This is a genomic window from Sporosarcina cyprini, assembly GCF_022048975.1.
Taxonomy (GTDB): domain Bacteria; phylum Bacillota; class Bacilli; order Bacillales_A; family Planococcaceae; genus Sporosarcina; species Sporosarcina cyprini.
In genome coordinates this window covers 1-57,671 of the sequence record NZ_JAKMHX010000023.1, presented here as the reverse complement: position 1 = coordinate 57,671, position 57,671 = coordinate 1, and the positions used below count along the sequence as shown (strand labels likewise).

The following is a 57,671-nucleotide window of genomic DNA, read 5'->3' as shown; positions in this document are numbered from 1 at the left end:
TCTGAGACGGCTTCTTTAATTGTCTTGCTGCCTTCTGATGCGATCGTCTCCGCATATAAATCAAAGTGTTCCTCTATATAGAGGGCTGCATCATTCAGGATCCGCATCCTCGCATGCACCGGTAAAGCGGCCGAACGTTTTGCCCCTTCCTTTGCCTCCTCAATGGCCAGAAGCATATCGTCCCCGGTTGCTGCCGGCACGCTGCTTATAAGTGATCCATCCTGGGGATCAAATACGTCGATGCACTCTTCCCCTTGCACCCATCTGCCTGCCAAAAACATCGGTTTACTTTGCATGGTCGTTTCCATCTGTCCTCGCCCCTCTCTATCCCTATCAACCTTCCAACAATTGCGTTGCTGCTTCTGTCAGAATGGCGACGCCTATTGCCAAGCAACGCTCATCAATATCGAAATGATTCGTATGGAGATCCCGCTGCTTCCCTTCCGGAAACGCACATCCTAGAAAAAACATCGCTCCTGGAACCGCTTTTGCCATATATGCAAAATCCTCTCCGCCCATCCCAAACGGCTCCTCCACAATAGCCACACCCGGAATACACCTTTCAGCAGCCTTGCGGATGATACGATTAACGGCCGAATCATTAACAAGAGCAGGTTCGCCCCGATCTACTTGGAATTGATACGTGCCTCCTAGCGTTTCTGCGATTTTGAAAGCCCGTTCCACCTCTTGGATTAATTGCTCCCGCACAGCTGGCGAGTAAGCCCTGATCGTACCCGTTACTTCTACTTTTCCCGGAATGACATTGCTCGCCGTTCCGGTATGGATTTCCCCAATGCTTGCTACACCCGTTTCAAGCGGCGAAAGCCTTCTGGAAGGCATCCCGTAAAATGCTTGCAGCACCGAGCCGAGCATCCAGACCGGGTCCGACCCAAGGTGTGGATAACCGGCATGGCCGCCACTCCCACCTATCTCGGCATGGAATACATCCACACTCGCCATGCTTGGACCATCGTTCATTTGGATGGTGCCGACCGGATGCCACGGGCACATATGGAGCGCCATGACAGCTTCCACTCCTTCTAGAACCCCCTCTTCAAGCATTCTTGGTGCACCTGAATATCCTTCTAAATCGGTCGCTTCTTCAGCCGGCTGGAAAATAAGCTTGATCGTTCCTTGCCATCCGTTCTCGGCAGCCCTGTTCGCCATTTGTGTGGCAACCCCCAGCAGGATGGCAGTATGCGCATCATGTCCACATGCATGCATAACACCGTCATGCAAAGATCGATAGTCATGTGAATTCTCTTCTGTGATGGGCAGCGCATCCATATCCGCACGGATGGCAATTGTTTTTCCCGGCCCATTGGTGAGAGTCGCCACAACACCAGTACCACCAATCCCCGTTTGAATTGTAATGCCCTCAATTTCGGACAAGATGCTTGCGACAAAGGATGCAGTCTTATGCTCCTGAAAACTTAATTCAGGATACTGATGAAGATGCCGCCGCCAGGAAATTAACTGCGTTTCTAGCTTGCCATCAAGTAATGTCTTAACTTGCTCCAATTCTGCCACCCCCTTGCCCGTTACATTGCTAAATCAATCTGATCCTTCACGATTAAACCCCGGTGAAAATCCGTCAACACTTCACAACCGTTCTCTGTCACCCGGAACGTTTCGCTAATTTCAATTCCATAATCATCGAACCAAAGACCAGGTATCATATGAAAAGTCATATTCGGCTGGAGGACCGTCCGATCCCCTTTCCGGATGCTCGCCGTATGTTCGCCCCAATCCGGCGGGTATCCAATGCCAACGGGATAGCCAAGCCGAGATTCCTTAACGATCCCATGCTTCGAAATGACTTGATTCCAGGCAAATTCAACTTCCTCTAACACAGCGCCCGGCTTGACGCTTTCCAGTGCAGCATTCAATCCTTCGACCAATATGTTGGACACATTCATTACCTCTTCCGCAGGCTTACCAATGGAAATGGTCCGGGCCATCGGTGCATGATAGCGTCTATGGCAACCCGCCAGCTCGATAATGACGATTTCATTTCCCGAATATCTCCGATCTGTCCACGTCAAATGAGGAGTCGATGTATTTTTTCCGGCTGGAAGCAGTGGAACGATGGATGGATAATCACCGCCGTAACTGTCTGTGCCGGTCACTAAGCTTTTGAAAATGGCAGCAGCAGCGTCACACTCCCGGATCCCTTCCTGAATTGTGGCAGCCGCAGCATCCATGCCAAGACCGGCAATTTGTGCTGCCCTGCGGATATACTCAATTTCCGGCTCCGACTTCACGATTCGGACCCAATTGACAAGCAGGCTTGCATCGACAAATTTGGCGTTTGGTAAATTCGATTGCAACTTCACATAAGAAAGTGCCGAAAAGTAATAAGCCGCCATTTCAATTCCAATACGGCGTTCAGCTTGGCGGAGCCGCTTCAAAACCGATGCGATGTAATCCATTGGGTGTCTCTCGGTCGAATGGATATGATCTTCTGGATAATAAAGCACGTGCTCCGGCTGTAACCACGTCGTCGCAACCGCCGCATTCGCATCCATCTTCCTGCCAATCCAAATTGGTTCCGCTTCATCCACAATGACAATGAGCATTTGATCTACATAAAATGACCAGCCATCGTAACCCGATAAGTAATTCATATTGGCTGGATCAGTAATTAACAATACATCAATTCCTAGTTGCTCCATTTTGGCCTTCGTCTTGTGTAATCGATGTTGATATTCCTCCAAACTAAACGGCATCATCTTCAAACCCTCCTCATCATGATTCGTTACTTCTCGGCATCGCTCCAGTGCAGCCAGCATCCAATTTACCAACTCAATTAGGCTCTAAAGCTCTAATAGATTCACAAACTACCTTCCTATTTCATTACAGCCAGTATATAATCTGAATAATATAAATTCACCGTCTATTTTGTATGAACTTCCACTCCCTTTTTTCATACACTTTTTTTAATTCATCACCCGATAATTTGAGAACGACAAAAAAGGAGCCGAAATCGACTCCTTTTCACAATTATTTTACGGATACGTCTCACTGTACAAGACTAATTCCATTTTCGAATTAATGGTAACCATCCGCTGCCGGCTTATTTCTTTCCAATATGGAATCCAGATGCTCCTCCATGTTCTGAACGCCTGTTTTCCACACTCGAATGCTTAGTTCAAGAAGAAAGGAATGGTCGGGATCTGCAATGGAACGGCCTGTCAACGTTTCAATTTTTCGCAGTCGATACAATAGAGATTGGCGGTGCAAGTTTAATTTCCGAGCTGTCTGGCTGACATTTCCGCAGTTATTGCGATAGACCGAAAACGTATGAATCAGATCCATCCCTTTTTGGTCGTCATATTCAACCAGCGGCGCGACGATGGAAGAGGTGATTTGCTGGACATCCTTCGTAATAGCCAAATTCAGCAGCAATCGGTTCATTTGTGTTTCGTCAAAATACGTCCTCTTTCCAATCCCCATTTGGTTTCTTCCCATATCGAGCGCTGCTTTCGCTTTCGTAAAGCTGTTGGCAAATTCCCAAACACCATCCTTTTGCCGGCCGATCCCCCACGAAAATACAACTTCCGGCAACAGGTGGCTAAACCGCCTTTCCACTAGATCCAAGAATTGATTGGCCGTATCAGCAGCAGTTCCATTTGAAGTTTCCAAGTAAATAATAATTTCAGCATTTTTATATGCATACAACAATCGCCGATGCACATTTTCCGCAGCATACAACATGCCATCCTTGATGAATGTATGGATCCTCTCCAATGCCGGCTTTTCATAAGAAGGATTTTCTAGATGGAGCCGCTCCAGATTTTCCGGGCGACCGACAATACAGTCATAAGGGAGCGACAAATCATAACGGAAAAACTCGGCATGTGCGTCAATATGATCTGCTGACATTTGATGTCCCATCGCAAGACTTAACAGAAATTCATTTTGCATCCGGCTTTCGGCTTCCATGACGGCATTATCTCTTGAAAACCATAAGGCCGCAGCCGCCACTCCTTGCTCAGCAATGGCCAGCTCCTGTAAGCTCAGTTCCCGGTCCGCCTCACATAGCAAATAATAATCCCCTTTATACACACCATTTGATTTGATTGTGAAATGAATTAATTGACCTTCTTCATCATCCACTTTACGCGCTCTGGCATGCATAGGATGATGGGAATCTCTAATTTCGATGCTTTTATCCGTTTCACCATCCTTCAGGCTTTCTATCCGATCTGTATTCGCACTGCCCGCCGCGCACCTTCCCTTCTCGTCAAAAATTAAAACAGCCACTTCCAGTTCCCCTTCGATCAACTCCGCAAGCTGGCCAATCGATTTTCCTTCTAAAATCATTTGAATCAGCTGCTGTTGCACATCTTTTGGCCGGTCTGCCTGGCCTTGCCGCAAATCGATTAAACAACTCATGATTTCATGAACAATATCTGCAAACCGGATCTCCCATGGAATTTCCATGATGATAAATCCTCTTTCCTCTGCATATTGAATAATCTCTGCAGGGATGGAAAATACATGCCGGCCTGTTGCAATTGCCAAAACGGATGCTCCCGAATTATAAACATCCTCAACAAACTTCAATAGTTTTAATGGATCTCCATAGCATCCGATCCCTGTACTTAAAACAAATTCATTATCTCTGACAAAATTCTCAACCGGATTTTCAATGACTGACACCCATTCGACAATGCGTTCGCTGACCCGATCTTTCGCTGTCACTATGGAAGCCCCTTCTAGAAGCGGCAGGTTTACGATATCTTCCACTGCTATTCCCACATGTGTCTCCCCCTTTCATTACAGTCTCGAGTAACGGTAAATTTTACTATCCATTGTAACATATTTCGATATTATCTGATTATAGCAGCTGGACTAACTCAAAAAATAAAACGCATGGAATTTATGCAATTCCTGCGTTTTCAACTCGTCGTCTATTTAATTGCTTTGCCCCATCGCGGAAGAAATCTCTTCAGCCGCTTCCGTCACTTTTTCAATAAAAAGATCCAGCTGATCTTCCGTTGTTTGCATTTCAAGCGCCTCGATGCTGATAGCCCCAAGTACCCTACCTTCGAAATCAAAGACCGGTGCCCCGACGGCTAAGGTCCCTTTTGTCTTTTCGCCTCTGCTAATAGCAAAGCCTTTCCGTTTGATGGACCGCAATTGTTGCTGGAACTCAATCCGCACATCCTCTTCTGTAATCAGCCGTTTGAGCAGCGCTTCCGTTGTTTGGGGCGGCGCATATGCCAGCATCGTTTTGTTCGCTGCCCCGATATGCATCGGAATGCGTTCACCGATGCTATCGATAATCCGGACATTTCGCGGACTATCGATTCGATCGACGATGATCGACACCTCATCATTCGGCGCGTTCAAGTAGACCGTCTCCTCCACAGCTTTCGCCAATTTCTCGAGAATTGGACGAGCAACGTGCCGGATATCCAGCTTTTCGTATTTTTTCAAGCCGAGTTCTACCCATTTATAGCCAAGTTCATATTGTTTCGTATGTTCAATTTGAGAAACGAGGTCATGCATTTCCAGGGATTGCAGCAACCGATATACCGTACTGATCGGCAGTCCCGTCTTTTCCGCCAATTCGGCGACGAGCCATTTGTCTTTATTTGATTCTGACATGGCTCCTATGATGAGCATTGCCCGGTCTATCGATTGGATCATCTCTGCTTCGCCTCCCGTCTTCCCCATATTGTATCAAAACCGACCTGCCCTCGCATCTTTAATTTTCTGACCCTTCCCAATATAAAAGAAAAAGAGATTGACAATCACCTAAAAACAGAACTAAAATAGTATTAACATTTCACGATGCGGAATTAATTCCACAATGCGGAATACTTACGCACAACGTGAAAGCGCTTTCTAAAGAGAGATAAATAGAGAGGTTGGGAGAAATGGAAGGGTTTACAAAGTTCATTGCGGATATTTCAAATTTCATATGGGGCATTCCCATCATCGCCATTCTGATCGGCGGCGGGATCATTCTAACGGTGCGTCTTGGATTTTTCCAGTTTCGCTATTTCCCACATATTATGAAACAAACCTTTGGCAAGATTTTTTCGAAGAGCGAAGGGAACGGCACATTGACGCCATTTCAGGCGACGACAAGCGCACTCGCTTCCACGATGGGCGCAGCAAACATCGTCGGCGTTCCGGTAGCCATCGCACTAGGTGGACCCGGTGCGATCTTCTGGATGTGGCTTGTTGCTTTAATTGGGATTGGAACCAAATACTCAGAAGTTGTACTCGGCATGCATTATCGGGAGAAAAACGAAGCCGGCGAATATGTCGGCGGACCAATGTATTACATCCGGAAAGGGCTTGGCTGGAAAAAGGTCGCTTCTTTTCTGGCCTTTGCGCTCATGATTGAAATTGTTGCAAGTACGATGGTGCAGTCTAATTCCATCGCGACAACAATGAAAGGTTCATTCGGGTTGCCACCCATCGTTACTGGCATTCTAGTTGCCCTACTCGTGATCTTAGTTACCTACGGTGGAATCAAAACGATCGGGAAAGTATCGGAGAAGTTGATTCCATTTATGGTTGTCATCTATCTAGTGGCGGCGTTAATTGTTATCTTTGCGAATGTGAAGGAACTCCCTGCAGCCTTCGGATTAATTTTCGAGCATGCATTTAAGCCAATGTCAGCAGCAGGCGGTTTTGCAGGAGCGGGTGTGGCGGCAGCGATTCGCTGGGGACTTGCTCGTGGACTTTATTCCAATGAAGCCGGTATGGGAACAGCACCGATCGCCCATTCTGCAGCCATTACGAATCATCCGGCGAAACAAGGTTTTTGGGGCGTCTTTGAGGTAATCGTCGATACGCTCATCGTTTGTACGATAACGGCACTCGTCGTCCTGACTTCAGGCGTATGGAAAACGATATCACCAGATCAGGCTTCATCGATGGTCACAGAAGCATTTGTGCCAGTATTCGGCGCATCCTTTGCTGGAACGATCGTCTCGGCTACACTTTTCTTATTTGTTATCACAACGGTTGTCGTCATCATTTTCTATGGTGAGAAACAAGCTGAATTCCTTTTCGGGACAGGATTTTCAAAAGTCATGCGCTTCATTTACATCGGGGCCATTCTCGTCGGGGCTGTAGGCGGACTCCAGTTCATCTGGCAGTTCCTTGATTTATTGCTCGCCTTTGTCGTCATTCCGAACGTCATCGCCGTCTTGTTCTTAAGCGGAAAAGTAAAAGAAATCACAAAGGACTATTTTACAAATCTCTATCCGATCGAACGGAAAAAATAACTCAATTAAGGAGGCACGAGATATGTACAATCAACTACGATCATTAGAAGTATCACAACAGGTCGAGATGTTGACTCGTCATTTGGTAAGCATCAACAGCATCAACGGAACACTTGGTGAGGTGGAAATTGTCCAGGAAATCTACCGGATTCTCCGGTCATTCCCTTATTTCGAACAGCATCCCGACCATCTCTGGCTCCAAACAATTGAAGGAGATCCAATCGGCCGTCAAAATGTCTTCGCTTTCGTGCAAGGCGGAAAACAATCAAACCAAACAGTCCTTTACCATTCGCATATTGATACCGTCGCAGTCGAAGATTTCGGTCCGCTGAAGCAAGATGCCTTCTCTACGGATGCGATGGAAGTGTTCTTCCGCGGCTATGATAGCGACCCGGTATTGCAGGAAGAGGCATTATCGGGTGACTGGATGTTCGGACGCGGTTCTGTTGACATGAAGAGCGGCGCTGCTGTCCATATCGCCAACATTCTTTATTTCTCGGAACATCCCGAAGAATTGACAGGCAATGTTCTCCTGCTTTGCAACGGCGACGAAGAAAGCGAACACCGCGGAATTGTCGGTGCCCTTTCCGAATTAAACCGCCTGCAAGCAGATCAAGGACTTTCATTTGTGATGGCTATCAATACCGATTTCATCACGCCATTGTACGACGGCGACACGCACCGATATATTTACACAGGAGCTGCGGGCAAAATTCTGCCTTGCTTCCATATATACGGCAAGGAAGTCCATGTCGGAGATACACTCTCGGGCATCGATCCGAACTTTATCGCCGCCAAATTAACAGAACGGATTCACAATCGATACGCGCTAGCGGAAAAGATTCCTGGCGAGCTCGTGCTGCCGCCGACTTGCCTGCAGCAACGCGACACAAAGGAATTGTATACCGTCCAAACGGCCATCAGCAGCCATCTCTACTTCAACTATTTTGTCTACGAGGATACACCCGAGCAAATTCTCGGTAAGTTGCTTGATGAAGCAAAAGAGGCTTGCGAGGAGACGGAACAGTACCTGCAGCAACAGTTCGAAGAGTATATTGATTTCACTGGCTTGCCGACACGCGATTTGTCTTGGCATATCGATGTGACAACATATGATGACTATCTGCAGTATTTAATTCAGCGCGGCGTCGATGTAAAATCGATCATTAACGAAGCGCTCGCAAATCAAACCGGCGACTTGCGGGATACGAGCTTCTCCATCGTCAGTGCCTTGCAGGCAGCCGATCCTGAAAAGAGACCGCGCGTCATCTTATTCTTCGCGCCTCCGTTCCTGCCTCATAACTATTTGAAGGCAGACGTCGCACGAGATGAAAAAATCCAGTCGTCCATCGCGAACGTGCTGAAAGAAATGAGCGAGCTGACAGGCGAACGTTTCGAACTGAAGAAATTCTTCCCATACTTGGCGGACGGCAGCTTCCTGTCCATCCACGAAACAGAAGAACAGCTAGAGCCGCTAGTCCACAACTTGCCGGAATGGAACCACATCTACTCGATTCCATTCGACACCATCCAGAAACTAAACATCCCTTCTGTCAATATGGGCGTCTACGGCAAAGACGGACACAAATGGACAGAGCGTGTTTACAAACCATACTCATTCGGTGTGCTGCCTATGTTGATTCGCAAAACAACAGTGCACATGCTGGAAGAAGCATCTGAAGATCAGCCGCTGGAATTGGTGTAATGAAGTACGTAATCCCCTTTCGAAGGCGAAAGGGGATTTTTGATGTTTCCAGTCTACTTGAGATGCGGATATGCAACGGGGGAATGGCAGGTTATTGGATGGAATGGACAATATATCGAAGGGGACGTCAGTATATCGAGGGGGACGCCAATATATTATGTTGCGCGCCAGATAAACAAAATGAACGCCAGATTAACGAAACGAACCCCAGATAAACAAAACGAACGCCAGATAAACAAAATGAACGCCAGATAAACAAAATGAACGCCAGATAAACAAAATGAACGCCAGATAAACAAAACGAACGCCAGATAAACAAAACGAACGCCAGATAAACGTAACGAACGCCAGATAAACAAAACGAACGCCATTAACTCCAACTGAACGCCAATAACTCAAAACGAACGCCATTAACTTCGACTGAACGCCAATAACTCAAAACGAACGCCATTAACTCCGGATGAACGCTAATAAGTCAAAACGAACGCCATTAACTCGAGCTGAACGCCAATTAATGAAAACGAACGCCAGTAAGTCGAAGCAAAACACGAGCTATCAACCTTCCCATGCCATATCCAACCGCCCTGCGCCAAATAATCCCCAGCCAACTACCCAAAATTGACTGTTTAAATCTCCACCCTTCGCCCAACAATAAGTGACATGAGTCCGTATACTATGTACGACTGCCAAGGAAGAGGGTGGTAATTAGATGAGTGGTTCTAGCGAGATCAGCCTCTGCATGATTGTTCGAGATGAAGAAGCGGTGCTCGGAAGATGTTTGCAGTCGGTCTATGACCTTGTGGATGAAATAATCATTGTAGACACGGGTTCGGTGGATCGCACCAAGCAGATTGCGAAGGAATTTACGGAGTGCCTGTTTGATTTCGAGTGGAATGATGATTTTGCGGCGGCTCGAAATTATTCTTTTGCACATGCGACGAAAGAGTACATATTGTGGCTGGATGCGGATGATGTGCTGCTGGAGCCGGATCGTCAGGCATTTCAGGAGTTAAAAGCAAAATTGGACGGTACCATTGATCGCGTGACGATGCCCTACCACCTGACAACGGGCCCGAATGGCCAGGTTTCGTACAGCTTGCGGCGCAACCGGATTATCAGGAGGGCGGCCGGATTTCGCTGGTTCGGCAGAGTGCATGAATATATGGAGGTTTCCGGAACTTCCTATGACAGTGACGTGGCGATTACGCACAAAAATGAGAAGCCCCCGTCCTCCCGAAATTTGAATATCTATTTAGGCATGCAGGAAAGACAAGAAGTTTTCACTCCCCGGGATACGTTATATTTTGCGAATGAATTGATGTACAACGGTCGCAAAGAGGAAGCCGTTGTCCAATTCGAGAAGTTTTTAAACTGTCGAAAAGGTTGGAAAGAAGATAAGATCATCGCCTGTCTGAGTATGGCAAATTGCTACAAGGGAATGGATGAGGATAAACGGCTGTCCGCTTTATTGAAGACATTCGAATACGACTTGCCTCGAGGGGAAGCCTGCAGTGAGATTGGCCAGTACTACATCGAACACGAAGATTATGACAAAGCCATCTATTGGCTGGAATTAATCCTCTCGCTGCAACAGCCGAAAACAATGGGCATTATTAATCAAGCCTCCTGGACATGGATGCCCCTGATTCAACTGACGTACTGCTATGACAAACTGGGACAAATCGACAAAGCGTATGAAGCACACAGACAGGCGAAGAACCTGGTTCCTGATCACCCATGTGTTCTTTTCAACGAGGCGTATTTTCTGTCACGCTATTAATCCGATGGCTGATCGTTGCCGCTGCTTTTTGATTACTGCCATGCATCACGGTATACTTAGAAAAAGTGAAAAAGGAGTGGCCTTTATGAAGAAATTTACGTTCCTTTTATTGTTGCCGCTACTGCTGATGGCTTGTACAAAAGAGACACCGCCAGATTCAACTGAGGTTCCGTCCAGCTCTGAACAGAATGACACGATTCAGTCGGAGAACACCACCAACATGAAAGACTATTTCTTGCAGGACGGTTCAATCGCTCACTTTCTGGGCGATGGGAATGAGTATGCAACCTACACATTACGCACGGAATGGCTGGATGATCATCATGTGAATGTATATGAAGATAATGGCGGCATGGAGATGCTCCGCTCGTACCGCCTGGGCGATAATCAAATCACCCTTCTTCAGCAGGAGCCGTCCGATGCCGAAGGGGTTGCCACCACATTAGAGACAATTCGAGACATGCAACCTATTGGGACGTATTTGCAATTTCCATTAGAGAAAGGCGATACGTTTGATAAATGGACAGTGACGGCCACCGATGCCGAGCTGGACACACCTCTGCAGTCATTCCAGGATGTCGTCATTATTGAACATACTTATGAAGATGGGGCTGTTTCCCGCGTTTATTTTGCAGAAGGCTTCGGGGAAATCAAACGCGAATATAGCCATAAAACGGATGACAATGAATTTAAAGTGACCTCCGTCATTGAGAGTATTGAATAACGTGGAAATTTCAAGCAAACAAAAGAACGAACTTGACTGGCTACAATGGATAGAAAACCTCTTTCCCTTATATTGCCCATCAAGTTCGTTCTTTTCAATTTCCGTCAACCCCCGCAAGAGAAGTCAAATCGGTTTCTCCCAAATGCTTCTTCACAATTTCCTTCCCCTTCTCCACTTGCTCCTCTGTGAATCCGTTATGGCTCAATTCTGCTTGCCAGTTTGCCAAGTACATCCCCATGTCCAATTGCTCGTCCTGTACTGCCGCAGTCGCTTTTTCAGGGAAATCAAAACCAGCTTTTGCCCAGTCATCTAACAGATGGGCGCTGATTATAATTAACATTGAACAGGCGACAGCAACGCTTGAAAAAAACAATGCAATTCCTTTACCGCGCATTCCCTTTCCCCCAGTCTATTTCTTTCCTTTACTTTACAGTAACTTCCGTGCTGATTAAATCAAAAAATTGTGATAAATAACGAGGTATACATAGTTATTTCGGAAAAAAATTCCCCAACTCTATTTCCTTCGACAGATTTATTTGTCTAATGTTCAGGATGCATGATGAAAATTTCTTTTTTCGCACGGCATGCGGTAGCTTTTGAGGTATCCCCTGTTTATTCGAGAGTAATAAAAGAAAACGTAGAACGAAGTATTTACCGAATCATTTCTATTTTTATCAAATCTACTTCCAGCAATTAACCTTCGCTAAGATCCTGTTTTGAAACCCATTCCTTAACAATACTAATAGTAAGTTCCTATCATGATCATTAAAAACTGCTCAACATCAAAAGAACTAACATTTAAACTTTACATAGGTCTTTTGAAATGCTATATTGCATTAGGAGTTTACTAGATTTATTCATTTTACTAGAATTCATTATCCAGAAAGAAGGAAGAATTGTATGAAGTTCAAACACATTGCAACAAAAATACTCTTCGGCTTCGGGATTGTTATCGTGCTGCTGATCGCATACGGCGGCTTTAACTTCGTAGACAACATGCAGGCGAATCGCCATGTCGACGAAATCATTAACGAACATGCGAAGCTCTTGATTGCCAATGAAAAGCTGTCAGAATCGATGTCGGGCCGTATTTCATCAGCACAAGGCTATATGTTGACAGGTGACCCGATGTATAAGGAATTATTCGAGAAATATTCAGCCACCGGGAAAGAGAGTGAGGCAATTGTCCGCTCAATTAGCGACTCAGAGGAGTTCGATCAATTAATTAAAAAGACTGTCGCTTGGCGTGAATATATTACAAAAAATGTATTTGAAGAATACGACAAAGGAAATAAAGACGCAGCCTACAAGAATCTACTAGCTGTGAACAAGGATATTTCTGATATTAAAAATGGCTATGATTCGCTGGCAGATAATAGTGAAGCGAATATGCAGAAAGTAGGAATGAACATCATTGATTCCGGGAACCGTTCTAGCTTAATCGGCGTAATCGGCTCCGTACTCATAATCCTCCTCTCCATCGCAGTCGCCTTCATCACCGCACGCAGCATCTCCAAGCCGGTCATTGCCGTGGCAGAACGGATGCGCGTCATTGCAGATGGCGATATCGGACAAGAACCGCTTCACACGATGGCGAAGGATGAAGTCGGCCAGCTTGTAGATGCGATGAATGACATGAACAGCAAAGTCCACAACATCATTAAACAAATTAACGAAGTGGCGAATACGGTTGCTTCGCACAGTGAAGAATTGACACAATCTGCAAACGAAGTAAAAGCCGGATCTTCCCAAATTGCTCTGACTATGCAGGAATTAGCGGTCGGATCTGAGACACAGGCTAACAATGCGAGCGATCTTGCCGTCATGATGGAACTGTTTTCAGGCAAAGTACAAGAGGCAGAAAGCAATGGAGAAACGGTACAAACCCACTCGGATGCCGTGCGGACGATGACGGCAGAAGGACAGGAAATGATGGATTCTTCGAATGAACAAATGGAGAATATAAACGGTATTGTACGTCAATCCGTGCAGCAAGTGGAAGGTTTGGCAGTCCGGACGGGAGAAATTTCGAAATTGGTTACCGTCATTCATGATATTGCCGAGCAGACGAATTTACTTGCACTTAATGCAGCGATTGAGGCGGCACGTGCTGGAGAACAAGGCCGTGGGTTCGCAGTCGTCGCAGATGAAGTACGAAAATTGGCCGAACAAGTCGCCCTTTCTGTCTCTGACATTTCAGGAATTGTCAGCAGCATTCAACAGGAAACGAAAGTCGTTACAGCAGCACTGGCGGACGGATATAGAGAAGTGGAAACGGGATCTGAGCAGATCAAATTGACCGGCATCACATTCGGTAAAATTAGTGAAGCGGTTTCCCAAATGAGTGATAATATTATGACCGTTAGCTCGAATTTAAACGACATAGTGGAAAGCACAGGGAAAATCAATATGAAAATCGATGAAATCGCGTCGGTTTCTGAGGAAGCGGCTGCAGGAGTCGAAGAAACTTCCGCATCAGTTCAGCAAACAGCAAGCTCGATGGAAGAAGTGGCATCCAGTTCAGATCAATTGGCTCGTATGTCCGAGGAATTGAATAGCCTCGTGAGACAGTTCAAGCTCTAATATTGAAAGCGGAGATCCCAAGAGGATTCTCCGCTTTTTCAATAGAAACTATGTGGGCGCGACTTCTGTATTCCTTTTAAGAATCATAATACTCAACCCTTGTGCGATGAATAAAAGTAATATCAGAATCACCATGTATTCCCGGTACACGTCAAACGTGACCGCCTTGATAATCCGATGGTAGCCTTCAATCAACAGCCATCCAATCGGAAAAACAGGGATGGAATACTTGTAGGAAGCATGGAGAATCCTTTTTCCCCTTTCACTTTTGGATTCATTTCCCCGAGTAAACATTAGTGTTGTGTACGAAAAAAATAAAAAGAACGGAATAATACACATACCAAAAACACTTAACCAACTCATCTTGCGTCCCCCCATTACCCGTGTTTATAGACATCCATTTCACTCTACCATATTTTAGAAATGAAAAAAAAGATAATTCCGTTTACTTTTAGAAAGCTTCGATACCCTGCTCTTGGTGAGCTATAGGATGTTACTTTATAGGCAGTTCGCTACACTTACAATGATATTTACGAGGAGTGAAAATTATTCGTCAAGCTGCTAACTTCTATCTACTCCAACACTATAAATCATCCGAAATCAATTCCATCGTAACTTCTTTACAAATCCTCTTCTCTTCAGTTTATTATTTTCTTATATTATTTTTCCATATTAAAGGAAAGTGCTTTTCTTTATTTACAAGAAACATAAAAACTATATTCCTTTGAAAAGATAATCCCTTAAAAGGCATCCAAACCATTATCCTTATGCCTTTGTCGCATACTAATCTTTTCATAAAATTTAAAAATCTCTTCTATATAGATTGCGATATATTGTATGCGTTTTCATTATAGGAAAATTATTAAATTGCCTAAAAACTATTTACAAATCATTTTTCACAGTGATATATTGTATATCATATTACTAAGTGAGCGCCATTCGCTCTTACTTTATCGGAAGAAGGTAGACATCTATGTTATCAAACCCAGTTATCGCCACAACTCTCATTTTTGCTTTAATTGCGCTAGGCGAATGGCTTTCAATTGTATCCAGAGCCCGAATTCCTATGCTGTTGACTGCAATGGTAGGGTTTCTCCTTCTGACATGGTTCGGTATTTTCCCGAAGGACTTGTTGGATAAAGCACAATTCCCTGCGCTCGGCGCCCTCTTAATCGGGCCAGCGATTTTGCATATGGGGACAATGATTCCCTTTTCACTGTTGAAAAGCCAAATTAAAGCCGTCATGATCTCACTTGGCGGAGTTATCTTTTCCGGCATTCTAATTTTAATTATCATCCCATTGATCTTTGATTATCCTACTGCGGTAGCAGGGATTGGCCCGATCAGCGGTGGAATTATCGCGTTGTTGATTACGACTGACAAGTTGACAGAGATTGGTTTATCGAGCCTCGTCATCATTCCCGCATTGATCGTCGCTTTCCAAGGCGTGCTCGGCATGCCGCTCGCTGCAACATTCATGCGCAAGTACGCGAAAGTTATTCAAACCGAAATGGACAATGGTACGTATCGTCCGATGGTTACTGAACCGGTGGAACAAACGGAACAGAAGAAAAAGGCAAGCCCTCTTGCAACAAGCGCAACATTAAAATTGTTCTTCATCTTTGTCGGCGCATCCATCGGTGTTGCACTAGGTTCGGTTACTCCCATCCACTACAGCCTATGGTGCCTTGCGATTGGTGTTATTGGTTTGAAACTTGGCCTCTTTGAAGCAAAATCATTGGAGAAGGCAAATTCCTTTACGATTACGATGATTGCGATCATCTTTGTCGTAATCGGAACAATGGCCGGCGTAACACCGAAGGACGTTTTGCACAACTTACCGAGCGTCGTTCTAATTTTGTTAATTGGTACATTCGGTATCGCTCTAGGCGGATTCCTCATGTCCAAGCTCGTCGGGTGGAACCCTTACAAAGGCATGCCGGTTGCACTGACTGCTCTATTCGGGTTCCCGGGAGATTACATCCTATGTGAAGAAGTAAGCCGAAGCATTGCGAGAGATGAGAAAGAAGAGAAGGCGATTTTCAATGAATTGCTTGCCCCGATGCTAATTGGCGGCTTCACGACGGTAACAGTCGCTTCCGTCATCATCGCCGGCATTTTAGTGAAAACATTATAATGGAGGGATTTACATGGTTAAAAAAATTGTAAAGAATGGTCTTATTATAGATGGAACAGGCAGCGAGCCGAAGGAAGGGCAAATTGTCGTTATTGAAGACAATCGAATTGAGTTTATTGGAAAGGAAGAAGACTTTCAGGCGAATGGCGACGAAACCGTGATTGATGCCCAAGGCGGCACGATTCTTCCGGGATTCATCGACACGCATGTCCATATGATGCTCGAATTCTCACCGATCGCCGATCGGCTTGCAACGCCGTTCTCGTTCATGTATTACCAAGCGGCGGAATACTTGAAAACGACACTCCATGCCGGAATCACATCCGTCCGGGATGCTCTAGGAACTGATTTAGGTGTAAAAAAGGCAGTGGACGAAGGATTGATTCCGGGACCACGCCTTCAATTGAGCATCAACGCGCTTACCATTACAGGCGGGCACGGCGATGGCTACACTGTTTCCGGGAACGTCGTCGACCTGCTGCCATCCGACTATCCAGGCATGCCAAGCGGCGTTTGCGATGGTGTTGAAGAAGTGCGCAAGAAGACGCGTGAAATGCTGAGGGCTGGCGCTGAAGTAATCAAAGTGCATGCAACAGGCGGCGTACTAAGTGCGACGGATCATCCTGAGTTCACTCAGTTCTCTCTTGAGGAATTAAAAGTCATCGTCGAAGAAGGCAAATTCCGCAAAGGCGTAAAGGTGATGGCGCATGCTCAAGGCGCAGAGGGAATTAAGAACGCAGTACGCGCTGGCATCCATTCTATCGAGCATGGTATTTTCATCGACGACGAAGCGATCGAACTGATGCTGGAAAACGGCACATATCTCGTCCCTACCCTTCTAGCTCCGGTAGCGGTATTGGAAACGGCTGAAAAAACAGGCATGCCGGAAACAGCTGTCCAAAAATCAAAAGAAGTTATCGATATCCATGTCGCGAGCTTCAAAAAGGCATATGAGGCTGGAGTCAAAATCGCAATGGGTACAGACGCTGGAGTCTTTAAGCACGGCACGAACTTGCGTGAACTCGGCTTAATGGCGGATGCTGGCATGACGCCAATGGAAACAATCGTCGCTTCCACGAAAACGGCAGCGGAATGTCTTGGATGGGAAGATCGCCTCGGTACTTTGGAAGCCGGCAAACTGGCTGACTTGATCATTGTCAAAGGCAATCCACTTGAGGATATTCATTCGCTAGCAGACAACGATACGATCCAGGTTGTCGTGAAAGATGGCAAAGTGGAGAAGGATATACGATAATCCCCATAAAATACAGCCCCCATTGTGAAACTTACAATGGGGGCTGTCTCTCTTGTTATTCTGATTGATAACTTGTAAGTAATTCTTTTACTTTCGCTGCATCTGCCGTTAATTCATTTCCTGTATCAACTAACGGACTAACAGTCGAATACGCTTTTTTCTTATTCCCTTGATAAAAATTCAAGAATTCCTCTTGATTGATAGAATAGAGAACCGCCTTCCGCAAGTTTTCACTCTTTGCAACAGCCCGGTCAGAGTTATTGTTAAATAACAGATAAGCGACCGCATTGCTGTCATTCTTTTGCAAGACTAATTTATCGTCATTCTCTACTAGATTATACTTTGTTTCCGGTATCCCGTTGAAAAGATGAATCTCGCCATTACGTAACGCGGATAATGCACTGTCCGGATCTTCAATGAAACGGACTGTCACCCGTTCAATTTTCGGCTCAAATTCACTTCCAGTACGATACGCTGGATTTTTTGCAAATTCAGCTTGGTAGTCGTTTTTCGTAACGAGAATGTAAGGACCGCTTGCGTACAGATGGTTGTTGTACGTGTTCCCTTCTGTTACGGTCCGTTGATCGCCATACGCGATATCTTTATCTGGATCGAATGAAGCTACATCATATGTGTTGATGCTTTCCACTTGTTTTTTCGAAACGATGCCGGCAGACTGATGAGCCAAATAGTTCAGCACTTGCGGGAACGGCTCTTTTGTCGTCACTTTGATAACTTGGTATTTACCCGAGCTGTTATCCGCTTTCGTTTTGTCTTCCACTAATTCTTCGATTTTCGTTTCAAGTCCTTGCTCCAATGCTTTGCGGATGGAACCTTCGCCCCCTGATTGCTTTGCATTGTTTAATGCAGATAAGTCGTTCACAATTTCAACCTTTTCCATGCTCTCATGCAAACTATAGGTCCGATGATCCGGAACAGAATCCTTGTCTTTGGCCCGGTTTAATGAAAATAATGCATCCTCTGCGCCAACACGCTCGCTCGTATCAACCACTTTTCCATCTTCCACTTTGGCAAAATTAATGTCGTCGCGGAGCAGGAAATAATACTCTGAATTTCCATCGGCAATTGCATAGTTATAAGAAAGAGATCCGTCGGAAACGACTTGATCATCGTCCGTTAAGTTTACAAGACGAACATATATATTCGTATTTAACGTATTAATGGAGCCGTCATTCCCCTTAATCGGATCGAGTGAAGTCAAGGATCCGATCGCTTGTTGTGTAACTAGCGGATCAGTTGTACGATTTGCGGCATCATTGAAGTCGATCGTCTCCCATGCAATCGCTCTCGATTTTGCCAAACGTACTGTATCCGGGTTCAATATGTTCTTATTGACTCCTTGTGCTTTATAGGAAATATAGAGCGGTGCGATGTATGCCTTCTCACCAACAATACGCTGCTCAAGCTCTTTATACGTCTTTTTATATTCATCAGGTGTTTCGGTGCTGGCCTTTTCAATTAACTTATCTACTTCATCATCTTGAATATTGCTATTGTCTCCATCCGATTTGAATAAGGAGCGGACCGCATAATCTGGATTTCCGGTCACTGTTGTCCAGCTGGAAAGGGCAATATCAAAATTTCCGGCATCCCGCTGCGCCTTAAAGCTTCCATAATCGGGCTGGATATTTAATTTGACATCAAAACCATTTTTGATCAGTTGGTCCCGCACAATATTCATGTCTTCTTCCCCGCTGCTTGTTCCCAGCAATTCAATCTGCACCTTATCGCTTGGGCCATTGCCTTTGCTGTCAGTCTCGGCTTCTTTTGAAACATCTGTCTTCGTCTTCACGCAGCCTGCTAATACAACGACAAGAGCGAGTGTCAGCGCCAATAATTTTTTACCCATGTTAATCCTCCTCTGTTTCATTTAATCAAGACGTGGGTCCAGCGCATCCCGCAATCCATCACCTAAAAAGTTGAATGAAAGGACGAGCAAGATAATCGCAAGACCCGGAAAAATTGCTAAATAGGAGTTAGATTCCAAATACGTACTCCCTACCCGTAAAATGTTGCCCCATTCTGGTATATGAGGTTCGACGCCAAGACCTAAATAACTCAAGCTGCTTGTTGCGATAACTGCCCCGCCAATTGTTAAGGTTGCCTTCACGATCATCGGCGCTAACGAATTCGGTATAATCTGCCTAAAAATAATGGAGAAATCCGATGCGCCAAGAGCCCGTGCCGAATCTACAAAATCATAGTTGGACACCATGAGAACATTCGCCCGCATCGTCCGTGCATAGGTCGGAATGGAGCCAAGGCTGAGCGCGATAATCAAGTTCACGGTATTCGCCCCGAATGCGGCAATGATTGCGATGGCGAGCAAGATTCCTGGAATGGCATAAAGCACATCGAGCAGCCGCATGATCCAATTATCGGTTCGATTGCTGTAATAGCCGGCAATGCCGCCTAAGCAACCTCCAATGACAGCCGGTATAACCGTGGACGCAAATCCGACTAGCAAGGAAATTCTCGCTCCAAAAATGATTCTTGAAAACACATCGCGGCCAAAATTATCCGTACCAAACGGATAGACCAGGCTCGGCGGTTGTAAAATGTTGCCGTAATCATTCTCTACGGCAAGGTCATAATCAAATGTAAATCGGCTGACAACCGAAATTGCAAACATAAGAATGATGAAAAACATCCCGAACACGGCCATCGTATTGCGGGTAATTTTTCCCCATATCGCAACCCACTTCGCAATGCGCGAACTATCTGTGCTCCTTACTTTCAACCATAAGCAAATTCCTAGCAGCAGTGCGAAGAGATTGCCCGTGACCGCTGTCAGCGTAGTAAGGATGGCAATCAGTCCGAGCCATTTAGGCAATTGGCTTTCTCGCATCGTTGTTGCAACGATAATAAGAACAGCCACTTGAAACACCAAGACGAGCAGCAAAACGAGCATCGCCATCGGAAATGAGTCGGTAACGTATGGTTTGAATACGTTGAACGCGGAGATTGCTATGACAAAAAGTTGAGTGAGCACCATGTAGACTGCGAATGTGTACTCCGGTGTCTTACGCTCATTAATTAGATGGAGCGAAAAAGCGGCAGTGAACACATTGCCTGTCGCTAAGCTAAACAATTGGATATAGCCAAGCTTCCGGGTTCCTCTCTGGATGTCTCCGAAAAGAAGGGTATCCCTTTTTATTCGCCAAGCGATAAACAGCTGCAATAAAGCTGTGATGAAATATGCGCCAAACAAAGCGAGTACATACGGTTTGATTTCACCTGCCCTGAACGAAAAACTGTTCAAGAGAAACACCAGTGAAATGAGCAAGGTGAGAATCCAAGTAAAATTAGCTTGTGGATACTCCTTTGACATCGTTAATAACTGTCGGTTGATCCGTTTCTCCTTCATCTTTCCACCTGCTTTATGATTGTTTCATTTTTGAACGGATTCGCGGATCCAGGAATGCGTACATAATATCGATGAACAAGTTTACTAGTGAGATCGTAATGGCAATGTAGACGACACCGCCCATAATTGCCGGTATATCCGGAATAAACTGCTTATCGACGATATAACTGCCAATCCCTTTAATGTTGAAAACTTTCTCCGTTACAGCTGCGCCGCCTAACATTCCGCCAAATAACAGACCGATCACTGTAATGACGGGTATGAGGGCATTTCCTACAGCATGCTTCCAAAGCATTTGGCCTTTCGTCAATCCTTTGGCTTTCGCTGTGACCATATAATCCTCATGGATGATTTCCAGCAAAGAGGATCTCATCATTCTTGCAATAGAGGCAGTCAACCCAGTACCCAACACAATGACCGGCATAATGAGCGACAAGGCATTGCCGGGACTATAAGTGGCAGGAAGCCAATTCAGCTTGATCGAAAAGCCTAAAATAAAGATGAGCCCTTGCCAAAAGTTCGGAATCGATAACCCGATCAATGCAATCAGCATAAATGTCATATCTAAAAGCGTATTGGGCCGCATCGCAGATAAAATACCGACTGGAATAGCGATCACAATCGCCATTAGCACGGAGAAGATCGCGATTGTGATCGTAACCGGAAACTTATTCGCAATGCTAGATGCCACATCTTCGCTGCCAGTAAACGATGTACCAAGATCGAAAGTGGCAATTCCTTTCAATGCATTCCATAACTGTTGCCAATACGGCAAATCTAGTCCATGGATCCGATTAAAAGCTGCAATTTGTTCTTTTGTAGCTGATTCACCCAATATGTTGGATGCAGGATCGAAGGGGGATATGTAAAGGATACTAAAAACGAGAATCCCTACCCCTACAATGACAAATACACTTTGGACAAGCCGTTCTGCACCATATTTCAAAAACGGGTTACTAAGCAAAAAAAGCAAAGCGTACATGAGAAGACCAGGAAGCAAGGAGATCATCAAGAACGCAGGTTTTCCTAGAACGGAATAAACATAACCGGTATACGATTCTCTCTGCAGTCCTTGTAGCGCAAGCCGTTCTTCCGTTATCCGCACAGATTCTCTTTCATACCTTTCAGCAGATAGTTCCTGTGCCTGTCTATGAATCTTCTCGGGAGTCGAATGTTCGTTAAAGAACGCAGCTTTCCTCCTTAACTGATCTACATATTCTGCCTGATAGCCTTCCTTTCTCCCCTCATCCCTCAACTCCCGCTTCACTTTTGCGAATGTCACTTCGTATGTATTGTCTTTCTTTTTCAAAACATAAATGACATAAAGAAAAAGATGAAGAGGCAAACCTGCCAAATAAATTAAGAAGCGATACATGGTCTTGCTCTGAGAATCCCGATAAGTTTTTTGCAACTTACTAGATATTCCACCTATCACCAAATTCCCTCCTTCGCTTATATTGTATAATCCCTATCGGTATACTATACTATATTCAAACATGAATTAGTTGTCAAACTAGTTTTTCGATTACGAAAGACAGGAGGTCTTGGGATTGTCAGATATACTATTGCGAGTTAACGATTTATGCGTTTCTTTTACAACGAGAAATGAGGAATTCGAAGCGGTTCGCGGAGTTAGTTTTGAGTTAAAGAAGGGAGAGGTCTTGGGCATAGTAGGTGAATCAGGAAGCGGAAAAAGTGTTACCGCACGTTCTATCATGCGACTTCTCCCTTCGCCCCCTTCCTATCTAAAGAGAGGTATCATTGTATTTCAGGGCCAAGATCTATCATTGAAGACTGAGAAAGAGATGGAAGCCATCCGGGGAAAAGAAATCGGAATGATCTTTCAGGATCCGATGACATCCTTAAATCCGACCATTCGAATTGGCAAGCAGATATCTGAGAGCTTGATCAAGCATGCGGGAATTTCGAAGGGAGAGGCAAAGCAAGAAGCGGTCAAATTATTATCACGAGTTGGCATTAGCAACAGCGAGACGCGATATCATCAATATCCACATGAATTCTCGGGCGGCATGCGCCAACGCGTCATGATTGCAATTGCTTTGGCATGCAAACCCTCTCTTTTAATTGCGGATGAACCGACTACAGCCTTGGATGTCACGATTCAAGCACAAATACTAGAATTAATGAAAGACATGAAAAAACAGTTGGATACATCCATTATTCTAATCACCCACGACTTAGGTGTTGTGGCAGGGATGTGTGACCGGGTCGTTGTAATGAAAGAGGGCAAAGTTGTTGAATCGGGTAAAGCTATCGACATATTTGAAAACCCGCAGCATGCCTATACGAAAAAATTGCTAAACGCATTGCCCCGTCTCGATCAAAAGAAGAAAACAAAACGGCCTTCCCTCGTAAAGGCGGGAATTGATTCGACGATTCCACTACTTCAGGTCAACTCATTAAGCAAACACTTTGAAAACGGCAATGGTGTTTTAACTAAAGCAGTTGACGATATCAGCTTTCACATTAAACCGGGCGAAACGCTAGGACTTGTCGGCGAATCAGGATCTGGCAAATCAACGACCGGCCGTTCTATTTTACGGCTCAGTGAACCGTCAGCGGGAGAGATATTATACCAAGGAATCGCAGTGGATCGATTAACCTCAAAAGAAATGAAATTGATGCGACGTCATATGCAAATGATATTTCAAGATCCTTATTCATCCTTGAATCCCCGTTTCAAAGTGGTAGATATCATTGGTCAGGCACTCGATATTCATAAGTTAAGCAAATCAAAAGCGGAACGTCTGAAGCGAGTGGTGGAATTGCTTGAGTTAGTTGGTCTTGATTCATCACATGCATTCCGGTATCCTCATGAATTTTCGGGCGGCCAGCGACAGCGAATTGGAATCGCACGTGCATTGGCAGTCGAACCCGATTTCATTGTCTGCGATGAACCGTTGTCTGCACTTGACGTTTCTATCCAAACGCAGATTGTCGAACTGTTAGAAGATCTTCAACACCGACTCGGCTTATCTTATCTATTTATTGCACATGACTTGTCCATGATGAAGCATATTAGCGACCGAGTGGCTGTCATGTACGCAGGAAAAATTGTAGAGCTTGCGGAAAGCGAAGAACTGTATAACAATCCATTGCATCCTTATACGAAATCCTTGCTTTCTGCTATACCTATTCCCGATCCGCGGGTAGAAAAAAATAGGCAAAGAAGGCGCCATGAAAATGGTTTCGATGCGGACCGTTATCAAGTAAAGCATTCAAAATTAGTTGAAGTAACCGCGGGACATTGGGTCGCACAAGTGGTGGAGTAAACAGAGGTTATTAAGCGAAAAAAATCGGCAGTCGTTGGCTGCCGTTTTTTTAAGGAATTTGAGCTGGCAGTTTCTTTCACAATTTAAGCGAGCTATGAGCACTCCATATAAGGAATGGAGTACTTTTAGGAATATACGAGTGGTTCGCCGACAGATACGAGCGGTTACCGGGATATACGAGTGGTCACCGGAATTTATGAGCAGCTCGCCTGTTTCCGATGGTCGCGGAAATTAACAGATCATTGCCTGCACCAAGTCGCGCTGCATGCCTTTGACTAATCAAGAAATCGACTTGATTTACCTTTGTATAAAAACATTATGACCGTCGAATTGCAATACGAGTTGCCCACCAAATTATAAGAGCGGTGCGGGACGAGATACGAGCAGTCATCGAAACTTCTCTGGCAGATACGAGCGTTTAGCCGGAACAATCGAGAGGTCACAGGAATATACGAGCGGGCGCGGGAAGAATCGAGCTGTTACTGGGATATACGAGTGGTTCGCCGGAGTATACGAGCGGTAACGTGAATATTCGAGTGGTCACCGGAATTTACGAACGATGCGCGGAACCATTCGAGCACCCCACCTAACGATGAAACAGCCACTAAAAGAAAAAGACCTCAACACGTGAAGTCTCTTCAAGCGGTGCATCCACTACAGTTCATCTTCCCCATCCTCGGCGTTCTTTTTTTTCGCTTCCACATAATTATCCCCCGAAATATGGCCGAACACATTGATCGTAATCTCAAAAGTCACTTGCTCCGCGTCCAGTGTCCGGACGGTCGCGTTTTCGAAAATCAATCCGCCAAAGCTGGCAGGTTCGCGTCCCGGGTTGTTGACCACTTCGACTTCAATGCCGTGAGTCTTTTCGGCATACCGGATCAAGTCTTCATTCGCGTGGCCAAAATAGTTGCCTATTTGATTAAACAAAAGGACGACACCGATTACGATGATACCAATGGTGATAACAAAGATGCCTGTAAGGATGCCAAGTATTTTCATGATGTCTTTTTTCATACGAATCCTTTCCTATAACAGCCTCTTCACGCCTTCACAAATATTTTTCCGAACACCTTTACATTGACGATCATTTTTGTAACCCAATGGGCGACAACGTAAAGAAAGAGGAAAATCAGGATGAATGGTTTGAAGGTAAACCAGACAACGAGCCATAGGAGCAATACGTATACCGATTTTATACTCGACAGATATTTTGCTGGAGCTAAAAAGAAGCGATAAATTTTAAACTGCTTTTGCAAAATGTCTAAGTACTCGGTTCGATACTGCGCGTTTTTGGGATCAAGACGAACGGCATTTTCCATATATCGCAAGGCGGCCTCATAGTCCCCCCGCTGGTCAGCGGTCCATGCACAATACATGAAAACTTCCGGGTTGTTCGGATTGTTCTTCAACGCTTGCTGTTCTGCTTCTTTGGATGCATCCCGATTGCCCAGCAAGCTTTCCGCATAACCGTAACTTGCCAGGGACAAGGCGTTTTCGGGTTCCAGCATTAAAGCAATTTGAAACATTTCCTTGGCTTTTGCATACTTGGCTCTATGATTATAAATATTGCCCGCCAAAATATAATAAAAACTATCTTGTGGAAAAAGCGCCTTTGCCTCCTTTATTGCTGCCATGGCCTCTTTCCATTTTTCTTGCGCATATAGGGTACCTGCCCTGACTTCCCATCCTAAAGCATTTACTGGATCCGCCTTTAGCGCTTCCTTTGACCAATGCATCGCTTTTTCAAACTCATCTGACTCATAATAAATTTTCCCCATGATGCCATAGCCATCTGCATCCCCTGGGTACTCCCTTAAATAGGATTCCGTTTCCCGGATCGCCTCTTTAAATCGCTCCCATTCTATCAAATGGACAATCCGCTCCAAATGAGCATCTTTACCATTCTCCATCGTTTGCACCCCTTATCGAATCTTGTGATCCCTTAAATAGTTTAGGACATGTTCGTAATCCTTATTAACGTCACTGAAAATCGCATAGTTTTTCGCAGTTGAGAACCATTCCAATGTTGTGGGATTGCGTCGTTTCAACGAGTCTTGCAAATCTTCCTGCGTGATCGGCTGCAATTCACCAGACTCGAGCGAACGTTGCAAGGCTTGCTCCACCGCATCCTCTACCACTTGCTCTAAGTCAGCACCAGAGAAGTGTTGGGCTTTCCCTGCAATTTTCTTCGTATTCAAGGCTTCTTGGGGCTTGTCTTTCAACTTCAACTTAAGAATCAATTCCCGCTCTGCTTCACTCGGAGGTGGAATGAAAATCATTTGATTGAACCGGCCGGGACGCCGCAAAGCTGAATCCAAGTACCATGGTGTATTCGTTGCACCAATGACATAGACCCCGCTGTTGTGGGCATTCAAGCCATCCAGTTCAAGCAACAGCTGGTTAACCAGCATCCGTTCATGATGCTGCCCCATATTCTGCCGATTGCCCCCGATCGCGTCCAGCTCGTCAATAAACAGCACACAAGGCTTGTATGCGCGGGCTGTTTCAAACACATCATGCAGGTTATGCTCACTTTGCCCAACCCACATCGACAAAATCGCCTGCAGCTCCATGTGCAGGAAATTGGCATTAATTTCTCCAGCAATCGCTTTCGCTAAAAAGGTTTTACCACAGCCCGGAGGCCCGTATAGAAGCAAGCTCCCACCTGCCTCTTTTCCGAAAGCCTTAAAGAACTCCGGATTTTGCAAGGGCAAAATAAAATTCATTTGCACCTTCTTTTTAACTTCCTCCAGTCCACCCACATCAGCAAAAGTCTCTCTCGGCTGAGTTTTTTCAACCATCTCATACCTTGACCTATCAAATTGAATCACTCTCAGCTGTGCCTGTTTTCCTTCTTGCTCGTTCGACATACACATCCCCCTCCAAGATGCAGGTATTCTAGCACACATTATATAAAATAAATACAATATTCTACCAATCACGAAATAGTTTACAATACATTACCAGCTTCGTCCATGGTCGCAATGAATCGTTTAGGCACCGTTCCGATTGCTTTTTATGAGCCAAAGTTCGTATTTTTCGGGGTTTCTCTTATAAAAAAGCACCCGCCCGGAACAAATACTATTCCTGCGAGTGCTGAACCTCTTCAAATACCGAAATAAATAATTCCCCATCACTTTCTTTCCATAAAGGAACGGAGATGGCCCTACCCGGAAAGCGGTTCGCAAAACTGAGCGACCAAAACGTTTGCAGAGCTTGCCCCAAAGCAGTAATTTGCTCGTCCACATTCTCGCCTTCCGCCCGGTTCAGATGAAAAAAATCGCTCACTTGATACAAGTTCATCATCTTTTCAACTTCCGCTTTCCTATGCTCGCATTCCCTCTTCCATAATTCGAAATTTCTTGGCGAGAACTTGTCTTGCAATAAAAAGTATCTATCGACTTCAATAATATCTGGATAAAAAAACTTAGCAAAACCGAGCGCCGTGCTTACATCCGCCTTCATATTCACGTAACTCCACCATGTAAAATCCCCATTGTTTGCCTCTTGGAACTCCATAAATTCTTGGTTTATTTCGTTTCGGAACATGAACAGACCCTCCCTTCCCCTATCCCTATTTCGCACTTACTCTCCTACAGCAATCGAGATATGAAAAGGCTGTAATTGCTCACCCACAACAGCGAGAAACTCCTCACACTTCTCAGTAGGGTCGTGTAAAAATTGAATCTCAATGACAAACTCATGGAACCGTTCATCTGGATAATGATCTGCATATTGTCCCGACTCAATGAATGATAGATAGGCATTAATCTTTTCCTGAAGCAACAGCAAATGCTCCCCCTCTTGTTCCCAATCCAGATGATCACTTGTATTTGCCCTTTTCTATTAATTGATTATTGTTTCCAGTACATAACCAAAGACTTCGCAGCACCATTATCCATTAGACTATTGTACTTTTCTCAACTAAGCACCTCCAAAACTTTTTTCATTTCATCTGTCCCACGCTCTTTTATCAATCGCTCTAGTGAGTAGCCTGCTTTATTGAAATCATGGACATTCGGTTTCTTCTTCAAACAGCTAACAATGAATTCGTTCCCATCTTCCGTGCGCTTTTTTAACACTTCTAGACATAAAGTAATGATGGCAGAGTTTGAGTATTTCTTATCTTTTACATTCAAATCAACACCCATTTTAACCAATCTGTCAGCCACTTCAACCGCTCCTGGAAAGTTAATATTTGCTGCTATATAATGCAACTCATTAAAGCCTTCTTTGGAAACAATATTGACTTTTGCTTTTTTGTCTAGTAAATAATTGGCGATATCAAACTTTCTACTGATCAACGACTTTTCGAGTAAACTAATGCCGTTTTCATCAACAGAGTCCACTACCTCTTGAATTTGTTTATTTTCAGCATGAAATTTCTGCAGGAACTTTTCTAAGTTCCCAAATTTTATTACCGTACCAAAATCCGCTTTACCGATATCCATTTATTACAATCCCTCTCAAAACATATTACAACCCATATTCACTAACTTCTTCCGTTCCATCAATAGCTAATCCACCGACAAGTGAAAGCCCATTTGAAGATTGAAGTAATTTCTTATATACATTCGGTAGCGTGACCTTCATTTCACTCTTCTTCCCCATATTCAATCGTCCACGATTCCTATAGTGGAAGTCACAGCATATCAATTAGTTTTTAAAGAAAGCACGGAACCCATAACGCCTAATTCTTCAATTAACTTCTTTGCTTTCCCATAAGGGAAATTATCTACTAAAACAAAAGGTAGCTGTTTAGAACCCTTTAGAAGATCGGCTGTTGAAGTTGCAAGACCTAGCGTGGTCTTAATTTGCAGTAAACCCTTTAACCCTTCATCAGGCATTTTTATTAACACGATACGACAAGTGTCCGGTACATCAACGAGAACATCCATATCAAAAGGTAATGGAAATCCACTCGTTATCCATTCAATAAGATCGGGTGATATGACAGTAGCGTTTTTTGGATTCATGTCACCCGCGCCGACTAGCAATACTTCCATGGCTCCTAGCTCTTGGCGCATTAAAAAAACGTTTCCTCCACCATCGTCCCCAATTGCAACATACCCACCTGCATATTCACGAACTTCCCACGTCTCATTTCTTTCCATAAGTTCTTCCGTTCCGTAAATAGCTAAACCCCCGCCAAGTGAAAGTCCATTGATAGATTGAAGTAATTTCTTAAATGTATTCGGTAGTGTGACGTTCATTTCACTCTCCACTTTTAGAATCTCTGTACCATCTGCCCGATCGTTTCTTTGTAAGCCTGACATATTTGGCAACTTAAACACTTTACAAAGCTCCTCATTTCATCAAATTTATTTTTTATTCAGATAAATTAAACCGAACTTCTATTAGCATGAGACTTAAACTCAAAAGGAGTCCGGTAATGTACCGAACTCACTTTGAAAACATTTTAGAATGGTTGTCGCTTCACGAATAATTCAACATAATATGCTCATAAATATCTTTTCCGTTGTTTTGATAGCCTCCATTTTCTCCGTTCTCCAGCTCGGTTTTTGCAATATTCATGGCAGCTTTATAATCTTTCATTTGAATATTTGCTAATACTTTCAGGAGATTACCCCTTCTAATTCCTTCTGATTCCAAAATAAACTTATTAAATTTATGAATATCCCATTCCAGGTTAGACAAGAAGGTTTCCGTTTTATGTGTAAAGTCCTTAATGGCTGACTCACAACTCGATGGGACGTCATCTAATTCAATAATACATTCTCCATATTTATATGAAGGAGCGGTAAAGGCGCCTGTAGCGCGTAAACTGTCTTTCCGTTTGATATTCTCCGCCATATCAAGGTTTTCCCAAAAAATATTGTCATATTCGTAGGGTTTAATGTGCATTCTCCATACAAGATGGGGCATTTTTTCTATTTTGGCCACTAGGAAAACAACATGAATAAAAAAATCTTTCTCTTTCTTATAAAATGTATCTGATGCGAAGGCGTATCCTTCCGGCGAGAGAGTTTTCTTCAAATATGCAATTGTTTCTTTTTCGAGTTGTTTGATACTAGTCATATTATGCTTCTCCGGATATTTCTGTCGTAATGAAAATATTATGTGGATGTAGTTGTTCTCCTACTACTGCAAGAAATTCATCACATTTTTCGGTAGTCGGATAGAGGAAATGAATTTCTATGATAAATTCCTCAAACTGACCATCCTGATAATGTTCCCTATACTGTTCTGATTCTATAAAAGCGAGATAAGCATTTATTTTTTCTTGTAACATTAGTAAATGCTCACCTTCACTCTTCCAGTCAAGATGATCACTAATTAGGAAAATTAGTTGCTTTCCATCCTCGCTTCTTCCCATACCATCTATCTGGTCAATTTCATGAACTGCCATATTTACATCTCCTTCATTGTTTATCCGGACGTATTATCTCGACCTTAGTTCCAGGTGGTATCGTAACACCACCGGTAAATTTACCTTTCCCTTTTCCTGCAACGGTTCCTCCAACTTCCTCAATATCAGGAAACCCGATTTTTTGGTTTTTAGTTAGTGAAGCAGTCTGGGATGATTTATATTCGTTAATCACAATCTTACCAGTCTTTTTATCAAATCCAATTGCATCGACTCTGACTCTAACGGATGGTGTTGTATTTGTTTTTATCGTAATTTGTTCAACTGCATCCACGGTTTTGTTTTTAAACTTAGCAAATTCTTGTTCCTCAAATTTTCTCCCTTGAATTGCATTTTTTCTAACTTGTGGCATATCCTCATTGACGATCCCCATCTTAGTTGAATCCTTCATCTTCTCAACTTTTTTCACCTTACCGCCAAACGCTTTCTTAATGAGCTTAAATCCCAATCTAGCAGCTTTTATCCCCTTCCCTACCGGGGTTACGGAGACCACAGCGAGACCTTTATCTAGAAGAGATGCATCTTTATCCAGTATGGTATTGATGTCGTCTAAGATCAAGAAGTCCGCAGCGCCCTTGACGAGCTTTCCTGCTTGCGGCGGGATGAAGTTCTTTGATTTGCCAGCCGGGTTTGACATGGGTTGGCTTTGAGCCTGCAAGCCCTGATTCAGAGTGGATTGTGCCTGATATGCACTAGCTAGTCCGACTCCTCCCTTGAGGGCAGCTTTAGAGACGTTGAAGGTCTCTTCCTCCATAACAGGCTGTTTAATTGCGTTTTGAGCTTCCACTATTGTTTCCATGTGTTGTTCGAGCTCTTCTTTTAAGTCCGGATTGGTAATCGCGCCTGCTGTGAAATTAGCTTGATAGCTTGGATCGGTCTGGAGTATGTTCTTTGCGAGTAGTTGTGCCCATTGCCCTGTGTCAAATTGGATATCAGTCCGGTTGTCCGTGAACAGACCAGATGCGTCTGTGATCCACCGCTCCATCACTTCCATATGGTCTTGGATGGCCGTCAGAGTGGCTGTTTGCTCCGAGTCAAATTGATGGAGCTCTTTAATCGTATTATCCCGTTTTCGCTTCGCATTGTAAACGCCGTCCTGCACGCCGCTGTCACCCAGGTTCGGCAAGGCAACAATGTCCGCCACTTGGTTCATGATCTGGTTGGCTTCATCGGTTAGACTTGCGGTAATTCTTGCGATTTCCGTGAGCCCTTGTTCTACTTCCCCTTCTAGAAAACTCTCTCGAATAAAACCGGATGGATTCGGTTCCAATTGATTCAATGCAGCCACCATTCGTTCCAATACATTCAGAAAGTCACTCTGCATCATATGGAACAGCCGGATGAACGGGAGGTGGACCTCATTATAGAAAGAGCGAATCGCACTTCCGCCCTCTCCCTTAAACGCTTCGTCCAGTGCCACAAGTGCCTCGATAGAAGTTTCGATCGTCTTCATTTCCCCATTGAGTCTATTCAACATATCAATGTTTTTTTTCAGCCCTTCCTGAAATGGGCTGACGGCTAAAATTTTCAACTCCCAAGCACCCGCCCATCCCTGTGAATCAACGTTATCTCCAATTCCCTATTCCCCTCTCCTTATAAATAACAATCCCAATCTTTACATATTTAAATAACATGCTAGATTCCATGCGTCAAATACTGTCATTTCATGAATAAATAGGAGTATGCAAATCGTCTCAGGGTCCTATTTCCTTTTTCCAAAGAAATAAGTTTTTTTGTATCCTCATAATAGAAAAATCAGAAGTTAATATAGGAAGAACTAATGACAGGCGACTATCTTCTGAACCTTTTGTTTCATTTCTACTGTGGTTGTACAGATAAGAGAGAAAACGGATAAGCGGATTACTAATCTGAGTAACAAACAACCGCCCCAATATCCTTAACCCTACTGTTGAGATAGAGTTTGGATAAGTAGCAGGTTCTTAACAATTGAATACCGACGTGATGCATTTAGTGAAGTTGCGGATACGATTATGGATGCATACGAGTTAGGCGCAGGGATTAGTTGGTTATACGCGGATCATACCGAAAAGCGGGGGAATTAGTTGGTTATGTAACGAGATGGCGTGTTAACGACAGTTAAAATAAGAATACATTATTTATCTAAGTGTTAATTATGGATTAACTGAATAAGGAACTGTGCCATGTACTTCACTTCTCGATAACAAGGATTTTATACAAATTATATATACCTCCATACAATTAATAGATATTATTGGAAAAATATACTGAAAACCGAATCGCTAGTACTGGAAATGAAAGTACAGATTAGCAGAATAACCTACTAATCTGTTAATCTAACTAGTACTTTTGTGCAACACTTGTTAAGCTAACCTCCAACTTTCCCCCTCCTACCTCCGTCCTCTTGCCATACCCAGATGGAATTTGAGATAATGACTGGAAATATATAACTTGGTAGATTGTAGATGAAAGTGGGCGGTATCTGGTGATTCGAGCGATTATCGTGGATGATGAGCAGCTGGCGTTACGGCAATTGGAGAAAAAGCTTGTTAAAACGAATAGAGTGGAGGTCGTTGGGGCCTACCCGAATGGAACAGAGATGCTTAAAGACATGCAGCATCTTCAGTTTGATGTCGCTTTTTTAGATATCGAAATGCCGGGATTGAGCGGATTGGATCTAGCGGATGTCATCAAAGAGTGGAACAAGAATATTTTCATTGTCTTTGTTACCGCCTACCGGGACTATGCCGTTCAAGCTTTTGAATTGGATTCTATCGATTATCTTGTAAAACCGATCATGCAGGAACGTTTGGAGAAAACGACGCTGCGCATTCAAGAACAAATGCGAATTCGTTCCAATGAGAAGAGCAGCACACCCCACCAGCTGAAAACATTGAAAATCATCTGTTTCAAAGAGTTCAACGTCTACCATCATAATACGCCTATTAAGTGGAAAACAGCGAAAGTGAAGGAACTTTTCGCCTTTTTCTTCACACATTTGAATAGCCCCACTCAACGCGACACGCTGATCGAAATTCTGTGGCCCGATGTAGAGTATTCGAGAGCAAAAATACAGCTGCATACGACATTGTCGTATTTACGAAAATTATTAAGTTCCATCGGGCAGCCCAATGCCATTCTATTCTCCAATGGCAGCTACACGATGAAACTGGAACAGTTCGAGTGTGATGTTCACCAGTTTGAGAATCTTTTGGAGGAGCACCTTGTAATTACAGACGATTCGATCGAGATGTTCGAAGGAATCATCGACCATTACACCGGAGATTACTTGGAATGCAGCGGGTATGACTGGGCTTTGCCGAAAGCCCAAAGTGTCCGGCAAAAAATGCTACATTGTTTGCAGAAAATGGCGGACTTCTTTCAGCAACAAGGTTCTATCGATAAAACACAGGAATACTTACGCTTGCTTGTAACGTTTAACCCTTATTCTGAACACGTCGTGCAACAACTGATGCGATTTTATGTAGAGATCGGAAATCGGGGAGAAGCCGTAAAAGTGTACCATGAGATGAAATCCCTACTGCTGGAGGAATTAGGCATTCTGCCCGATCAGTCCACCACTGAATTGTATGACATGATCGTAAAAGGATAGTCTGGCATTATGTTCAGCTCCATGGTACTGAAAATAAGTCTGTTACCACCAAGATTAGCATGGCAACAGACTCCTCAGATTCCATAAAGCTTTCTCTCCACTTGTAGTTCAATCATTGTTTTTACCCGACAAATGGAAATCCAGCGAAGCTCCATCGAGTGAATTCCCCGGCTTTCGCCTCGAACATCGCTTGATCTGCAAGTTGGAGGAGCCGAGCCGGATCTCTGCTATTTTCCGGGTAAAGACTGATTCCTATGCTCGCACTCACCTTGACACAAAACGTGTCAACTGTAAAACCGTCATGAAATGCTAACGTGATAGAAGCAATAACATCATCTAGTGATGAATTATCATCCATTAATATTATGAACTCATCTCCGCTTAAATGATAAAGTTCCAGTTCGTATGGGAGCTTGGCAAGGCGTTTTCCTACTTCAATCAGCAACGCATCCCCGACATGATGTCCATACGAATCATTAACGGATTTAAATCTGTTGATGTCAATAAACATGACCACAAAATGGGATCCATTCTGTTCCGCTTCAAAAACATGCCGTTCCAACGATAAAAGCAATTCTCGTCGATTGGGCAAGCCAGTCAGCTCATTCTGAAACGCCAAACGTCTATATTCCTCGGCTCTTTTTTGTTCCGTACAATCCAAATGGAACGAGAGGATCTTGGCATCCTCTTTACCTTCATTCAACAAAATAAATGTCGATTTTACCCATTTCAAATCGCCCCGCTTGGTCACAAGACAACTCTCCCCTTGCCAGCGTTTCTCTTTCGCCAGCATCTCACGGAGTTCCGCCCAATTCGGTCCATCATTGATCAATTTATTGTAACCTTTTAAGTAGATCTCTTCCAATTCATATTGAAGAAAACTCCGGAACAACGCATTGGCATCGATAATTTCTCCATTTGGTGATAAAGACAGGACTAAAAAGGATTCGTCTAGTATCTGGTGAAGCAGATCTATGCTATTCAAGTCTTGATTGCTAATAAAAGCCATGTGGACTCACCTCAATTTCCATCTTTCTTTATGATAACAAGCCATACTTACAAAACACTTAAATTTCATTGGGCAAAAGGACACGCTTTACTCCTTATTTATGTAAATAGTAACTTCCATAGAACGAGAACGCAGAAAAAAATCGAGCCATCCCTCTGTAAAGGATATGACTCGATTGCTTATTACTTTCTTGAAGTACGTTCCACCAGTTCGCCCTTCACAGCAACCCGTTTCTTGCCGGAAATCGTGCAGGTGATCATCGTGATTTCATTCTTCCCTTGTGTATCATCCAGAACCTCAACAAAAGTAGGTTCGATCACTTCGGAGCTTTTGATTTCATATACATACGTGTCCTCGCCTGCATGCAGATACACTTTTTCGCCAATCGGCACCTTAGCCAGATTACTGAAGTGGCGCCCATCTCGGTAACCACGATGCCCCGCCACTGTGAAGTTCCCTACCCCCGGCACTTGGTCCGGCTTGATCTGCGTCAGCGCGATATTCAGATTTTCATCTGTCGTTTTCTCCAAGATGTGTTGCTTCATATCGATGTATGGGATTTCGAGTTCCATCACATGCGTCAACTCATCTTCCGTCAGAGTCAAGTTCGGAATCGCGTCCAGCGCAACCGGTTCGGTGCCATCCGACTGCGCAATGAGGGACAACGCCTGCTCCATCGCTTTCACTTCTTTATTCTGATTCCACTCCACATAGAGCGGAATAGAAACGAGGACGAGCCCCGTAAGCAAAAACAAAATCCCAAGAATCGATTTTTTGTTTTTCAAGGTTCTCATCCTCTCTTCTAGAATACTTATTCATTTGTCTTCCGACGACGTACGAGCAGCACTCCACCAATCAGTAACAGGACAGAGCCCAAAATAGTCATATACATTAAGGTTTCTTCGCCTGTTTGTGGAAGTTTTCCACCCGCTGCAGTTCCTTTATTACCGCCTTGGCCTTTGCCATTGGTTGAACCGCTAACTGTTCCATTGCCATTCAGTTTTGGATTGTCGGTTGTAATTCCGTCACTTCCAGAGCCACCTGGATTGTTCGGCTTGTTCGGCTTCGCTCCACCAGATTGGTTCGGATCGTCAGGATTTTCTCCGCCCGGCTCGTTAGGATTCGTTGGATTTTCTCCACCTGGTTGGTTTGGATCGGTTGGATCTTCACCGCCCGGGTTGGATGGATTGTTTGGATCCTCTCCGCCTGGGTTACTTGGATTGGATGGATCTTCTCCACCTGGTTTACCTGGTTGGTTTGGATCTTCACCGCCAGGATTGCCTGGGCTGGCTGGGTTTTCACCGCCAGGGATGCCTGGTTCTGAAGGATATTCAGGATTAGTAGGTCTTTCCGGTTCTGGAATCTCAGGCATTGGTGGTGGAGATATTACTCTCCTATTTTCTTTCGTAACTACTTTTGTTTCCGTTTGATTTTGCTCGATCTCAAAATAAACTGGTGTAGCATCTAATCTATAGCCGGTTGGTGCTTTTGTTTCAATAAGTTGGTACTCACCGACTTTCAAATCAGTCCAGATAATTTCTCCCTTGTCATCAGTCGTTTTCGTTTCAATGAATTCTTTGTATTCCCCATGAGGATCTTTTTTACGTAACTCAAATTCTGCTCCTTTTAGTTTGAGAATTGAATTGGATGAATCGACTTTAATAACTTTAAACGAGCGATCGATTTTCTTGTTTTTAATTGGTAAGAGTTTTATCTCCTCTTGGTCAAGCAATATTTTAATGTCAGATTTATCGATAACATAGTATTCTGGTGCTTGAACTTCTTTTACAATATAGTTGTCATATGGCAAATTATCGAACACGATTTCGCCATTAGCATCTGTTGTTTCTTTAGCCACGGAGTTATCTGGATCTGCACTAGTAAATAACTCAAATACCGCACCTTCCAGCGGCTTGTCAGCATCTGCCACATCCACTTTTGTCAGGATGATTTTTCCTTTTCCTCTTTTGTTCACTTTGTTTTGCAATGGTAACACTTCAGTCTGCCCAGCAATAATTGTGAATTTAATAGGTGAAGCATCTAACAAGTAATGATCTGGTGCTTTCTTTTCAATTAATTCATAATCACCAGCTTCTAATTCACCTTTAGGAATAACTTTTCCATCTTCACCTGAGGTTAACTCGTACATAAGGACGCCATTTTTCCTTAATTCAAATATTGCTCCTTGTAGCCCCTTTGATGGATTATCGTCTCCTACTTTGAATAACTCGAAGCCCTGACGGATTTTGTTGTTTACAATTGTAATTTCTTTATCTGGACTTTCAAACTTAATATCTTTTGGATCTTTATACTCCTCATCAATAACATAGCCTGAAGGTGCTGAAATTTCTTTTAGTTTGTATGGTAGCCCACCATTATTATCGTTAAATCTATAGTTTCTCTTCGTTAAAGCTTCACCATTTTTATCTGTGATAAGTGTTTCAAGGAGAGTTGTTCCTGATGCATTATAGAGTTCAAATATCGCTCCTGCGAGTGGCTCTTCTTCATCTCCCAGTTTAACAATTTTAATTTTGCCTGATCCTGTCGATGCACCACCGCCAGCTCCTGCCAAGACCACTTTTATTCCTTCGTTACTACCTCCACCTATAGCGTTTTGAGTTTGTCCTTGAAAGGAAACTTCATTTTTAATGACATCGCCATCTTGCGTATTAATAAATGATTCATACTCCAAGATATACGAAGTTTTTAAATCTTCATTGAAGGTAATGATAATCTCGTTACCTTCACCTGACAGTGTGTAAAAATCTTTCTTTACTAGCTCACCCTTAGTAATAGCATAGTCCGAAGTATTTTCAATAGGTAAAACCGTAGTATATATCTTGATCGAATCTCTTAATAAAATTTGATTTTCAGATAAAGTGTCAGTTAAGACTGCCCCTGCATTAATAAATGACTGACTTGGATTAACTGTTACAGTCCATTGGGCAATATCTGCTTCACCATCTTTCTGTTTTCCTGCTTTATATACGAACTTACCATTATGTGTAGGTATGATAGGGTCAGCTGACTTTTCAAAGCGTTGTGGACCTTCTTCACCCACAGTCAATGTGGCTTTATTTGAATACGAACCGACAATTGAACCTTCTCCATCAAGGCTCGTTTTGTAGATAATTTGATATGCACCTGTTCCGATATCCCCAAGATTCAACACAAAGCCATTCTTATCTTGATTTATAGTAAGGTTAGCTTCTTCTGTTATTGTAGTAACCTTTGGACCTTGAGATACGCTGTTATTTTCCTTGTTTTGTATTAATCCATATACTTCTAATGAGCCTTCTACAAAAGTCTGCTTAACAGCGTCCGTACTACTACTATCCCATTCATCTTTTAAAATAGCATTTGTAATCTCGTAGTTGTTGTAGTTCACATCAATTGTCCAAGTGATAGTTTTATCCTTTGGGTTATAGCTTCCTGTTTTATTACCATTTTCCTTCGTATATGATTTGTATGGTTCAGAAGCATGGTCTGTTACTGGTTCTTGAGCTTTTCCATCTTCATTCCATTCTATTATTGCTGTGTTTTTGTAACTGCCTTCTGCTGGTTTCCCCGCTTGAGGATTAAACTTTGTCGTATAGGTGATGACTGCTTCCGTACTTAAGGATTTGCCAGATTTTAATTTAATGACAAAGCCTTCATTATAATCTGACTCCTCTGCATCAAGTTCAAAGAGTGAATCTTTAAGTTCTTTTCCATCCACTTTAATAGTGTCTTGTAGTAATTGCATATGGTTACCAACGTAAGAATCAGTAATCACGATATCGGTCATTACTTTATTATCTGAGTTAATAATAAGCTTCCAATTAATTGTCTTGTTAATTGTAAAGTCTGCTCCAGCATTTTCTTTTTTGAAAATGACTTGACCGATATCTTTTGAGCCTTTTTTATACGTTTCATCATAAATTGTGACTTTATTATTTATGGTTTCAGAATCATACACACGACGATCTTTTGGTCGAATTTGATATTCAATTTCGTAAGCGGTATTAATTGTGTTTTTAAACTTTAGTTTAAATCCTCCATCTTCTTCACTTTCATTTTTGTGTTTCACATCATAACTTGTTGAGTTTACTTCACCAGCTCTTTTACCAGTTCCATTACTATTAATTGTTACGTTATATACCTTAACTGAATCTGGAACCAGTTCATATTTTGTTGTATCAAAAGTATCTTCAATCCAGGCATTCTTTTCTTCAATCGTTTGTTCATTATAGTTATATTGAACTTTCCAAGTCGTTGTTTGCGTAATAGGGTCGTAAATAACAGCTTTATCTGTTGATTTTGTTAATGGCTCGCTAAATTTGACTTTTGCGCTTCCTACTTTAGATGTAATACCATCCGTTCCATCCCCAGTAAGCACTGCTTTGTTTGTGAACTCTACATCGCCCCCAGCAGCTGGAGCTGTAACAGTCGTTGTATATCTTACTTCGTATGCTTTACTAATATTACCAAAATTTACAGAGAACTCTTGACCGTTCAGAGTAACCTCTTTTTTTGTAGGAGTATCTGGTACTACGATTCCCCCGTTTGGTTGAACTGTCAGTTCATACACGTCAACAGTATTTCCTTTAAGGGTTAATCCTTCTCCTAAAGTATCGGTTAGGTTAGCACCGGTAATCAATTGTTCACTCTGATTGAATCGGACAGTCCATTCGATTTCATCTGGGTTCATAGAGTTGTTTGAACCATTCTTCTTTGGTTCCCCTGTTTTAGTTAATTCACTACTCTCATTAGGATTTGCGAAATTAACGTCGATTTTTGTTCCTCCAAGAGACACGAAATCAACCGTATTATTTTTGCCTTCACCAAAGTATTCTTCGTCATATTTAATCCAGACATAGAAATATCCACTTAACTTTTGTCCTTTAATATCCCCATTAAATGTAAAAGTAACTACTCCATTTGTGTTAACTGTGTAATTTCCAACACCACCATCTAAAACTCCATTTGTTATATTACTAGGAACTTTTAATCCTTCAGGAAGTTGAAATGTATAAGTTGCACCAACATCATAAGGATGTGTATCATCTATTAACTCCCAGTTAAATATTACAGCAACAGAATCGCCTAGTTTAGGTCTAATCTCTGAGATTAATTTTCCTTGAGGTGAACCGTCCTCTTGTGGAATAGCATCATACATATTAATTTTAGTGAATTTGAAATATTCTTCAGTTATTATCTGCTTAGTTTGATCAACTGATTGTGAATGTAAGGATTCATTTGGCTCCTCATTTGCTGTAGGCTCTTCCTCTATAATTTCTTCATCTGTAGAAGGCTCTTCCTCTTCAATTATTTCTTCCTCTTCAGTTATTTCTTCATCTCCATTTTCTTCAACATCTCTCTTATCATTTAGGGAAACCTCAATTACTTTTTCTGGACTTTCGGGATTTTCCGTAATCTCACCGGAAATTTCATTTTTTCCACCATCCATAGCACTCACCGTAGCAATCGGCCCTAAAATCGTTTGGCTAATTAGCAACAGCATAAGCATAAATCCATAAACTTTTTTCATGCTTTTCTTCTCATCCTTTCTTCTATTATTCTCATCTCACGTCAAGGTATCAAAATTATTAATATCCTTGATAGAGTCGGTACCTACAAAAACAAAACTTAAGGATCATCTAGTTAATCCAAGGCTCCATCAAGTACATCTGGAAAATAATTCATCACTCTGCCAATTGATGTTGTTTGTCGTTCAAGTTGAAAGAACGCTTTTACAACACATCTATACTACCGTTCATTACTTATACATCTCTTAAACTTCACTTAAAAAATAGTTTTTACAACATTTGGAATAAACTGATTCCCTTGACTTAATCTTACATAAACTATTCCAAAATAAAAAAACCACCCACTGTTAAAACAGTAGGTGGTATTTCTATTTAGTACTTATTCACATTTACATCCATGTTAAATTTAGCTTCATTGCCTTGTAGGTTTCGGACCGGTGAACTTTCATCACGGACCAAACGGACACGTAAATCGTAAATTTTATTTTCAAGGAGGTTAATTGAATAAGTATTCATGGAATTTTTTCTGTTTGTATCCCTTGGCAGTTCTTCAAGAACAAAATCACCGTTACTGTATCCTGCGATTCCATCTGTATCCAGATAAGCAACATCCTTTATCTCTCCATTATAGTAAACATTAATGGCAATCGATCCCCAGATCGTTGTCCCATACGTATTATCTGTATAAGATGGTTGCACCGGACCTAATGCCGAGGATGGGACAGCGACTTGATTAATGAATACTTGGAAGTCTTTCGCATCCACGCCTTGAACTGCTTCACTAAAAGTAAACACTAACGTATTCTTCGAAGCACCTACTCTTGCCGCAATCAACTCCGGATTCGCGCCACTCACGAAAGTCACGTTACCTACTCCAGGAGCTGCTAATATATTTCCCGCATTATCCCGAATATTATTAACGGTGAACAGGGCTTCTTTTGTCTCTTTTATTTCAGATGAAGGTACATGGACGGTAACGACAACATTGGTGGCTTTGTTCGCTGTTCCGTTAAAATTTGTAGTAACGTATGAACCGTATGGTAATGCTTTGCCATCCCACGTATAGTTATTGATTTCCTGTACGGTCAGTAAATCAATTCCGCTATCTGCATCAACTGCAGTGAATGTCACCGTTTGTTCTACGCCCGGGGATACACCAGGCGGCACAGGTGTGTTTGTAACTTCTACCACCACCGGGCGTACTGTATCGGCGGAGACATTGTTCGTGACGTTGAACAGCATCGTAGCCAATTGGTTTGCATTTGGACGTGACGCTTTATCTACCACAGTATTTGCGGACAGGCGTAATTCATAGTCACCATTCGGCAGTACTTGTGAAATGGTTAATGTATTGTTAGCAATCGTTGTATTAATTCCATATCGTAATGTAAGTGGTGATGAAACACCCGTTTTTTTATCAATTAGTAGGATCGATGTATTTCCACCCAATGAAATATCTTCCGTGAATGTGGCTATGATCTTACCGTCTTTGTATTCAACCGTCGTCAATGCAGGTGGCGTTGTATCTTTCTCAAGTGTAACGGATGCTGAATAGGTAGCCGCATTATTACCGACAGTGTCTTTCACATCGCTATCGATAAATAAGATCGCTTCATACTTGTCATTGTAGAACACACTTGTCCCTGTTAGAATAACAGTTTTAGCATCCTTCCCTGCAGTTGCTGCAAGCTGGATGACCGTCCCATTCTGATGCACCAAACGGGCTTTGTTTGTGAACGAAGCAAGATTCATATCTTTATCGTATGTTACTTCTATCTTGTTCTCGCCAAGCACCTTCATATTCTTCACAGTTGGCACTGTTGTATCAGCTGTTATCGCAATTTCTGCTTCTACAGAATTCGCAAAGTTATTCTTATAATCCTTTACGTTCAACAATCTCACTTTCGCTGTTGTACCAGAGGAAATAGCTTTACTTGTTGTGATTATCAATTGATTCGGGTTTGTTGCGTGATTGGCAACAGGCGATGGTATATCGTTGACATAGGCGATAACCCCTGCAGCATTGACTGGCTCGTTGAAGAAGACGTTAAAAGTATTGGTTTCTGTTTTTCCTGCTGCCGAACCTGATACATACTTCGGTGCAACATCATCCTTCGCCTTCAATATCGCTGTATATTCTTCAAACTTCCCGCCAGCTGGCGCCTGAATCGCTTCCGTTGTTTTGACAGCGTACTCACCGTCAAAAATTAAGGTCGCCGTAAGTGTCAACGTTTTACCGTCTTCTGATAAAGACCCTATGAGCTGGCCAGGGCTAACAGTAGAGCCAGTCACAGTTGTGAACGTAATGTTTTTGACTGTGTTTGTTGCGTCTAGGACAGATGATTTCGAGACTGGCGTTGCGAAATGGACTTCCACTTGCTTCGCGTTGATTGCTTTAATGTCCGTAATGAAACGGTCATCTGCCGCGTAATCGAACTTCATGTCGATTGCCTTTTCAGCTTTCGCTTCACCTTTTGTCAAAGACACAACGTAAGAACCGGCTGTTTTTCCTTCTACGACTTTAATTGTAATGCCTTTATCCGTCATCAAAGAGGCAACGTATTTATCCACAGCTGCCAATTTCGTTTCGGCTGTTGCAAGCGGGCCGCGTGACACATTGACTGTGCCGGCTTTCACTAGTTCCATTGCCGCATCGATTGCCACTTGGTTTTCATCCACTTTTGGCTCGAGGAACGCTTCCCCTCGGAATACAAAGGAGGCCATTTGACCGCGTGTTACATGGGCATTCGGTGAAAATGTCGTCGGTGTCGTACCTGTTGTTATCTCATGACCATAGAGGGAGCGAACGAATTCCATATGCCATTGCTTCGAGTTGATGTCACTGAATGGAAGACGAACATTCTTCATGTCATCCAAATCAAAGCCGAGAACGAGGATCTTCGCCATTTGTGCTCTTGTCAGGCTATCACCAGGACGGAAGGTGTTATCCTCGTAACCCGAAATGATCCCAGCCTCTACAAGTGCCGCGATATAGCGGTAATACGGGTGGCTTTTGCTGACATCCTTGAAGCCTGGGTCCACTACTTGGTTCATGTCTAAGTCAAGGACAAGCGCCAACAGCTTGGCCGCATCCTGACGTGTAATGTTTTGACCGGGTTTGAATGTGCCGTCCGGGTAACCGCTCATCATGCCGGCTTCCGTGTACTTCATTACCGCATCGTAAAAATGATGGCTTGGAATGTTTTTCACATCCGAAAAAGCTTGCGCTTCGGCTTTTGTTGCAAGCGGACTGGCGGCTACAACTGCACCTGTCATCATGGTCGTGGCTAGAGTGGCTTTGAATAGTTTAGCAGGTCGATCTTTTCTCATTTTCAATCCCCCTATTTTTGTAAATCTATGTCTACTAGTGCAGAATACTAGTTAGATAGTTAGCTACTTCCAGTATAATTTGGTTGGAAAATTAGTGCAACTTTCGTTGGTAGTTCTTACTAGAAAGTATGTAGATACTATCTATTCTTTTCCTACACGTTTCACAGGTTGCCAGCTTTGGAATTTAAGAAACGAAAAAAGACAGCACCTCATTCAATCTCGAATGAAATACCGTCTTTTCTTCTTATTAAATATCTGCATTTGTAGTATCGACTTTCCGCCTGGCATAATACCATATCCCCAAAACTCAATGAATCGTCAACCCATGTGTCTGCTCCTGCAGTTTGTCTTTCAATTCATTGTAGTTTTTCCTGCTTAATGGAACGAGCCCTTGGTAGCCAGTCAAGTGGACCGAGTACGAGCGGGAGAAAGTGTCCGGCGTAATCGATTCAATAGAACGGAGCGGGACGAGGAAGGATTGATGAGTCCGGAAGAATTCAAATGGAATAAGGATTTCCTCTAGCTTCTTCATCGTTTCTCTCGTTTCGTACCGGGCGCCCTCTTTGCTCTCCACATAGATTTTTCGGCCTTTTTTCTCTATCAGCTGAATGTCGCTCACCATGATCATATGGATGCCGCCTGGCACATTCAAGCCGATTTTCGCGTCTCGTGGTAACTGGCTTTCATTTAGGCGTTCTTCCACTTTGCCAAGCGCCTTTTTGAGCCGCACCGGATTCACCGGTTTTGTCAGGAAGTCGACCGGATGCACCTCATAGCCTTCGAGAGCGAATTGAGGATGGCCTGTCACAAAGACAATCATCAGTTTTGGATAAAGACTTTCGACGCGATGGGCAAATTCGATTCCGTCCATCCCGCCCATTTCGATATCAAGAAATAGCAGATCGACCGAATTGTTCTCCAAGAAGACGAGTGCATCCTCTGAACTATTCACTTCGCCAAGAACACTCAGAAAAGGATAGGAGGCGAGATAGTTTTTCAACGCGTCGATGCAGCTCCGGTCATCATCGACGATCAATGTACGCGCATTCATGGCCCTTCACCCCCTTCTTGTTGTTGACCCTTCCGGAATGGAGACATGGAAACTGATGAATCCGTCATCCAATTCTGGATAGACAATTCCTTGATACTTTTCGACAATTTTCTTTACTGCCGGCAATCCGAGACCTTCGTGATGTACTTTTGTGGAGAAGCCGGCTTCAAACAGATCACCTAACTTCTCGCCGGCCAAATCGGTTTCATTGGTGACCGTAATGACGAGCTGATTCGAATCAGTCGTCAGCTCGACGAGGATTGGCTGGTTTTTCTGAGGCAGCCGTTCCACTTCATCCAAAGCATTTTGAATTAGATTTCCGAGAACTTTATTGATTTCATAAACCGAACAAGGGCAGTTCCGCAAATCATTCATGATCATATATTCAATCGAAATCCCCTTACCCGCAGCCCTCTCCTTGAACGTGCTCAACATCGCAGCAGTCGCCGGGTGATGGAGCGGCAGCAGGTCATTGATGACAGTTGCGGACTTTACCATCTCTTTAATATAGTTTTCACATGCGGCATATTCCTTTTTTTGAATCAACCCGTAGATCGCAGTCAAATGAAAATTGAAATCATGTCGCTGTGAACGAATCATACTGAAGAAAGATAATAGCTCCTTCTGGTATTGCCGATCCAAAAACAACTGGACTTTTTCATTTTTAAATAGAATCAGCTGGCGCTGGAACAGAATGATTGCCACCGTCACGGCCAGTGCCCAAAGAGTAAGGAACCAGCGATAGTGTATCCGGATATGCGGAAGCTCCCAAACTGTATAATATAAGCCGACAGCGAGTAGAAACAGGATCAGGATGACCGAGTAGACCCGACCGCTGAATGAGATTTCTGGATCATCGTCATCCAATGATTTCTCAAATAACGTTTTTGGAAATAACACAGGTGACTTTGAGTAGATCAGCATGGCAATGAAAATATTATTAAGCGACACAAAGAGATCGATGGAAACTCTCGTGCCCGTGTCCAATGATATACTTTCCAGCTCAAGTAAAAGATAAAATAGATTGTATTCAATTAAGGAAATGACAGCTAAATTGAAAATGACAGCAAGCATTAAGGCGATTGTCGTTTGCGCTATAGGAACTCTCATCAAAAGATAGAGAACAGGCAACGACAAGATAACAAGAATAGGAATAAGCCAAATAGAAGAAACAAATCCGGCAAACCCAGCATAGGCGATTCCAAAGAACAGACTGATCATTAGTAATCTGCGAAATGATTTCCGCGTCTCCAGTCCAACAAATGAGAAGCCTAGCAACAGCCCAGTGAAAATCTGTATGGTCCATACGAGTGTTTCCATGACGTGGATAAAAAAAGCTGCCGTGCCCATTTCTTCACCTAATCTCAGTCTTTGATTGCTCGTCACAAGCGGTTCTGCAATTCCTTTTAAAATATTCTTTCAATAGTTCTTATTAGGATATTATATCGAATAATAGAGTTGATTTCAATTTCGTAAATTTGGATACTCCTGCCAAATTACCTGTTTCTATAATTCTTTGTAACCAGTCATAATTAGGGGGAATTGACAAAACGCAAACAAGGATGGATTCCTCATTTGCGCTCTGCCTATCCATATTTGCATGAAGCTTATGGACACTCATGCCTGCGAAAAAGCTTACTTCAATTTTTCTTCAAGAAGCTTATAAATATCTGCTTGGTCTGGATGACCTTCAGCTAAGAAGATGTAGTAATTATCGATGACAAGAACTCCTGGATAATCCACTTTTTCACCTTCAAAATCAACTGGTGCTAATCCTGTTTCTTGTGCTTTTTTCAAGCTGTCACTGTCTGCATCAATTTCAAATACTTGCAATGGCAAAAAGTCTTCACCGTTGATATCTGCTTTCATTGCTGCCTTTGTATCAACAAAGAAATCTGTCTCTCCCGCTTCAACTTTTTCCACTTCATAGCCAGCGTCTTTCAAGATAGTTAACACGTTATTGGAGAATTCATCGTCCAACATTTCGCCAGAAGCGGCTGCAGTATCTTCAGAGCCTTCCGCGTCATCTGTTGTTCCTTCAGCTTGCTCTGTATTATCCGTACCGTTTGTACCTTCTGCCTTATCCGCGTCCTTTTTGTCATCTCCACAAGCTGCCAAGGCCATTACTAGCATAGCCATCAAAAGTACCATTAAAAGCTTTTTCATTTTCTTCTCCCCCTAAGGATGTAATTTATTTTGAATACTGGAACTCCAGTAACTCAAACCAATTAATTGAATACCAATCTCTCTTCTTTTGAAGATTGAATATCTACGAGAATCTTGTATAGCTTATTGGAGCGCATCAATTCATCATGGGTACCCGTGCCGGAAACCTCACCCGCATCGATCACGATGATTTGGTCCGCTTCTTTGATCAACGACATATCATGTGTGATCATGACAGTCGTTCTGCCTTGCATCAACGTTTTTAATGACTTCTCAATTTTATCTTCCGATTGAGCATCCAAGCTGGATGTCGCTTCATCGAGCAACAATATCGATGTGTCCTGAATGAAGGCGCGGGCGATGGCGATCCGCTGACGCTGTCCGCCTGAAAGCCGTGAACCGAATTCCCCGACTTCCGTCTCAAATCCTTCCGGGAACTCCTCAATGAATTCCAAAGCATCTGCCAGTTCGGCAGCACGTCTTAATTCTTCAACGCTGACTTCCCTTTCCAGGCCATAGGTGATATTATCCCGAATTGTGCCTGATAGCAATGGGCTCGTCTGCGAAACTGATGCAACGGACCGTCTCCACTCATCCACATGAACTTTCTCAGCTTCAGTATCGCCAATCAGAAGGCGTCCCGCATTTGGTTCATAAAAACGTTCTAGCAATTTGAAGATCGTTGATTTCCCGCAACCGCTCGGTCCTACAATGGCCGTTACTTTGCCGGCAGGTATACTGATATTGAGCCGCGACAAAATGTTTCGTTCGTCATAGCCAAAAGAGACGTTCTCCAATTTCAAATCCTGTTCTGCAACTTTTGCAGGCATCGATTGTTCCCGTTGCAGTCTTTCACTTTCGGAATCCAAAATAGAAGAGATTTTTTCAGAAGCCCCTTTCGCCTGCTTCAACGTTTGCCAGAACAAGCCATATTGCAAGACGTTACTATGAATGAACTGGACATATAAATAGAAGGAAAGAACCTGGCTGACCTTTAATTCCCCTTGGGAAATCAGGTAGGCACCATACAATAGCGTTGTTCCGACGATAATCGCCCGGACACTTTGCATTAATGGCTCTGCGTAAAGGTCAACGATAATCCGTTTCTTCTCCGCCTTATACTGATCAAGCAAAATCTGTTTTCCAAGACCAATTTCCTCATGTTCCTTGTTAAATGACTTCACCATACGAATTCGCGGAAGCCGTTCCGCAAAGAAAGCAGTAACCCCCGAATATTGCGCCTGAACGCCCATTTGTGTTTTCTGCGTTCGATGTCCCACGAAAGCCGAGACAATCAGAATATATGGAATGACCGGCAGGAGAGCAAACGTCAATTTCGGATTCATGTTATACATAATCACATAGGAACCAACGAGAGAATACGTTGAATTCAAAACCGTTTTAATGCCAGACACCACGCTATCAATGTAAAGCGGGTCATCCGTCACACGGCTGATCAATTTCTGAGATGGTTGCTTTGAATAGTCACGCATTTTCATATGCATAATTTTTGACCAGACCGTTTTCTGGACATTTCTCATCGCAATCGGTGGTGTAAGTGAGAAAAACAATGCAGAAATCGCTATTAATATTTGGGAAAGAATGCCCAATAAAATGTAGTTTCGAACGATCTCGTTATTAAAGATATCGCCTTCAAAAATTCCGCCAATATATTTCGGCATAATTAAACCGACTGTTGTAGACGCCGCGGTTGCAATGATACCTAAGATATACAAATGCCACGGCAGCTTGGATTTGAAAATCAGCCCAAAAAACTCTTTCCAACCCCGTTGTCTAGTTTCCTCCATATTTATCCCCCCTAACCTAGATTGCAAGCATCAGCTTGCAGACGAACCTGTATGGAGTTGAACTAAATGACGATACAACTCATTCGTTTTCAAGAGTTCTTCATGCGTGCCGCAACCGTCTACCGTACCACCGCTCAACACGATAATTTGATCGGCATCTTGTACATTCGATAAGTCGTGGGAAATCATGATAGTCGTTCTTCCTCGCATCAATTCTTCCATCGCTTCCTGAATCGCCTTTTCGGACTGGCTATCCAAACTGGCTGTCGCTTCATCCAGAAGCAGTATGTCTGAATTTCTCAGGATGGCCCGTGCAATGGCAATCCGTTGACGCTGTCCGCCCGAAAGATTGGAACCCGCTTCTCCGACATACGTATCAAAGCCATCCTTGAATCCTTTAATAAAATCCAATGCATTCGCTTTCCTTGCAGCTTCGGCAAGCTCAAATTCTGTGACATCCCAGTTGACGCCGTATAAGATATTCTCCCGGATCGTTCCCGAGAGCATCGGGCTGTCTTGCGCGACACCGGCAAATAAATTTCGCCAGTCTTTCAGATGGATATCTGAAATCGACGTATCGCCTACAAGGATTTCACCAGCATTCGGTTCATAGAATCGTTGCAGCAAGGAGAAGATGGTAGATTTCCCGCTTCCGCTTGGTCCGACAAGAGCTGTGACCTTTCCAACCGGAATCGTTAGATCAACATGGCCGAGCACAGGCTTATCGCCATAACTGAAGGCAACATCTTTGAACACAATATCGTTTTTCAGATTTTCAATCCCAACTTTTCCTTCATTCACTTCCAAGTCGCCATCCATTAACGCGGCAATCCGGTCTGTGGCTCCTTGGCTCTTCTTAATTTCCACGTACATCATCAAATAGGACCCGAGCATGCCCCACAACATTCCGATATACATGAAGAATGCGAGCCACTGATTTAATGTGATGACGCCTGTTTTTACAAGATAGCCTCCGTAGAGAATGACCAGAACATCAGACGTAATGCTCAGAATTCCATTTATCGGGTTTTCCACCCACATGATGATGTATCTACGCAAATTTGCCTTGTAATAATACTGTAAGTTCTTATGACCGCGTTCATCCTCTTTCTTTTCCGTCACAAATGTCTTGATGAGCGGGACACTCATAAGCAGTTCGGATAAAAATTGGGTCAGTGTGGATAAACGGTTATACGTCTCTTTAAACGCCCGGTAATTCCATTTCCCGTAATACAAGTTGAAAACAAAATAGATCGGGATATACACAACGACCGAAAGCGCCAGCCGCCAGTCGTATGAGAATACGACCGCCACGACACCGACAGTTCCATAAATGGTTGCTGCCATAGATGGCAAGTATGACCCTAGTACCGTACTGATCTTCGAAGCATCTGTCGTAATCCGAGTGATCATTGTAGTCGGCTTCATACTATCAAAGAAGCGCAACGGCGATTTAATGACTCTTTCCCAAATCAGCGACCGGTAACTGACGTCGATTTTCGCAACGAGAAGCTTATTATAAAAGCGGACAATCCCCGACATGAGGACATCGGCCACAATCAATATGACGGTTCCCCAAATGGTATACTTCGTCAATACACCCGTCATTACTTTCGTCGAGAAGTTCGGAAACGCCAACGTGACCGTAGCTGATAAGATATAGAGGGCCATAACAAATATAATCCAACCCCAAGGTAATTTTGCTTTGAACATTAATCGGAAATACGATTTCCAGATTCCCTTTTCAGCCTGTTTTCTCAACTTTTTTTCATTTGTTGCCATGCGTTACCCTCCCTCTTTCTCCATTCAATGGGCTTATAAAGCGGCTTCGACGAAAGCTAAAAGCTCTTCACGATTCATTGCGCCCAAGTTCGATTGTGCCACTTCCCCGCCTTTGAAGAGAAGGAGAGTCGGAAAACCCATGACCTCATACTTTTCAACGATTTCATTCGAATTATGTAATACATCATCCATCGTTACATAGAACTTCGTAAATTTGATTTGATCGCCGTGATCTTCAGCAAGCTCTTCCAGAATCGGCGCAATAAATTCACACGGCCCGCAACCATCCGCATAAAAATCCACCAACACCGGACGGTCACACGCTAACACTTCGTTTTCAAAATTCTCTTTGGTTACATTCATAACACTAGCCATCGCCAGTTCCCCCTCTACGAAGTGCAGTATATCTCTATTTCTTTACACTTCTTTAACTTTTCAGAAATCTGTGTTTGTAGATGTAAATAATTTATCCGTTTAATAGCTTGGTTTCAATAGGTTTTGACGAAAACGTCCGTTTTCATGTCAATTTGGGGAAATCCCCTCATTGCAAACGCTTACAAGCTATCTAGAAAGAAAGGACGGGCAAGTCGAGCACCCGACCCTCTCTATGATTCCTTCTGCTCCCGGACCGTTTGTGTGTTTCGCTAGTTTACTTGCGTAGGGTAGATATTGGTTGTTGCGGGCAAATAAAAACTGGATGCCCGTAGACGCAACCATGCATACATCGGGCGTACCCGAGCATAACAAATCCACAACCTCGCAACCGGGCATACCCGCGCATAACAGATCCGCAACCGCGCATACACCAGGCATACCCGCGCATAACGGACACGCAACCGAGCATACACCAGGCGGACCCGAGCATAACCGACCCACACCCGCGCATAAACCACACAACTCAACCACACTTCGATCCATCGCTTCGCTCAGCTCCACTCGACAACTCCACTCACTACCTGCTCGACTGAACTCACTCTAGCTCAACTATTCTCATGCAGGACCTATCCCGGCAACCGTGACAGGTCCGCTTACTTTTTATTCAATCGTCTGATTTCCTGAGACTTGCAGCCCGTTCACTTTCAGGGACGGAAGCGAGATGGCGCTGCGGAAACGGAGATCGTTTCCGATGACGCTGACATCATTCAGGAGCTCAAAGACGTTGCCGGCTACTGTAAACTGATCGAGGGTGCGGGTGATTTTCCCGTTTTCGATTAAAAAGCCAATCGCTGCAAGGGAGAAATCTCCTGCTGTATAGTTGATACCTGCATTGGTGCCTTGCAGTTCAACAATCAAAATGGCCTTGTCTGAATCCACAATCATGTCGTCCAAAGAAGACGTGCCCGGCTCCAAGTACAAATTGTACGGACCAACGCCCACAGTCGAACGGAATCCGCCTTTCACCGCATTGCCCGTCGACTCGACGCCGTCTTTCTTCGCTGTCTTCCGGTTGTGCATGAAAGAGATCAGCTTTCCGTTGCGAATTAAATCCTTTTTCCTTGTAGCAAAGCCTTCCGAGTCAAAAGGTGCATACGTGATCGTGTCCTTCATGAGCGGATCATCCACGAACGAAATGTTTTCGCCCACGATCTGTTCGTTCAGCTTCCCTTTCAATTTGGTGTAGCCTTGCTGCACAGATTCGGCAGATAACTGTCCGAGTAAGGAGCCGATCAATTCCGTCGCTGTATCGTAACGGAAGATAATCGGATAGGTACCTGACGCAATGGAGCTGGCATGCAGTTTGGACACTGCCTCCTGCACTGCTTTTTCAGCGATTTTCCTGTTATCTAAATCCGCGAAGGACTTGATTGTGAAATCAGATTCACCGCCGGTTGCTGTCGATTCGCCGTCTTGCGCAGTCAAATACAGGCCGAGTGATGTGTATGCCGATTTAGAATGACAATGCAGGCCCTTTGTGTTGGCAATTAACGTTTCGTTCACACCTTGGGATGCATAGGAATATTGGACAAACGCCACACGCTCATCTGTTTCATATGCAATTCTTTCAATTTCCATTGCCGCTTGGATCATCTTTTCAGGGTCCAGCTGTTCAATCTCTTCGGAAAACGGTCTTGGCTCCGCATACTCCGGCGATCCTTCGAACAAATCTTCGCCGTCATCGACTTCAATGACTTCAGCGTTGTTCAGCGCTTCCTCCAGCAATAAAGGAATGGAATCCGCTGCAATCCGCTCCGCGTAGGAATAACCCATCTTCCCCTGGAACAATCCACGGAAGGAGACGCCGCCCTCTTCCATGATCGTATAGTCATCGATTTCTTGATGGTAAACAGCGATGGATACCGCTTTGCTGGAAGAGTAAAAGAGTTCCATTTCCTCAAATCCAGCCTTTTCGCCAGCCGCAAACAATTCTATTTGAAAGTCTTGGATGTTCATCAGCTATTCCCTCCTCTGCCGCCAATGGTGAGCTCGGAAACACGAATCATCGGTTGGCCGACCGTGACCGGAACCGTGCCGCTCGATGCCCCGCACATACCGACGCCGAGACCAAGATTGTTCCCGACCATGTCGATTTTCTTCAGCGTATCGATGCCTTTTCCGATGATCGCTGCACCCTTGATTGGCTCGGCGATCTTCCCATCGCGGATCATATAGCCTTCACTCACCGAGAAATTGTAATCGCTCGTCGTCGGATTGACGGAACCGCCGTCCATATACTTGGCGAAAATGCCAAGCTCCGTATTGGCGATAATTTCTTCCGGTGTCGACTGGCCTGCTGCGATGAACGTATTGTTCATCCGGGATGTCGGTGCATATTTGTAAGACTCCCGGCGCCCTGAACCCGTCGGATCCATGTTCATCTTCCGGCTGCCTAATTTATCAATCAAATAACCTTTTAAAATTCCATTTTCAATCAATAAATTCCGCTGCGTCGCCATGCCTTCGTCATCGATATTGAGTGAACCCCAGGCATTCGGAATTGTGCCGTCATCATAAGCCGTGACAAGAGGCGATGCCACATATTCACCAAGCTTATCGGCAAAAATAGAAGCTTTCCGGGCAACCGCATGTGATTCCAATCCATGGCCACAAGCTTCGTGGAAGATGACTCCTCCGAATTCATTGTCGATCACAACAGGGAAATTGCCGGATGGCGCATGATCCGCAAAAAGGATCGTTTTCGCGCTGCGTGCCGCTTCTTTCGCAATCCCTTCAATATCAAGCTGCTCCATATATTCCAACCCGCCAAAAGAACCCGGTCCGAAATCAGCGGATTCTCGATCGTTCCCGGATTCCGCAATGACGCTGATCCCCATGCGGTTATACGCCCGGCGGTCCTCGACGAACAAGCCTTCTGAGTTGACGATGCAAATATCTTTCAACGTATCAATGAACGTCGCAGTCGTCTGAGCAATCACTGGATCAAAGGACATCGCCGACAAATGCGCGCGTCTGAGCCATTCCACTTTTTGCTTCTTCGAAACGGAATTCGGTAAAATGCGGATATGGTGTTTATTTTCAATAATTTTCTTCTGGAAATTCAACGTTACATCGATTGGGTTGCTGCGGATCGCTTGCGCTGCCGATCTGGCGACTTGCAATAAATTCTCCTCGCTGTCATCACTCGTAAAGGCGTACACGGAGTACTCCCCTTTAAGAATCCGGATGCCTACCCCATAATCGCGTCCTGCAAGTGCACGTTCGACGACTCCGCCAATCATGCTGATTGTCGAATTCCTCTTATCTTCAATAAATAACTCCGCAAAATCTCCGCCTGTTTCAAGCGCCGCTTGAATTACATTTTCTGCAACAGACTTCTGTATCATGTCCCCACCCCTACTTTTCTCTATTTGCTGACGCCCGGCTGAACACGTTATTCAGCCGGACGAGCACTTCTTTATTTCAAAACAGTTTCAAGAAACTCTTGTAATTCACTACGGCTCAAACTTCCCAAATGGGACGAAACCACTTCTCCATGCCGGAAAAGCAATAATGTCGGAAATCCAATGATTTCATATCGGTTCACCAGCTCGTTGGATTTCGTCAGAACTTCGTCAATATCCACAAGTAACTTGGTAATTTTTATCTGTCCTTCGTACTCGCTGCAAAACTCCTCCAGCATCGGAGCGATGAATTCGCATGGACCACAGCCGTCTGCATAAAAGTCGACCAATACCGGCATTTCGCTATTGATCACTTCCCTAGCAAACATTTCTTCCGTAATCGCTACAACCGCGGTCATTTCCTATCCTCCTTGCCGACTCGGGGAACATAAATTCCCTGTTCGGAATCACTAACAATGCTTTGACTTTACCGACTCGCGAATTTGTTTTCAATATCCTTTGACAATACGGGCTTTTTTTGTGTTGATTGGGTCAGTTTCCACCAGGGATCTCAAATAAAAAACAACCGGATCCCCAATGTTATGGAAATCCGGTTGCTATGGATCTTGTATTTATTCATTTACCGCTTCATTCAATCGTTCATCGAGCGCCCGGGCATACTGCATCGTTTCACCCGGCGTCCATTCCATGCGTTCCGCCATATAATCGATGACATCCTGCTTCCACTTCCGCACCCACTCGATATCAAAGAATACGGCACCCGTCCGTCGCATGAAGAAGTCGACAGGGGTCAACGCCATCTCGTATTCCATTGCATATTGCAAAACGAGTTGAATAGATAAAGGCAACGGAGAGTCCGGGTTCACTTGATCCGCTAAACTAGCGATCACCTGCGTGTTCGTCCCATACATGGCAGCTATGCTTGTCGCATCTTCAATCGACATGCCGAGCGTTGCAAGCTTTCTCGATTCTGCTGCAATGAACGGATCATACTCCCGCGGATCATGGAAATCCCCGCCGGACAACCGAAGTTCCTTTGTCACGGATTTCTTGCACGAAACACCTTCCGACTCCAACTGTTCACATAACAGATCCGTCACCGTTTCCGCCATTTTCCGGTAGCCTGTCAGCTTGCCGCCTGCAATCGTGATCAGTCCGGTTTCGGATGTCCAGATTTCATCTTTCCGTGAAATCTCAGACGGTCCTTTCCCTTCCTGGCGAATCAACGGCCTGACGCCAGCCCATGTCGATTCCACGTCTCCTCTTGAGACCTGGACATCCGGGAACATGAAGTGGATGGACTCGAGCAAGTAATCAATATCCTCTTCCGTAGCATGCGGATGTTGCAGATCGCTCGTGTATTCGGTGTCCGTTGTTCCGATATACGCTTTGCCGTTCCGCGGAATGGCAAAGACCATCCTTCCGTCCGGTGTATCAAAGTAAACGGCTTGGCGCAGCGGGAACTTCCGGCTATCGATGACGATATGGACTCCCTTGGAATGAAACAAGCTCTTCCCTTCTATTTTCCGGTCCATTCCGATGACACTTTCCACCCAAGGACCCGTTGCGTTGACAATTCGGGTACCTTGGATGCGGTGGCGGGTGCCCGTTAACGTATCCACGAAATACAAGCCGCTCACCTGACCCTGGCCATTGTAAATAAACGATTCGGCTTTCGCATAATTAAGAAGATCTGCCCCGAGCTCCGCCGCTTTCTTCGCCACTTCAATGGTCAGACGGGCATCATCTGTCCGATATTCCACGTAATATCCGCTGCCGAGCAGTCCTTTCTCATTCAACAATGGCTCCCGGCTTAATGTCTGCTTCCGATCAAGCATTTTTCGGCGTTCCTTCTTCTTAACGCCCGCGAGAAAGTCATAGACCTTTAACCCGACCGAAGTGGAGTACTTACCGAAAGTCCCTTTCTTATAAATCGGCAGCAACATCCATTCCGGATGCGTCACATGCGGCGCGTTGCGGTAGACAACTTCCCGCTCCTTGCCGACTTCCGCCACCATGCCGACTTCGAACTGCTTCAAATAACGCAAGCCCCCGTGGACCAATTTCGTCGACCGGCTTGACGTTCCCGCAGCAAAATCCTGCATCTCAATCAAAGCCGTTTTAAGTCCCCTGGAGACACAGTCAAGGGCAATGCCGACACCCGTAATCCCGCCTCCGACGATGACCACGTCGTAGTGTCGATTATCCATTGCAGCTAAGCTAGCTTTCCGATCCTCATATGAAAAAGTTTTCAAATCTAACACGCTCCTTCATAGAAAATGGCCATCACAAGAGCCCTGCAAAAAATGCGGGGATTGCAATGGCCTTCTCTTTACTCTTTGACCTAATATTCTATTCTATATTTTCATACTTTCCCTGTGATAGTATAGGATTAGGCTATCTACAAGAAAGGGTGAAACAACTTGCGTCTAGTCGATATGGTCGAGTCCCAAATGATCGCATCTGTCAAAAGTGAAGAGGATTTGCAAGCGGCGCTAACGTCCAACTCTAACATCGTATTCCTTTTGACGGGAAACCTGATGACGATCGCTGAATACATAAAACAATTACGGGCAGCTAATAAGCATGTCTTTCTCCATCTCGACTTTATTGACGGGCTTTCCAACTCCAAAAATGCACTCAGCTATGTGAAGGAGTATTGGAACCCTACCGGCATCATCACAACGAAAAGCCATATTGTAAAAATGGCGAATGAAGTCGGATTGCAGACGATCCAGCGTATCTTCCTGCTGGATTGGGGTGCCATTAATAAAGGAATTGAAATGGTCAAATCTTGCAAGCCGGATGCTGTTGAAATCCTGCCGGGCATCATGCCGAAAATCATCGATCAGCTATGCAGCGAACTGGATTTCCCCATTATCGCAGGCGGGCTCATCACTGATATTTCAGAGGTTCATGCCGCACTGGAAGCGGGTGCACTAGCGGTTTCTTCCGGCAATCCCGCCATGTGGAATTTCGATTTATAAAGAGGCGATATCCCGCACGCTTTCCAGCACATACGAAGGACGGTCCGTTGCGGCTTCCAGCATAGCGGAAGTCGTAATGCCAGTCATCACCAAAACAGAATGGATGCCG

The 57,671-nt window shown here is 44.0% G+C and carries 47 protein-coding genes (1 of these 47 running past the window's edge); 10 read left to right on the top strand and 37 right to left on the bottom strand.

What is annotated here, in order from left to right; genetic code table 11:
* From L7D49_RS08665 to L7D49_RS08645, 5 genes are all read right to left on the bottom strand, one after another.
* A protein-coding gene (locus L7D49_RS08665) for an aldehyde dehydrogenase family protein (protein WP_238080431.1) crosses the window boundary here: on the bottom strand, positions 1–308 show its start. Its footprint begins 1,135 nt before the window's first position; 308 of the gene's 1,443 nt are visible here — the first part of the coding sequence; its start codon is at positions 306–308; its stop codon lies beyond the left edge, outside the window.
* Between the two features lie 25 nt (positions 309–333).
* Positions 334–1,521, bottom strand: coding sequence for a M20 metallopeptidase family protein (locus L7D49_RS08660; RefSeq protein WP_238080430.1), 1,188 nt, complete (start codon positions 1,519–1,521; stop codon positions 334–336).
* A 20-nt stretch (positions 1,522–1,541) separates the two neighbouring features.
* Positions 1,542–2,729, bottom strand: coding sequence for a M24 family metallopeptidase (locus tag L7D49_RS08655; protein WP_418895869.1), 1,188 nt, complete (start codon positions 2,727–2,729; stop codon positions 1,542–1,544).
* Positions 2,730–3,051: 322 nt separating this feature from the next.
* Entirely contained in the window at positions 3,052–4,764 is a 1,713-nt protein-coding gene (locus L7D49_RS08650; RefSeq protein ID WP_238080428.1) for a PucR family transcriptional regulator, read from the bottom strand.
* Positions 4,765–4,920: 156 nt separating this feature from the next.
* Positions 4,921–5,658: an IclR family transcriptional regulator gene (locus tag L7D49_RS08645; RefSeq protein WP_238080427.1), complete on the bottom strand. Its 738-nt coding sequence runs from the start codon at positions 5,656–5,658 to the stop codon at positions 4,921–4,923.
* 230 nt (positions 5,659–5,888) lie between these two features.
* Between L7D49_RS08645 and L7D49_RS08640 the strand changes: the two genes are divergently transcribed.
* Together L7D49_RS08640 and L7D49_RS08635 are read left to right on the top strand one after the other, a co-directional pair.
* Positions 5,889–7,253: an alanine/glycine:cation symporter family protein gene (locus tag L7D49_RS08640; protein WP_238080426.1), complete on the top strand. Its 1,365-nt coding sequence runs from the start codon at positions 5,889–5,891 to the stop codon at positions 7,251–7,253.
* A 22-nt stretch (positions 7,254–7,275) separates the two neighbouring features.
* A complete protein-coding gene (locus L7D49_RS08635) occupies positions 7,276–8,958 on the top strand; it encodes a M20/M25/M40 family metallo-hydrolase (protein ID WP_238080425.1) in 1,683 nt (560 codons plus the stop codon).
* Between the two features lie 155 nt (positions 8,959–9,113).
* Here the strand turns inward: L7D49_RS08635 and L7D49_RS08630 are convergent, their stop codons facing one another.
* Positions 9,114–9,329 carry a hypothetical protein gene (locus tag L7D49_RS08630; protein ID WP_238080424.1) on the bottom strand — a complete coding sequence of 72 codons (216 nt, stop codon included), beginning with the start codon at positions 9,327–9,329 and terminating at the stop codon, positions 9,114–9,116.
* A gap of 338 nt (positions 9,330–9,667) precedes the next feature.
* Here L7D49_RS08630 and L7D49_RS08625 point away from each other — a divergent pair, with 338 nt between their 5' ends.
* On the top strand, positions 9,668–10,738 hold the full coding sequence (locus L7D49_RS08625) for a tetratricopeptide repeat-containing glycosyltransferase family 2 protein (protein WP_238080423.1): 1,071 nt from the start codon (positions 9,668–9,670) through the stop codon (positions 10,736–10,738).
* An 85-nt stretch (positions 10,739–10,823) separates the two neighbouring features.
* Positions 10,824–11,462 carry a hypothetical protein gene (locus L7D49_RS08620; protein ID WP_238080422.1) on the top strand — a complete coding sequence of 213 codons (639 nt, stop codon included), beginning with the start codon at positions 10,824–10,826 and terminating at the stop codon, positions 11,460–11,462.
* A gap of 94 nt (positions 11,463–11,556) precedes the next feature.
* Here L7D49_RS08620 and L7D49_RS08615 read toward each other — a convergent pair whose 3' ends face one another.
* Positions 11,557–11,856: a hypothetical protein gene (locus tag L7D49_RS08615; protein ID WP_238080421.1), complete on the bottom strand. Its 300-nt coding sequence runs from the start codon at positions 11,854–11,856 to the stop codon at positions 11,557–11,559.
* 506 nt (positions 11,857–12,362) lie between these two features.
* Here L7D49_RS08615 and L7D49_RS08610 point away from each other — a divergent pair.
* On the top strand, positions 12,363–14,045 hold the full coding sequence (locus L7D49_RS08610) for a methyl-accepting chemotaxis protein (RefSeq protein WP_238080420.1): 1,683 nt from the start codon (positions 12,363–12,365) through the stop codon (positions 14,043–14,045).
* A 48-nt stretch (positions 14,046–14,093) separates the two neighbouring features.
* Here L7D49_RS08610 and L7D49_RS08605 read toward each other — a convergent pair whose 3' ends face one another.
* Positions 14,094–14,408, bottom strand: coding sequence for a hypothetical protein (locus tag L7D49_RS08605; RefSeq protein WP_238080419.1), 315 nt, complete (start codon positions 14,406–14,408; stop codon positions 14,094–14,096).
* Positions 14,409–15,018: 610 nt separating this feature from the next.
* Between L7D49_RS08605 and L7D49_RS08600 the strand changes: the two genes are divergently transcribed.
* Positions 15,019–16,182 (top strand): hypothetical protein, encoded by a 1,164-nt coding sequence (locus L7D49_RS08600; protein ID WP_238080418.1) that lies wholly within the window; start codon positions 15,019–15,021, stop codon positions 16,180–16,182.
* Between the two features lie 13 nt (positions 16,183–16,195).
* Complete coding sequence (locus L7D49_RS08595; RefSeq protein WP_238080417.1) at positions 16,196–17,437, top strand: metal-dependent hydrolase family protein; 1,242 nt, start codon at positions 16,196–16,198, stop codon at positions 17,435–17,437.
* Positions 17,438–17,492: 55 nt separating this feature from the next.
* Here the strand turns inward: L7D49_RS08595 and L7D49_RS08590 are convergent, their stop codons facing one another.
* From L7D49_RS08590 to L7D49_RS08580, 3 genes are read right to left on the bottom strand one after another with little or no spacing between them, the layout of a single operon-like run.
* Positions 17,493–19,307, bottom strand: coding sequence for an ABC transporter substrate-binding protein (locus tag L7D49_RS08590; RefSeq protein WP_238080416.1), 1,815 nt, complete (start codon positions 19,305–19,307; stop codon positions 17,493–17,495).
* Between the two features lie 21 nt (positions 19,308–19,328).
* Positions 19,329–20,825, bottom strand: a complete 1,497-nt coding sequence (locus L7D49_RS08585) for an ABC transporter permease (RefSeq protein ID WP_238080415.1) — start codon at positions 20,823–20,825, stop codon at positions 19,329–19,331.
* A gap of 13 nt (positions 20,826–20,838) precedes the next feature.
* Positions 20,839–22,260: an ABC transporter permease gene (locus L7D49_RS08580; RefSeq protein WP_418895864.1), complete on the bottom strand. Its 1,422-nt coding sequence runs from the start codon at positions 22,258–22,260 to the stop codon at positions 20,839–20,841.
* 115 nt (positions 22,261–22,375) lie between these two features.
* Here L7D49_RS08580 and L7D49_RS20205 point away from each other — a divergent pair, with 115 nt between their 5' ends.
* Positions 22,376–24,118 carry an ABC transporter ATP-binding protein gene (locus tag L7D49_RS20205; RefSeq protein WP_269135911.1) on the top strand — a complete coding sequence of 581 codons (1,743 nt, stop codon included), beginning with the start codon at positions 22,376–22,378 and terminating at the stop codon, positions 24,116–24,118.
* Between the two features lie 654 nt (positions 24,119–24,772).
* On the opposite strand, the gene L7D49_RS08565 is transcribed toward L7D49_RS20205, so the two are convergent.
* The 11 genes from L7D49_RS08565 to L7D49_RS08515 all read right to left on the bottom strand — a co-directional run bounded on the left by L7D49_RS08565 (position 24,773) and on the right by L7D49_RS08515 (position 32,040).
* Positions 24,773–25,135 carry a hypothetical protein gene (locus L7D49_RS08565; protein ID WP_238080414.1) on the bottom strand — a complete coding sequence of 121 codons (363 nt, stop codon included), beginning with the start codon at positions 25,133–25,135 and terminating at the stop codon, positions 24,773–24,775.
* 26 nt (positions 25,136–25,161) lie between these two features.
* Entirely contained in the window at positions 25,162–26,031 is an 870-nt protein-coding gene (locus L7D49_RS08560) for a tetratricopeptide repeat protein (protein ID WP_238080413.1), read from the bottom strand.
* Between the two features lie 12 nt (positions 26,032–26,043).
* Entirely contained in the window at positions 26,044–26,991 is a 948-nt protein-coding gene (locus L7D49_RS08555) for an ATP-binding protein (RefSeq protein WP_238080412.1), read from the bottom strand.
* Positions 26,992–27,202: 211 nt separating this feature from the next.
* Positions 27,203–27,670, bottom strand: a complete 468-nt coding sequence (locus L7D49_RS08550) for a hypothetical protein (RefSeq protein WP_238080411.1) — start codon at positions 27,668–27,670, stop codon at positions 27,203–27,205.
* Positions 27,671–27,706: 36 nt separating this feature from the next.
* Complete coding sequence (locus tag L7D49_RS08545) at positions 27,707–27,913, bottom strand: DUF6572 domain-containing protein (protein WP_238080410.1); 207 nt, start codon at positions 27,911–27,913, stop codon at positions 27,707–27,709.
* 128 nt (positions 27,914–28,041) lie between these two features.
* Positions 28,042–28,572, bottom strand: coding sequence for an ankyrin repeat domain-containing protein (locus tag L7D49_RS08540; protein WP_238080409.1), 531 nt, complete (start codon positions 28,570–28,572; stop codon positions 28,042–28,044).
* Between the two features lie 25 nt (positions 28,573–28,597).
* Entirely contained in the window at positions 28,598–28,732 is a 135-nt protein-coding gene (locus L7D49_RS08535; RefSeq protein ID WP_238080408.1) for an SMI1/KNR4 family protein, read from the bottom strand.
* A gap of 41 nt (positions 28,733–28,773) precedes the next feature.
* Positions 28,774–29,415, bottom strand: coding sequence for an SMI1/KNR4 family protein (locus L7D49_RS08530; protein ID WP_418895863.1), 642 nt, complete (start codon positions 29,413–29,415; stop codon positions 28,774–28,776).
* 142 nt (positions 29,416–29,557) lie between these two features.
* Positions 29,558–30,160, bottom strand: a complete 603-nt coding sequence (locus tag L7D49_RS08525; RefSeq protein WP_238080407.1) for a hypothetical protein — start codon at positions 30,158–30,160, stop codon at positions 29,558–29,560.
* A gap of 1 nt (position 30,161) precedes the next feature.
* Complete coding sequence (locus tag L7D49_RS08520; protein ID WP_238080406.1) at positions 30,162–30,491, bottom strand: DUF6572 domain-containing protein; 330 nt, start codon at positions 30,489–30,491, stop codon at positions 30,162–30,164.
* A 13-nt stretch (positions 30,492–30,504) separates the two neighbouring features.
* Entirely contained in the window at positions 30,505–32,040 is a 1,536-nt protein-coding gene (locus tag L7D49_RS08515; RefSeq protein WP_238080405.1) for a ribonuclease YeeF family protein, read from the bottom strand.
* Between the two features lie 933 nt (positions 32,041–32,973).
* On the opposite strand from L7D49_RS08515, the gene L7D49_RS08510 reads away from it, so the two are divergent.
* Complete coding sequence (locus L7D49_RS08510; protein ID WP_238080404.1) at positions 32,974–34,101, top strand: response regulator; 1,128 nt, start codon at positions 32,974–32,976, stop codon at positions 34,099–34,101.
* 121 nt (positions 34,102–34,222) lie between these two features.
* Here L7D49_RS08510 and L7D49_RS08505 read toward each other — a convergent pair whose 3' ends face one another.
* The 14 genes from L7D49_RS08505 to L7D49_RS08440 form a co-directional block, all read right to left on the bottom strand.
* A complete protein-coding gene (locus L7D49_RS08505) occupies positions 34,223–35,110 on the bottom strand; it encodes a sensor domain-containing diguanylate cyclase (RefSeq protein ID WP_238080403.1) in 888 nt (295 codons plus the stop codon).
* A 182-nt stretch (positions 35,111–35,292) separates the two neighbouring features.
* Positions 35,293–35,904 carry a class D sortase gene (locus tag L7D49_RS08500; RefSeq protein ID WP_418895862.1) on the bottom strand — a complete coding sequence of 204 codons (612 nt, stop codon included), beginning with the start codon at positions 35,902–35,904 and terminating at the stop codon, positions 35,293–35,295.
* Positions 35,905–35,921: 17 nt separating this feature from the next.
* The gene (locus L7D49_RS08495) at positions 35,922–40,640 is read right to left on the bottom strand and encodes a collagen binding domain-containing protein (RefSeq protein ID WP_238080401.1); all 4,719 of its coding nucleotides are present in this window, start codon (positions 40,638–40,640) and stop codon (positions 35,922–35,924) included.
* 370 nt (positions 40,641–41,010) lie between these two features.
* Positions 41,011–43,968, bottom strand: a complete 2,958-nt coding sequence (locus L7D49_RS08490) for an S-layer homology domain-containing protein (RefSeq protein WP_238080400.1) — start codon at positions 43,966–43,968, stop codon at positions 41,011–41,013.
* A 307-nt stretch (positions 43,969–44,275) separates the two neighbouring features.
* Entirely contained in the window at positions 44,276–45,019 is a 744-nt protein-coding gene (locus L7D49_RS08485) for a LytR/AlgR family response regulator transcription factor (protein WP_238080399.1), read from the bottom strand.
* Positions 45,020–45,025: 6 nt separating this feature from the next.
* The gene (locus L7D49_RS08480) at positions 45,026–46,405 is read right to left on the bottom strand and encodes a sensor histidine kinase (RefSeq protein ID WP_238080398.1); all 1,380 of its coding nucleotides are present in this window, start codon (positions 46,403–46,405) and stop codon (positions 45,026–45,028) included.
* A 249-nt stretch (positions 46,406–46,654) separates the two neighbouring features.
* Positions 46,655–47,185, bottom strand: coding sequence for a hypothetical protein (locus tag L7D49_RS08475; protein WP_238080397.1), 531 nt, complete (start codon positions 47,183–47,185; stop codon positions 46,655–46,657).
* 62 nt (positions 47,186–47,247) lie between these two features.
* Positions 47,248–48,993 carry an ABC transporter ATP-binding protein gene (locus L7D49_RS08470; protein ID WP_238080396.1) on the bottom strand — a complete coding sequence of 582 codons (1,746 nt, stop codon included), beginning with the start codon at positions 48,991–48,993 and terminating at the stop codon, positions 47,248–47,250.
* Between the two features lie 30 nt (positions 48,994–49,023).
* The gene (locus L7D49_RS08465) at positions 49,024–50,775 is read right to left on the bottom strand and encodes an ABC transporter ATP-binding protein (RefSeq protein WP_238080395.1); all 1,752 of its coding nucleotides are present in this window, start codon (positions 50,773–50,775) and stop codon (positions 49,024–49,026) included.
* A 33-nt stretch (positions 50,776–50,808) separates the two neighbouring features.
* Positions 50,809–51,150, bottom strand: coding sequence for a thioredoxin family protein (locus L7D49_RS08460; RefSeq protein ID WP_238080394.1), 342 nt, complete (start codon positions 51,148–51,150; stop codon positions 50,809–50,811).
* Between the two features lie 660 nt (positions 51,151–51,810).
* On the bottom strand, positions 51,811–53,166 hold the full coding sequence (locus tag L7D49_RS08455; protein ID WP_238080393.1) for a TldD/PmbA family protein: 1,356 nt from the start codon (positions 53,164–53,166) through the stop codon (positions 51,811–51,813).
* Entirely contained in the window at positions 53,166–54,557 is a 1,392-nt protein-coding gene (locus L7D49_RS08450) for a TldD/PmbA family protein (RefSeq protein WP_238080392.1), read from the bottom strand. The genes L7D49_RS08455 and L7D49_RS08450 overlap by 1 nt, the downstream gene beginning before the upstream one ends.
* Positions 54,558–54,628: 71 nt before the next feature.
* Positions 54,629–54,973 (bottom strand): thioredoxin family protein, encoded by a 345-nt coding sequence (locus tag L7D49_RS08445; RefSeq protein WP_238080391.1) that lies wholly within the window; start codon positions 54,971–54,973, stop codon positions 54,629–54,631.
* Positions 54,974–55,186: 213 nt separating this feature from the next.
* Entirely contained in the window at positions 55,187–56,785 is a 1,599-nt protein-coding gene (locus L7D49_RS08440) for a glycerol-3-phosphate dehydrogenase/oxidase (protein WP_238080648.1), read from the bottom strand.
* Between the two features lie 213 nt (positions 56,786–56,998).
* Between L7D49_RS08440 and L7D49_RS08435 the strand changes: the two genes are divergently transcribed.
* Positions 56,999–57,562, top strand: coding sequence for a glycerol-3-phosphate responsive antiterminator (locus L7D49_RS08435; RefSeq protein ID WP_238080390.1), 564 nt, complete (start codon positions 56,999–57,001; stop codon positions 57,560–57,562).
* On the opposite strand, the gene L7D49_RS20430 is transcribed toward L7D49_RS08435, so the two are convergent.
* Positions 57,557–57,667, bottom strand: a complete 111-nt coding sequence (locus L7D49_RS20430; protein WP_418895868.1) for an HAD hydrolase-like protein — start codon at positions 57,665–57,667, stop codon at positions 57,557–57,559. The two genes, L7D49_RS08435 and L7D49_RS20430, sit on opposite strands and share 6 nt — an antisense overlap.
* Between the last annotated feature and the right edge of the window lie 4 nt (positions 57,668–57,671).

Coding starts and splice junctions, on each gene's coding strand:
- L7D49_RS08655 (WP_418895869.1), bottom strand. CDS start 2,729: ATGCCGTTTAGTTTGGAGGAATATCAACATCGATTACACAAGACGAAG.
- L7D49_RS08645 (WP_238080427.1), bottom strand. CDS start 5,658: ATGATCCAATCGATAGACCGGGCAATGCTCATCATAGGAGCCATGTCA.
- L7D49_RS08640 (WP_238080426.1), top strand. CDS start 5,889: ATGGAAGGGTTTACAAAGTTCATTGCGGATATTTCAAATTTCATATGG.
- L7D49_RS08635 (WP_238080425.1), top strand. CDS start 7,276: ATGTACAATCAACTACGATCATTAGAAGTATCACAACAGGTCGAGATG.
- L7D49_RS08630 (WP_238080424.1), bottom strand. CDS start 9,329: ATGGCGTTCGTTTTGTTTATCTGGCGTTCGTTACGTTTATCTGGCGTT.
- L7D49_RS08625 (WP_238080423.1), top strand. CDS start 9,668: ATGAGTGGTTCTAGCGAGATCAGCCTCTGCATGATTGTTCGAGATGAA.
- L7D49_RS08620 (WP_238080422.1), top strand. CDS start 10,824: ATGAAGAAATTTACGTTCCTTTTATTGTTGCCGCTACTGCTGATGGCT.
- L7D49_RS08615 (WP_238080421.1), bottom strand. CDS start 11,856: ATGCGCGGTAAAGGAATTGCATTGTTTTTTTCAAGCGTTGCTGTCGCC.
- L7D49_RS08610 (WP_238080420.1), top strand. CDS start 12,363: ATGAAGTTCAAACACATTGCAACAAAAATACTCTTCGGCTTCGGGATT.
- L7D49_RS08605 (WP_238080419.1), bottom strand. CDS start 14,408: ATGAGTTGGTTAAGTGTTTTTGGTATGTGTATTATTCCGTTCTTTTTA.
- L7D49_RS08600 (WP_238080418.1), top strand. CDS start 15,019: ATGTTATCAAACCCAGTTATCGCCACAACTCTCATTTTTGCTTTAATT.
- L7D49_RS08595 (WP_238080417.1), top strand. CDS start 16,196: ATGGTTAAAAAAATTGTAAAGAATGGTCTTATTATAGATGGAACAGGC.
- L7D49_RS08590 (WP_238080416.1), bottom strand. CDS start 19,307: ATGGGTAAAAAATTATTGGCGCTGACACTCGCTCTTGTCGTTGTATTA.
- L7D49_RS08585 (WP_238080415.1), bottom strand. CDS start 20,825: ATGAAGGAGAAACGGATCAACCGACAGTTATTAACGATGTCAAAGGAG.
- L7D49_RS08565 (WP_238080414.1), bottom strand. CDS start 25,135: ATGAAAAAAGACATCATGAAAATACTTGGCATCCTTACAGGCATCTTT.
- L7D49_RS08560 (WP_238080413.1), bottom strand. CDS start 26,031: ATGGAGAATGGTAAAGATGCTCATTTGGAGCGGATTGTCCATTTGATA.
- L7D49_RS08555 (WP_238080412.1), bottom strand. CDS start 26,991: ATGTCGAACGAGCAAGAAGGAAAACAGGCACAGCTGAGAGTGATTCAA.
- L7D49_RS08550 (WP_238080411.1), bottom strand. CDS start 27,670: ATGTTCCGAAACGAAATAAACCAAGAATTTATGGAGTTCCAAGAGGCA.
- L7D49_RS08540 (WP_238080409.1), bottom strand. CDS start 28,572: ATGGATATCGGTAAAGCGGATTTTGGTACGGTAATAAAATTTGGGAAC.
- L7D49_RS08535 (WP_238080408.1), bottom strand. CDS start 28,732: ATGGGGAAGAAGAGTGAAATGAAGGTCACGCTACCGAATGTATATAAG.
- L7D49_RS08525 (WP_238080407.1), bottom strand. CDS start 30,160: ATGACTAGTATCAAACAACTCGAAAAAGAAACAATTGCATATTTGAAG.
- L7D49_RS08520 (WP_238080406.1), bottom strand. CDS start 30,491: ATGGCAGTTCATGAAATTGACCAGATAGATGGTATGGGAAGAAGCGAG.
- L7D49_RS08505 (WP_238080403.1), bottom strand. CDS start 35,110: ATGGCTTTTATTAGCAATCAAGACTTGAATAGCATAGATCTGCTTCAC.
- L7D49_RS08500 (WP_418895862.1), bottom strand. CDS start 35,904: ATGAGAACCTTGAAAAACAAAAAATCGATTCTTGGGATTTTGTTTTTG.
- L7D49_RS08495 (WP_238080401.1), bottom strand. CDS start 40,640: ATGAAAAAAGTTTATGGATTTATGCTTATGCTGTTGCTAATTAGCCAA.
- L7D49_RS08490 (WP_238080400.1), bottom strand. CDS start 43,968: ATGAGAAAAGATCGACCTGCTAAACTATTCAAAGCCACTCTAGCCACG.
- L7D49_RS08485 (WP_238080399.1), bottom strand. CDS start 45,019: ATGAATGCGCGTACATTGATCGTCGATGATGACCGGAGCTGCATCGAC.
- L7D49_RS08475 (WP_238080397.1), bottom strand. CDS start 47,185: ATGAAAAAGCTTTTAATGGTACTTTTGATGGCTATGCTAGTAATGGCC.
- L7D49_RS08470 (WP_238080396.1), bottom strand. CDS start 48,993: ATGGAGGAAACTAGACAACGGGGTTGGAAAGAGTTTTTTGGGCTGATT.
- L7D49_RS08465 (WP_238080395.1), bottom strand. CDS start 50,775: ATGGCAACAAATGAAAAAAAGTTGAGAAAACAGGCTGAAAAGGGAATC.
- L7D49_RS08460 (WP_238080394.1), bottom strand. CDS start 51,150: ATGGCTAGTGTTATGAATGTAACCAAAGAGAATTTTGAAAACGAAGTG.
- L7D49_RS08455 (WP_238080393.1), bottom strand. CDS start 53,166: ATGAACATCCAAGACTTTCAAATAGAATTGTTTGCGGCTGGCGAAAAG.
- L7D49_RS08450 (WP_238080392.1), bottom strand. CDS start 54,557: ATGATACAGAAGTCTGTTGCAGAAAATGTAATTCAAGCGGCGCTTGAA.
- L7D49_RS08445 (WP_238080391.1), bottom strand. CDS start 54,973: ATGACCGCGGTTGTAGCGATTACGGAAGAAATGTTTGCTAGGGAAGTG.
- L7D49_RS08440 (WP_238080648.1), bottom strand. CDS start 56,785: ATGGATAATCGACACTACGACGTGGTCATCGTCGGAGGCGGGATTACG.